We start from the raw sequence: 55,788 nt of genomic DNA on the forward strand, positions 1-55,788 counted from the left end.
ATAGTCGGCCAGTGCCGTCTCATAGGGCACGCCAAGCGCGGTCAGCAGCAGGGCAGAAGCAAGTCCGGTGCGATCCTTGCCGGCCGAGCAATTGAACGCGAGGGGGGGGCGCCCCGCCACCAGTTCGCGCATCATGCGGGCATATTGTTCGGCGTAGGTGAAGGGCATCTGCGCATAGAAGCCCGCCATCGCCTTGCGGGTTCCTTCCACCGTGACGGGGCCGCTGCGGAACATCGCTTCAAGGGCGCCCGTATCCAGCCCATAGTCCATGGTCAGCACCGTGGGCTGCACCCCTTCGGGCCAGGCCACGGTATCGCGCGCGCGTTCCTGGGTCGAACGGAAATCACACACGGTCCGGATGCCGAGCTTGCCGAGCTGCCGGAAATCGTCCGGCGTCAGCCCGGACATCACGGCCGACCGGTAGAGCTCGCCCCAGGCCGTTTCACGCCCGTCCAGCGTGCGATAGCCGCCGAGGTCCCGGAAGTTGCTGCCGCCCTCCAGCGGGAGCAGCCGTTCGGCTGTGCGCACGGACCGCCCCTTTGCATCCTTCAGCAGGAAAAAGGGGCGGGGCCAGGGCGCGACAGCCAGCGTGACGGATTCGCCGGCGGCCACCGTCAGCTTCTGCCCCTTGTCGGGCGCCGCGCCCGGCCCGGGGATCTGCCAGACGGACACCGGGCCTTTCAGCCCCGTCCACCGCAGGGTGACCATGTTGCCCTCGCGGCTCGCCAGGGCGACGGGCGCCGGTGCTTCGCTGCGGGCGCTCAGCGGCGCGGCGACCACCAGCGGCAGCGCAAGAAGGGCCGGAATCAGGAAGGTGCGTTTCATGTCCATCATTTCCCGTCAGAAGTTGAAGCGAACGCCGCCCATGAACCGGCGGCCGATCTGTTCGACTTCGACCGGGCGTTCCCGCTCGCCCTGGTAGGCGACATAGATTTCGTCGGTCAGGTTGTTGGCGTCGAAGAACAGGCCGAGCTGCTCCGAAATCTGCACCCGTACCGCGAGGTCGAGGTTGCCGTAGCCAGCGCGTTTCTCGTCGCCCGCCGAGCCGACGCCGAGGCCGCCCAGCGTGTCCACCCAGTCGGAACGCCACTGGTAGGACAATCGGGTCGAAATGCCGGCCTTCTCGTAGAAGAGCGAGGCGTTCACCACGGTGTCCGAGGTGCCTGGGAAGGCCGCGCCCTGGCGGTCGGGCGTGTCGAAGCTGCCGCCGATGAAGGCGATATTGCCCTGAAAACCGAAGCCGTCCAGCGGGCCGGGCAGGAAGGTCCACTGCTGGAGATAGGCCAGCTCCACACCATAGAGCTTGCCCTTGTCCCCGTTCAGGGTGGAGATGAAATCATAGCCGGACCGGTCGATGCCGTCGATGTCGTAGCGGTCGTCGCCGACCTTCACGCGGCTGTCGAACAGGACATTGTCCACCCAGCGGTAGAAGCCCGAAACGGACAGCAGCCCGTCGCCCGGCAGATAATATTCCAGGCTGGCGTCCGTGCCCCAGGTATATTCCGGCTTCAGATAGGGGTTACCCCCGGTGACGGTGCCGGGAATGCTGGTGTCGCTGATAGCGGCCCCCACGCGGATCTGCCCGAACGAGGGGCGGGCGACCCCGCGCTGGAAGGATGCCCGCGCCACCAGGTCGTCGTTCAGGTCGAACTTCGCATTGATGCTGGGAAACAGATCCCAGCGATCCGTTGACACTTCGAGCGGCTGATAGTCGGCGCCCACCTGCACCACACCGCTTGATGTCTGGCGGAAATTCTCCAGCCGGGCGCCGAAGACGATCTGGCCGGAAGCCAGCTCCCACGTCGCCCGTGCGTAGGCGGCGAACAGCTTCTCGTCGATCTCGTAGCGGTCGATCGGCCGAATGTTGTTGTCCGGATTGTAGCGGCCGGCCGCTTCCAGCTGCGCCAGTGCGCCCTGCAGGTCGCTGCGCAGGCTGGCGTTGTCGACATAGAAGATCTGCATGCCGCTGGGGAAATTGGTGCGCCAGGGCCGCGTGGTGACATAATTTGCCGCCGGCAGGCCTGGCACCACCACCTGCGTGGAGGTGGTCAGCACATTTCCGCTGATGTCGCGCTGATCATATTGCAGGCCGAAGCGCACCGGTATCTCGCCGAATCGGCCGTCCAGATCGGCCTTCGCCGTCCAGCTGTCGGCTTCGATCCGGGATTCCAGCGGCAGGGCGACGTTCAGGTCGAAGGCGCCCTGGTTCAGCGCCCGCGTGCCCGATCCGCGCGCATAGGTGCCGGCTGTTGCGCCGGGCACGGTGGTGAACAGCCGCACGATCGGGAAGTCCACACTGTCCCGCATGTAGGTAAGCGACGGGCGGAAGCTGCGGTTGAACTGCTGATTCTGCAGGATCAGTGGCAGATCGGTGGTGTTCAGGATACGAGTGTAGTTGCCGCGCCAGTCCAGCTTCCAGTCGCCCGACAGTTGATGGTCGCCGCCGCCCGTCAGGATCAGGTTGTTGTTGAAATAGCGGCCGTCGCTCATCGTGCCGCGCACCGGCACCGCCACCAGATCCCCGGCGTCGTTGCCGCGGACGCCGCCAGCCTGCGCGCCGGCCAGGTTGAATACATACTGGTTGCGAAGCTCATGATCCCGGAACTCGGACCAGACCCCTTTCAGGAACAGCATCTGCCCGTCGGCCGGGCGGAATTCCACGCCAGCCGAGGCGCCGTTGTTCTCCCGCGTGAGCAGATAATTGCGGAAATCCAGCGTGCTGATCACATCGTTCGCGTCATAGGCGAACTCCCGGTTGTCGGTGATCTGGTTGCGCCGATAGTGGGAGCCGGCGACCATGAAGCCCCAGCTGTCGTTCGACCAGGACGCGCGGACGGAGCCCTGCCGCTGTTCGCCGCCACCCAGCGCCATCCAGCCGTATCCGACATCGCCGGAAATCGACAGGCCCTTGTTTTCGAAGGGGGAATAGGTGCGCATGTCGATCTGGGCGACGATCGCCTCGGCCGGCAGATCCGGCGTCAGCGACTTGTTCACCGCGATCGACGAAAGGATCACGGAAGGCACTGCGTCAAAGCGGAAGGCACGCGTCGCGCCGCCCTCGTCGACGCCGATCACGGGCACGCCGTCGAAGCTGACGCTGGTCCAGCGATTGGGGGCGCCGCGCACCTGGATATAGCGTTCCTGTCCCTGGTCGCGCTGCACGGCAACGGCCGGCAGACGGGCCAGTGCCGCGGCCGAATTCTGATCCGGGAAGCGGCCGATCGAATCCGCCGCCACGATCGCCACCATGTTGTCGGCCTTGCGCTGTTCCTCGATGGCCAGCGCCTGCGCATCGCGGATCGGGGCATAAACGGTGATGGTTTCGGCATCATCGGCTGCCGGGGCTTGCTGGGCAATCGCGGGAAGCGCCATGGCGGCGGCGCAAAGCGCGGCAACGGAAGCGGAAAGCCGGTAACGCGGCAACAGGACAATCATCTGCAAACCCCTTTTTTGAATATGTGCTGGGGCGCTAGCGTTCGTCTGTTTCCGCTCGGCGGCTGTTGGAGGACAGGATTCTGACGTTTTCATGTCGACAGGATTGCAGGGCGCTGCGCCTTGCAGGTCCCATCTGTTGCCGACGAACGGCGTTCATCGAACAGCCGTTGTCCGGCCAGCTGATTGCGGCTTGAAGGGGGGCCACAATCAACAAGCACCGCGCGTGCGGGGGGATAGATTTCCAGATGCCGATCCGTTCCGGCCGCCGCTGGCTGCTGCTGCTTGCCTGCGCCCTGTTTCCGGCCGCTGCAAAGGCCCAGCAGCAGGCGGGCGCGCGCACCGTCTATCAGGCGGCCTTCTTCCAGACCTTCGCACCTGCCACCGCGCTTCAGGTCGTGCAGCGCGTTCCCGGCTTCCAGCTGGAGGAGATCGATCAGGATGTGCGCGGCTTCGGCCAGGCTGCCGGCAATGTGGTGATCAACGGCGAACGACCCAGCAGCAAGAGCGACAATCTGGCAACCATCCTGGGCCGGATCCCCGCCGCGCGTGTGCTGCGGGTCGAGGTGGGGCCGGGCGATGGCTTTGGCGCGGAATTCGCCGGCCGCCCACAGGTGCTGAACCTTGTGCTGACAGAGGATGCCGGCGTGGCCGGAACCGCGCAGCTGCGGCTTCGCCGGCCGTTTGAAGGGCGTGTGCGCGCAGACGGTCAGGCCTCGGCGCTGGTGAAGCGCGGCCGCTCCAGCTTCAACCTCGCGCTCGACTACAACAACGACGAGATCACCGATTACGGCCGCGACGTGCTGACGAAGCTGCCCGGCGGGGAACTTGTGGAATGGCGCGACAAGCACAACGCCACCCACGATCCCGAAGCCAATGTCTCGTTCGGATGGTCCCACGATGGCGGAACAGACCGGAAGGCCAATCTGAACGCCCGCTTCGCCATCGGGCGCTTCCAGCTGTGGCAGACCAACCTTGTCACCCCTGCGGACGGACAGATCCGCGACGATGTGCTGGAACAGGATTACCGTGGCCGCCAGTTCGAACTGGGCGGCGACCTGACCCGCCCTCTGGCGGGCGGAAGCATCAAGCTGATCCTGCTGGCAACCCGCACTGATCGGGATCGGGAAGAGCTGGTGCTGAACCAGGCATCCGGGCAGATTCTGGGCGGCGTTTCCCAGCTGCAGCACCTGAAGGAAGCGGAAAGCGTGGCGCGGCTGGTCTGGTCCCTGCCGTCCCGCAACGGATGGTCGCTGGAACTTGGCGCAGAGGCGGTGCTGAACCGGCTGGACAGTGCGGTTGATCTGACCGCCATCGGCGCGGACGGGGGGCAGAGCCCGATCGAGCTGCCGCTTGCGAATGCGGTGGTGCGCGAAATCCGCATGGAGCCCTTCGTGAACCTGGGGCGGAATCTGGCCAGCGGCCTGCGCGCCGATTTCGGGCTGACGTTCGAGCGATCGCGTCTGAAAGTCAGCGGCGACGCGACGGCCGAACGCACGCTGTCCTATCTGAAGCCCAAGGTGAGCCTGGACTGGCGGACGGGCCGCTGGCAATTGCAGGCCAGGGCGGAGCGCACCGTCAACCAGCTGAATTTCGGCGACTTCATCAGCCTTGCCGAACTGACGAACGACCGGTTGAACGGCGGCAATGCCGATCTGGTGCCGCAGACCGCGTGGGAGTTCCTGCTCACGGCAGAGCGGCCGATCCTGGGCTCAGGCGTGATCCGGGGCGAACTGGGCATGAACTTCGTGCAGCAGGTGCAGGATCGCGTGCCCGTGGAAGACGGGCTGGATGCCCCCGGCAATCTGGGCGCCGGCCGGATGCGGATCGCCCGGCTGAACCTGGATATTCCGCTTGAGCGGGCCGGCATAAGCGGCGGGCGCGCGACGCTGCGCTTTTCCCTTGTGGATTCCGAGGTGCAGGATCCCTACACGCTGAAGAACCGGCATTTCAGCGGCTACACATTATGGGTGTTCGATGCAGGCTTCCGCCAGGACCTCGGCCGTTTCGCCTGGGGGGTGGACAGTTACTCCAATCCCGGATCGACACAGTACCGCCGCAACGAGGAAGACCGGAATTTCCGCCAGAACCCCTTTGTCGAGGCATTCGCGGAATATCGGCCGGACCCCCGCACCACGCTGACACTGCGCGCCGAAAATCTGATGGACGTGAAATTCTACCGCGAGCGCACCTTTCATGCGCCCGATCGCAGCAATCCCGATCCCGTCCTGCACGAATTCCGCACCCGGCAGGAACATGTCACCCTGTCGCTGACCCTGAAGCGCAGCTTCGCCTGACCCGCCACCCCGGGATCGTCCAGCGACACCGGGCCCGTCAGTGGCGCGCAAGGCCAACGGCCGCCGGATGTTGATGGTGGGAAGAAATGGCGCGCCCGGAACGATTCGAACGTCCGACCCCCAGATTCGTAGTCTGGTGCTGATAGGGATACCCAGATTTCTGGAGATTGCGTTCGGAGACCCAAGAATTTGAAATTCAGCAACAAAACGTGGAATCGACTTTCCCTCGCTTTCCTGTAGATTGCCCTGAGGTGATTGCTGAGTGATTGCTGGAGGGCTCAGTGGCAAATGGATCCATTACGCTAAGAGCCGTTGAGGCTCTCAAGCCGGGCGATAAACCCGTGTTTCTCTGGGACCAGGACGTGAGGGGCTTCGGCCTGAAGGTGACTCCCTCAGGAACGCGGACTTACATCTTCCAGTATCGGCTGGGAGGGCGCGGTGCGAAAACGAAGCGATACACCATCGGAACCCACGGTCGCCTGACCCCGGATGAAGCGCGCAAGCGCGCCAAGCGGCTGGCGGCACAGGTTCTGGATGGAGCAGATCCATCGGCGATCCGTCGCATCGAGCGGCAAGAGCGCATCGATCTTGCCTTTGACGCCTATGTCTCACGGTTTCTGAAATTTCAGATGGAACACCAGGCGCCCCGTTTCCATGAATTGACTGAAGCCATCCTGCGAATTCACGTCACGCCCAAGCTCCGGGACAAGGCACTTCCGTCGATCACGAAGGCAGACGTCGTACAGATACTGGATGGGTTGCCGGCGGGTCAGTTGGCGCTTCGAAGAAACACGTTCGCCATTCTCCGGTTACTGTTCAACTGGGCTGTCAACCGCGGCGACATTGCGAACAGCCCGATCGCAAACATGACCGCTCCAAATCCCGTTGCCGCTCGCGACCGGGTCCTCGCAGATGCCGAGCTTGCGCTTGTCTGGAACGGTGCAAGCAAGCTGGGGTATCCGTTTGGGCCGTTTGTGAAGTTGCTGATCGCGACAGGTCAGCGCCGGGATGAGGCTGCCAAGCTCGATTGGAGCGAGCTCGATCGAGAGTCGGCGACATGGAGTATTCCCTCCGATCGCACCAAGAACGGCAAGCCGCACCTGGTCCCTCTGAACGCATTGGCTGTCGAAGCACTGGGAGAGGTTGCGGAGCTCTTCACAAAGAAGGCCGACACCTGGCCCAAGACCGGTCTTGTTTTCTCAACAACCGGGAAGACCGCAGTTTCCGGCTACTCCCGTGCGAAATCTAGGTTGGATGAGCAGATTGCAGAATTGGCCGCTGGTGCGAAGCGCGAACCGCTGAAGCCATGGCGCCTCCATGACCTCCGACGAACGCTCGCTACAGGTATGCAGCGGTTGGGGGTTCGTTTCGAAGTGACGGAGGCGATTCTCAATCACCTCAGCGGTAGCCGTTCGGGGGTCGCCGCAGTCTATCAGCGCCACGACTGGGCTACGGAGAAGAGGGCGGCTCTACAAGCGTGGGCGGATTACATCGATCACGTGCTGGCACCTCGAAAGTCGAACAAGGTTGTGCCGCTGTCCGCTGCCACGAGGGCTTGACCAATGATGATCCAGACGGGTCATTGGACCTGGAGACCTGCTGAAGTCGAGCAGCAACTGATCGAACTGGCGCTGTCCGACATCCGAACGCCAGCAGTCATCTTTCAGAGCTGCGCTGACTCCATCCACGATGGACTTCTGGCATACAGGTTGCTGGGCAGCGCCCCTTCAGATGCGGTCCCGTCACCCTCCGACATCGATGCCGGTCTACGTCAGGTGGTCGAAGGCGCGCAATCGATTGCCGAAGGCCTTGCCAAGCTCAGATATGCTTGGCGTGCGACGGACTCCACAAGCGTGGACCGCTTGCAGTCCTTGGACCATCTGCACCGGGCGTTGCTGGGAACCCTGGCAGTTGGGGGGCTTCCGCCGAAGATCGCTGTCCGGATACCGCTCGACGAGCTGGAGAGACTGATGCCTGCAGTTCACGCCTTTGGCTTCGAGAACGATTGGACCCCGCATTGGCAGAGGCTGGCCGGAGATCTCGCTGCTGTTGCCTCAGCATTCGAGAGAAGCGATTTCGCGCGGATCAGCCGCCCACTTCCGGACCGGTCTGCGATCCTGATCCAAAATCTGGGCAGCATTTACAATCTCGCAACAGGTAAGAGGCCGGCCGCGTCAGCACCGAAAGGCAATGCGCCTGCCGGTTGGCAAGGGCCATTCGTCCGCTTCGTCGGCCAGCTTTGGCCTCTTACGAACGACCCGCTCTCTCCCTCACGGGCCACCATTGCCCGCGCGCTTAAGGCGGGTCGTACGAATCATCCCGCGGAACAGGGGTGATGATTCAAGGGATATCGGGCTCTTCTCCTTTCCGGAGATATCCGCGCTGTCATCAACGCGGATGGAGTGTCCGGTGGAACTGCCTGAACTGATTTCGCCTCCCAACCTTGCCCAGAAGATTGGCGTGGGCGTGAACTGCCTGGCCAAGTGGCGCCTCACAGGAGAGGGGCCACCCTTTATCCGGGTCGGACGGCGGGTGCATTACCATCCCGAGGATGTCGCGAACTGGCTGCAATCACGCCGCGTGAGATCCACAAGCGAGGCGCCCGGCGCCTGAACCTCAACCGCTGGGCTCACTCGGGCCCGGTCACAACCTGCCTGGCGCGGTCGGCAAAGACGGTGGCGTGCCAGGGCCAAGGGTACCATGGGGTAGGGATCATATACCCGAAGGGCACCACGAAAGCCTGATGCCCAAGGATCCCCCGTCGACGATGTTTCGGCGGTCAAGAAGCAGGCGACCATCCGGACGCATCGGTTGCGGATGGGTCTCCAAGCGGCGGCCGGCTCCAGAAAAGCAGGAAGCACGTGGAAGAGACAGGTGGGACCCCCCGCTCGCGCAGCGGGGTAGGTCCCACTCTGTCTCCTGCGGTCGAACCCCACCAAAAAAGCAGATATCGGGACAAGACTCGAAGTCGAAGTGTCTCTCGAACTGCAGCGACGAGCGCTATCCATAGCTTTGATGCGTGGACGGAAGTGTTGGAGTCGTCCGGAGCTGATGGCATGCGAATCTGTTGAATCTGATTGCAGCGGTTGGCGACAAAGATGAAGAAATCTCTTCCCGCTAAACAGCAAAGCGGTGCCCCTATCGCTAGGGACACCGCAATGAATCGGCGGGTGCTTTTGGGACGCCGAGCCCACACGAAGAAGCATTTGCTTGCGAAAAGCAGCCCCTTCTCGTTCTGCTAGAAATTCATGCTAGCATTGCAGAATGGGAGGTCAAGCGTGACTCGGGAAATCATATTTGGATTTGACATCGGTACAACTTCGATAGGTTCGGCGGTCGTGCGCATGGACCCGGCCGCCTCCAGCGGCGATATTCTCCACTTGGGTACGCGAATTTTTCCTGAGGCTAGAGATCCTGACGGAATTCCGCTGAATCAGGAACGCCGAAAGCGCCGAATGATGAGACGGCAACTCCGGCGACGGCGCGCACGGCGACTCGAGCTGAACCGGTTGCTATCAGAAGCGGGCCTTCTGCCAGCGTTCAGCAAGTCGCCAGGATCCGAATGGGCGACAGTCATGTCGATTGACCCATGGGCCCTACGTTGCCGGGCAACACGAGACGCGCTCTCGCCGCTCGAACTTGGGCGGGCAATTTATCATCTGGCGCAGCGTCGCCATTTCAGGGGGCGCGATCTGGAGCAGGCCGACATCGATGGCGATACTTACGAAGAAAATCTCGCAGCCGACGAAAAAGCGGCTGCAAACAAGCGAGAGGCTGATCGCAATGCCCTGAAAGCGTCAGGCTTGCAGCTTGGTGCATTCTTGGCTCAAATTCCCGAGCGTGAAGAAAGGCGAAGGGGTCATCACTTTGCACGCGAAGATGTGGCTGCCGAATTTCGAGCAATCGTGCGTGCGCAAGACTCACATCATCCGCAGTTGGCCGATCCGGTCTTTTCGCAGGCTCTCGAGCAAGTTATTTTCGATCAGAAGCCCGTTTTCTGGCGCCTGGCAACGCTAGGGCGCTGTCGGTTCGTGCCTGGCGCAGAGCTGGCTGCAAGCGCAAGCTGGATCGCGCAGGAAAAGCGGATGCTGGAGAAACTGAACAACCTCCGGATCGAGGAGGGCAACGGCAGACCACTCGATGAAAACGAGCGCGCGGCGATTCTCGGCCTTCTCAGGAAACAGGACAGTGCCAGTTGGGCCGGAATTCATCGCCACCTGAAGCTCTACTGGCGCAAGCATGATATGCCGGAGAAGCCCAGCTTCAACCTGCAGAGGGCGGGAGAGAAAGGCCTCGTCGGGAACCGGCTCGAAAACAAGCTGGCGTCGATCATGGGTGATCGATGGGAGAGAGAACCCGATCTTCGCGATCGCATGCGTCGAGAGATCCATTCCCGCTTGTATGCTGCCGATTATGGGCAGGTGGGTGGCCGGATCGTTATCCGCCGGGAGTCTGACAGAAAACGTATGCGGGACGAAGCCCGAGACCTAATGCAGGCCGACTATGCCCTGACCGACCAGCAGGCAGCCGCTCTCGCCGCGCTTAACTTCGCACCAGGCTGGGAGCCCTTCTCGGTCGCATCGCTCGAGGCGTTCCTTCCGCGCCTGCAGGAGGGTGCCATCTTTGGTGCGCTTCTTGCCAGCCCCGAAGAGGAAGGCTGGCGTGTCGCCACCTTCCCCAATCGGGTCAAACCAACCGGGTCTTGGGTGCAAAAACTGCCGACGCCTGGCAACAGCCGGGACGAAGTCGAGCGGCAGAAGACCATCCGAAACCCTACTGTGCTGCGCGCACAGAATGAACTCCGCAAGGTGGTGAACAACCTTATTTCGGTTTACGGTCCGCCGGACAGGATCAGGGTAGAGGTTGCGCGTGAGGTCGGCCGATCTGCGCGGGAACGTGCCGAAGAGCTGAAACGCAATCGCGACCGAGAGAAGGAGAGAAAGGCAGCAATCGCGGCGCTGCAGGCTAATGGAATCACCCAGCCATCGCGGGACGATGTCGAGAAATGGCTGCTCTGGAAGGAATGCCGGAGGATCTGCCCCTACACCGGTCGCGAGATCAGCTTCGTCGCATTGTTCCAGACCGGCGAGTTCCAGGTTGAACATATCTGGCCGCGCTGGCGCAGCTTCGATGACAGCTTCGCAAACAAGACCCTTTGCCACCGCGATTTCAATCTCAGGAAGTCAAATCGAACGCCGTTCGAGGCCTTCGAACATGATGCCGACGCATGGGAAAATGCCCTCAGGCGCGTCAGGAACTTCGACGGGCCACCCGGGCGGGTAACTGCCAAGGCCAGACGATTTGCGGCGGTCGAAATCCCGGCCGACTTCGCCAGCCGTCAGTTGAACGACACGGGATATGCTGCTCGTCAGGCAGTCGGCTTCCTGAAGCAATTGTTTCCGGATCTCGGCCAGTCCGGCGAGGTCCGCGTCGCGACACTTTCAGGCCGGGTCACCTCGCGGTTGCGGCGCAATTGGGGCCTTAACGGCATCCTGTCGGACAGCGGGGAGAAAACCCGCGCCGATCATCGTCACCACGCTATAGACGCCCTCGTCGCCGCGCTTGCGCACCCGGGTTACACTCAGCGCCTCTCGAATTGGTTTCAGGCGCGTGACTCCGCGGTACCGATGGCGGAGCCGTCCCTCGATCCGCCATTTGCAAACGTGCGCCAGCAGGCTGAAGTCAAGGTAGGCGAGATTGTCGTTTCGCACCGCGTGCGTCGCAAGGTGTCCGGTCCGCTGCACAAGGACACGACCTATGGCGATGCAGGCCCTGCCGAAGGAACTGGTGGCATTCACTATCGTTGGTTCGTGACACGAAAGCCGGTCGAGTCGTTGTCGAAGTCGCTGCTTGCTGACGATGAAGCCTGGCCCGACTCTCATGTTCGAGACACCGTGCGCGCATGGGTGGAGGCCAACGGTGGGGATCCGAAGAAGGCTTTTGTCGGGGGATACCCTTCGGTTTCCGTGGGGGGCGCCCCCATTCGCAAGGTGCGCATCCGCGTGAAGCAGCAGGACAAGCTGATGGCGAAGCTCAAGAACGGCTATGCCGATCTGGGCAACAATCACCATATGGCAATATTCCGACACCCCGATGGCAAGGTCGAAACAGAGATCGTTAGCTTGTTCGAGGCGGCGAACCGGTTGAGGCGCAAGGAACCGGTAACTGCAACGCAGCGGAACGGCGCCAGGCTGCTGATGTCCCTGGGGCAGGGCGACGCTCTTGAGTTCCCGGATGGCAAACTGAAGGGGCACTGGATTGTCCAGGGTGTCTGGGCTGCTGGCCCGATCGTACTCTGGCGTGCCGAGGATGCGAGTGGCCTGTCGGTGTTTCGCCCGACTGCAGCCTCAATCCTGAAATCAGGAGGCCGCAAGGTTTCCGTCGATCCCATAGGCCGCATTCGCCCGGCCCGCGACTGATGCTGAGAAAGACCATCGAAATCGCCACACTGGGCACCAGGTTGTCGGTGGCCCACCGCCAACTGGTCATCGAACGCCCGGAGATGCCAAGAGCAACCATCCCCATAGAGGATCTGGGCGTACTCGTCGTGGATGAACCCCGCGCCACCTACACCCAGTCCGTCTTCATTGAGTGCCTGGCTGCCGGAGCCACCGTCATCGTGTCCGGTCGGGATCATCTTCCCGCCGGCATCATGCTGCCGATGGAAGGGCATCATGCAGCGACCGAACGACACTGGGCGCAGGTGGAAGCCAGCGCGCCATTGCGAAAACGCCTTTGGCAAGCACTTGTGGCCGCCAAGCTTCGCCAGCAAGCACGGGCCTTGCGGGAATTTGGCAGCGACGATGCAGGCCTGACTGCTCTTGCCGCTCGTGTCCGATCAGGTGATCCAGACAATTTCGAAGCACAGGGCGCCCAGCGCTATTGGCCGAAGTTGTTCGGCAAGGATTTTCGGCGCGATCGTGCCGCCGATGGCATCAACGCCTTGCTGAATTATGGCTACGCCATTGTGCGTGCGGCCTGCGCGCGCTCGATTGTTGCATCCGGCCTTATCCCCTCACTCGGCGTATGGCACCGGAACCGATCCAACCCCTTTTGTCTGGACGATGATCTGCTGGAGCCGTGGCGGCCGATCGTGGACTGGAGGGTGCGCAGTCTTGTCATGTCCGGCGAGGCTTCACCTGGCCTCGATGACCGGCCGACGCGCGCTGCCCTTCTCGCGATCTTCAACGAAACGATACTGGTGGGCGGCAGGCGCTGGCCGCTCCTCCTGGGGATCGAACAATCTGCCGCCAGCCTGGCAAAGGCCATCACGATGAATGATCGAGAAGGACTGATCCTTCCCGAGAGTCTGCCGCTGCAGCCCGAACTCGTCGAAGATGGCACGACCTGAGCCGCCGCCGCGCTACTCGATACAGCCCTGGGGGTGGCGGAGCATGTGGGTGATCGCCATGTTCGACCTTCCTGTTGACACCAAAGCCGCGCGGCGCGCCTACGCCAGGTTCCGAAAGGAACTGCTGGAAGACGGTTTCACCATGATGCAGTTCTCGATCTACATTCGTCACTGCGCCTCGATCGACAACGCTGAGCTGCACGCCACTCGGATGGGCGCCAAGGTGCCGGAAAAGGGAGAGGTGCGATTCCTGACAGTCACCGACAACCAGTTCGGTCGTATCCGAGTCTATGTCGGAAAAAAGCGGCAGAAGGTGCCCGCAGCACCGGCTCAGTTGCAGCTTTTCTGAGGATGAAAGAGGAAAAGCCCTCGCGTTTTCAATTCACTACGCGAGGGCTGGTCTAGCAGAACGAGAAAGGGCTGCAATCCGCAGCCGCAGCTTGAGGGGGAGGCGCGCGCCCGTTGGTCTAGCAGAACGAGAAAGGGCTGCAATCCGCAGCCGCCAGCGCCATCAGCGCGATGTTGTCGCCGGTCTAGCAGAACGAGAAAGGGCTGCAATCCGCAGCGCGCGCACCACGATTCCGGCCGAAACGGCGGGTCTAGCAGAACGAGAAAGGGCTGCAATCCGCAGCATGGTCACGCGGATAGGGGAACAGGCCTTGGGTCTAGCAGAACGAGAAAGGGCTGCAATCCGCAGCCCTTCGCCTGACGGCATCGTAACTCTTTCCGGTCTAGCAGAACGAGAAAGGGCTGCAATCCGCAGCTCGCAGATGGTGCTGTAGGCGTGGGCGAGGGGTCTAGCAGAACGAGAAAGGGCTGCAATCCGCAGCGCCACGCCGAAGACGGCGCCCACAAGGGCGGGTCTAGCAGAACGAGAAAGGGCTGCAATCCGCAGCATGGCGCCATCCTATCATGCGGCTGCGGGCGGTCTAGCAGAACGAGAAAGGGCTGCAATCCGCAGCCGACCGTTTCGCGTATCTCAAAGGCGCTGGGGTCTAGCAGAACGAGAAAGGGCTGCAATCCGCAGCTGCTATGGGCGACGCCGGTGCAAGGATGGCGGTCTAGCAGAACGAGAAAGGGCTGCAATCCGCAGCCGGCAGGCGAGGGCGGCCCTGAAGCCGAAGGGTCTAGCAGAACGAGAAAGGGCTGCAATCCGCAGCGCGCCGGCCCCGCTGTAGCCGCGCGCCACCGGTCTAGCAGAACGAGAAAGGGCTGCAATCCGCAGCGTGCTGTTGGGCCGCGTGCCGATGTGCCACGGTCTAGCAGAACGAGAAAGGGCTGCAATCCGCAGCATTGATGCCGCGCTTCCCCGCGCAGCGCCGGGTCTAGCAGAACGAGAAAGGGCTGCAATCCGCAGCGCCTTTCCCGTCGTCCGATTGATCCGCCGTGGTCTAGCAGAACGAGAAAGGGCTGCAATCCGCAGCTTCTTCAGCCACGGGCTGTCCGCGCGCGGCGGTCTAGCAGAACGAGAAAGGGCTGCAATCCGCAGCTGGCGACCGCAACCCTGCGCGCGACCGTGGGGTCTAGCAGAACGAGAAAGGGCTGCAATCCGCAGCCTGAACGGGTTGGCTTCAAGGTGACGCCCTAGTCTAGCAGAACGAGAAAGGGCTGCAATCCGCAGCTCGCGCGAACTTCGCGCTTTCCGATCCCGCAGTCTAGCAGAACGAGAAAGGGCTGCAATCCGCAGCGGAAAAGGCCGCGACGTGCGGGCAACCAGCGGTCTAGCAGAACGAGAAAGGGCTGCAATCCGCAGCCAGCAGAACGGCCTGCCCCGTTGTGGCTCGGGTCTAGCAGAACGAGAAAGGGCTGCTGAGCGATCCTGACAAGCTCGGCGCCGTCATCTCGAAGGTCAAGCAGAAGCTAGGCGCTGTTTGGCTCTGTGGCCGAAAGTTCACGGTTCGCCACCGTGGCTCGCTCAGTCATCGGTGGAAAGGACCCTGGGGCACAATCAGCCGATTCGCTCGCCGGTGATTGCTGCGTGATTGCTCGCAGCGCAGGGTGGGCGCGGGGAAAACTTTAAGTTGTTGAAAAGAATGGCGCGCCCGGAACGATTCGAACGTCCGACCCCCAGATTCGTAGTCTGGTGCTCTATCCAGCTGAGCTACGGGCGCGCGCCTTGGAGGGCGGCCCTTTAAGGGAGGCGTCGGCGGATTGCAAGCGCGGGCAGCACACCGCTACAGCGATTTTCATGCGCGCCCCCATTCTCCCGTCCGCCATGGCCCCTGCCTTCGCGATTATCCTTGCCTTGTCCGGCTGCGCCGGAAGCGGCGGAAGCTTCCCCTCGCTTGCCCCCCGCCCGGGGGAGGTGCCCCGCGTGATCGAGGCGCCCGGCGCCGATACGACGCCTGCCCTGATGCCGGAACAGCAGGCGAGCCTGAGGGCGGACCTCGCGCGGGAGGGGGAGGCTCTGGCGGCCGTCGAGTCGGACCTGAAACGGCTGGGGGCAGAGCTCGACAAGGCGCTGGCGGCCGCGCGCGGGCAGTCGATCGGCAGCGAAGGCTGGTCGAACGCGCAGATGGCCCTTTCCCGATATGATCAGGCTCGTGCGCCGCTGGATGCGATCGGGGCCCGGCTGGTGCCACTGGCGCGAATCGTGGACAGTCTGCCTGCGGACGACGCGGATCGCCGCGCGGTCGAGGCGCTGACCACCCGGACAGCGGCTGCCGCGGATCGGGCGCAGGCGCAGGTGACGGTCGCGAATCGCGCCCTGGGGGGCTGATCAGGGGCGGGCCAGCCGCAGCGCCTGAATCTGCGGCGTGGGCGTTGGCGCCAGCAGCAACTGGCCGTTCACGCGCCCGGTCGTGCAGCGCCACTGGAAGGTGCCCGACATCGCGCCCCCGGGCACGATCGGCACATTGGTGTCGCAGTCGCCCACTTCGGCCTTCAGCCGGGCGAGTTCCGAGGCCCAGTTCGCAGCCGAACGGTCCATCAGCATATTCTCGGCCAGCAGCGCCGGCTCCGCGTCGATCCGCCCCTCGGCCCAGATCCGTCTCGCCGCTGCATAGCCCCGGCCCAGCGCATCCGACAGCGGCGTCGGCGCCTTGCGCACCAGCCCGGCCCTTTGCAGCACCCCCGCCGCATCCCACACCGGGGCAAGCGGCGCGGCGTAGGTGCGGTTGGCGAAGGCGAACAGCCCAACCCCCGCTTCCGGCAGCAGCAGCATGTGCGATCCGTAACCGGGGTAGCCGCCCGAATGGAACAGAACGGCGCCCAGCAGGCAGTCGCTGCCCGAAACCAGGCCGCCCGCATAGATGAAGCCGATGCGGCAGTCGGGCGCGTCCTTGCCCGGCCGGGCGCGGGCATGGGGGATGCCGCCGCCGGTGCGCATCGCGCGGATGACCGCGCGTTCATGGTCTGCGCGGATGACCGCGCGTTCCCGGTCTGTGCGGATCGCGGCTCCGTCGCCGCCGGTCGTTGCCTGCGCCGGCCAGCCCGAAAGCAGGTGGGCAACCCATTTCGCATAGTCATTGGCGGTGGTGACGACGCCGCCCATCGCCCCGAACTCGCCATCCTTCATCATCGGCTCGGGCGACCATTGGCCGTTTTCCCAGCGATAGCCCCGCGCCAGCCGCGCATCCGGCACCTGGAACACGTCGTAGGTGGTGCTCGCCATCCCCAGCGGCCGGAACACCCGGTCACGGACGAAGCGCTGATAGGGCATGCCCGATACATTGGTGATCGTGCGGCCCAGCGTTGCGTAGCCGAAGTTCGAATATTCGTAGGCGCTGCCCGGTGCGGACTGCAGCGGGAAGCCCGCCTTCAGCATCGCCGTGAACTCGGCCGGCGTGCGCACCTGCTGCCGGTCTCCCCAGGGGTCGTCCGTGACGAAGCCGGCCGTATGGTGCATCAGGTCACCCACGGTGATCCCCGTGGCCCAGGCGGACATCTCCGGCACATGGCGGCTCGCCGGGTCGGACAGGCTCAGCCTCCCCTCCGCCTCCAGGCGCAGCACCCCATAGGCCGTGAACGCCTTCGACATGGACGCGATGCGGAAGGCGCTGTCGGCTGTGACGGGCCGCTTCACATCAAGATCCTGCACGCCCATCGCTTCCACGGCGACCAGCCTGCCGTCCTTCACCACCCCCCACACGAGGCCGGGCACCCGGTTGTCGAGCATCCAGTCCTGGAAGCCCCTGCGAATCTCGGGAAGGCTCGCCTCGATGGCGCCCTCGGCGCGCGACGGGGCGGAAACGGTGACGGCGGCGAAGGCGGCAACGGCCAGGGTCAGGATGCGCATGCCCGGCACCATAGCGCTTCGGCTGAGGGGCGAAAGAGACGAAGGGGCGCCACTCCTTCACCCTTCTTCGTTACCGACGCTCCCGCGTTGCCGAGAAGCGGACAGCCGGATGCCGGCCCTGGATATAGTTCAGGTCCCACAGGTCCTTCGCCAGGAACACAGGGTGCCCGTCGCGGTCGGTCGCCATCTGGCTCTTGTGCTCTTCCTGCAGCTTCCGCATCGCCGCCGCGTCGTCCGAGGCGACCCAGCGGGCGGTATCATAGGGGGAGGCTTCCAGCACGGCTTCCACCTTGTATTCGGCCTCCAGCCGGCTGATCAGCACTTCCAGCTGCAGCTGGCCCACCACGCCCACCACCGTCTGCGCGCCGATCTGGGGCGTGAAGGTCTGGATCACGCCTTCCTCGGCCATGTCGTCCAGCGCCTTCTTCAGCTGTTTGGTCTTTGTGGGGTCCTTCAGCGCCACGCGCCGCAGGATTTCGGGTGCGAAGTTGGGCAGGCCCGTGATCGTCACCGGCGGCCCGTCCGTCAGCGTGTCGCCCACGCGCAGGGTGCCGTGGTTCGGAATGCCGATGATGTCGCCCGGGAAGGCCTCGTCCGCCGTTTCACGCTCGCGCGCGAAGAACAGCACCGGGGAATGCACGGCGATCTGCTTGCCCGTGCCCACCTGGTTGAGGCGCATGCCGCGTTTGAACTTGCCGCTGCACAGTCGCATGAAGGCCACCCGGTCCCGGTGCATGGGGTTCATGTTGGCCTGCACCTTGAAGATGAACCCAGTTACCGTGGGGGCGCCGGGGTCGATCGGCGCCGGCTCGGCCGGCTGCGGGCGGGGCCCCGGCGCAAAGCGCGCCAGCGCCTCGATCAGCGGTTCCACCCCGATCTCGCGCAGGGCCGAGCCGAAATAGACGGGTGTCAGATCCCCATGCCGGTAAGCGGCGGCGTCGAACGCCGGATAGCCCATCTGGGCCAGCTCCAGCTCCTCGGAAACGCGCTCGTTGATGGCGGGCGAGACCAGATCCTTCAGCGCGCCCTTCACGATGCTTCCGTCCGGGCGCTGAAGCTGCTGCCGCTCGATGTCCCACAGACCCTCGAACTCACCGCCCAGTCCCACCGGCCAGCTCATCGGGCACACATCCAGGGCCAGCTTGTCCGCGATCTCGTCCAGCAGCTCGAAGGGCGACTTCCCTTCCCGGTCCACCTTGTTCACGAAGGTGATGATCGGCACGCTGCGCAGACGGCACACTTCGAACAGCTTCAGCGTCTGCGCCTCGATGCCCTTGGCCGCGTCGATCACCATCACGGCGGAATCGACGGCTGTCAGCGTGCGATAGGTATCTTCCGAGAAATCCTCGTGGCCCGGCGTGTCCAGCAGGTTGAAGGTCAGGCCCCCGCGCTCGAACGTCATCACGGAAGATGTGACGGAGATGCCGCGCTGCTGCTCGATCTTCATCCAGTCCGAACGCGCGCGCCGGGCGGCTCCGCGCGCCTTCACCTCGCCGGCGGCATGGATGGCGCCACCGGCCAGCAGCAGCCGTTCGGTCAGCGTCGTCTTCCCGGCATCCGGGTGGGAAATGATGGCAAAGGTGCGCCGATCCGGAACGGACCCGGCACGCGCGGCTGGCTGTGTGGACATGGCGCGCCCCTAGCGCGAATATGGGCGCGCCTCAATCGGCGGGAGAGTGGAGATGGCGCAGACAATCCGGGTGGACATCATTTCCGACATCGTCTGCCCGTGGTGCTTCATCGGCTGGCGTCAGCTGGAACGGGCGCTGGAACTCGCCGGGCTTGGAGGCGACATCCGCTGGCACCCGTTCGAGCTGAACCCCGCCATGGCCCCCGAGGGCGAGGATATCGGGGAGCATGTCGCCCGCAAATATGGGGCGACGCCGGAACAGTCCGCCGCCAGTCGAAGCCGGATGCGGGCGATCGCCGAACCGCTTGGCATCGATTTTTCCGGCCGCTCGAATCGCATCTGGAACACGTTCGCCGCCCACCAGCTGCTGCACTGGGCAAGGGACACGGGGCGGCAGACGGCGCTGAAGCTGAAGCTGTTCGAAGCCTATTTCACCAAAGGCGAGAATGTCAGCGACGTCGATGTGCTGCTGAACGCCGTGGAGGCAGCCGGCCTCGATCGCGCCGAAGCGGCGTGCGTGCTGGCAGACGGGCGCTTCGTCGAAACCGTCCGCGCGCTGGAGCAGCGCTGGGGTGAAATGGGCATAACCGGCGTTCCCGCCATGATCCTGGCCGAAAAGGGCCTGGTGATGGGCGCGCAGGAACCCGAACGGCTGGCGATCGCGCTCAGGAAGATGGCAGCGCTCCCGTCGGACCCCGTCACTCCGGCAGAATGACGTCTCCGTTGGGCTGCAACGCGAAATAGGGATTGTAGGCCACCTCCCAGGGATGGCCATCCGGATCGAGGAAATAGCCCGAATAGCCGCCCCAGAAGGCCTTGTGCGCCGGCACATGCAAGGTGCCCCCTGCTGCAACCGCAGCCGCCAGAACGGCCTCCACCTCCGCCTCGCTGCGCACATTCTGCGCGATCGTCATCGCGCCAGCCGGCCTGCCGCCCGGCAGGTGGCAATCCGCCGCCAGCTTTTCGAAGGGATAGAGGCCCAGCAGCAGCCCGTTCAGCTGGAAGAAGGCCATGCCCGGCGTCTGCTTCGCCTTCCGCGTCAGCCCCATGGCCTCCCAGAAGGCGCAGGCCCGGTCCATGTCGGCGGTTCCAAGCGTGACGATCGAGATTCGCTGTTCCATAGTGGCATGGTGCCGCGCGCGGAATTCGCGGCCAAGTGAAAACATACCCTGGGGAGGGAAAGTGGCGAAGCAGATGAAGCGCGTGGTGCTGGCGCGCCATATCGAGGGTCAGCCGACCGAGGCCGATTTCCGGCTGGAGGAGGCGCCACTGCCCGACGTGCCGGAGGGTCGCTTCCTCGTCGCCAACAGCTTCGTCTCCGCCGATCCCGGCACACGCTCTCGCCTCAGCCCCGGCGCCAGCTATGCGCCGCCCCTGAAGCCCGGCGACGTGGTGGACGGCTTCTGCGTGGGCCGGGTGATCGAAAGCCGCAACGCGCGATTCCCGGTCGGCACCCTTGTCACCCACGGTGGCGGCTGGGCCACCCATGCCCTGCTGGGCGGGCGCGGCTATTGCAGCCCGCTTCCAGATATCGGCGTGCCCGAATCCGCCTGGATCGGCGTGCTGGGCATCCCCGGCATGACGGCCTGGTTCGGCCTCAAACGTGTGGCAGGCATCCAGCCGGGCGAAACCGTTCTCGTCACCTCGGCCGCGGGCCCCGTCGGCGCCACCGCCGGCCAGCTCGCCCGCCATTTCGGAGCGGCGAAAGTGGTGGGCCTTGCGGGATCCACGGACAAGCGCCGCTGGCTGGAAGAGGACTGCGGTTTCGACGCGGCGCTGGATTACCGCGCGGCTGATCTGGATGCGCAGGTGGCGGCCGAATTCCCCGACGGCATCGACATCCTGTTCGACAATGTCGGCAACGCCATGATCGATCGCATGCTGTCGAAGATGAAGATGCGCGGCCGCATCGTGGTTTCGGGCCAGGTTGCCGATTACAACACGCCCGCAGATCAGGTGCCGGGCATCCGCAACACCCGCGAATTCATCGCCCGGCGCCTGCGCATGGAAGGTCTGGTCGTCTTCGACGATCTTCCCCAGTTCGCGGGCGCGCAATCCGAAGTGGCGGGCCTGCTGAGGGACGACTGGCTGAAGACCCGCGAGCTGGTGGGGCAGGGCATCGAAAGCCTGCCCGGCCTGTTCGCCGGCCTGTTCAGCGGCGGTGACTTCGGCCGGCGTCTGGCACATGTGGGAGAGGTCTGATGGCGCTCGACGGGTACACACGTTTCGACTTCAGCCGGCAGGGTCGGATCCTCACCGCCACCATCCGGGCGCCGGGTCCGGTGAACGCGGTCGATGCGGCCCTCCATGCCGAACTCGCCCGCGTGTTCGCCGATCTCCAGCATGACGAGGGCAGCGATCTCGTCATCCTCACCGGCCACGGCCGCGCCTTCTGTGCCGGCGGCGACTTCGACTGGTTCGACGAGCAGATCGCCAACCCGCAGAAGTTCCGCGAGATCGGCTGGGAAGCGAAGCGCATCGTCACCTCGCTGCTGGAACTGGAAAAGCCGATCATCTGCCGCATGAACGGCGCCGCCGCCGGGCTGGGGGCGACGGTGGCCCTGCTGTGCGACATCATCGTGGCGGACGAAACTGCGGCCATTGGTGATCCGCATGTGAAGGTGGGGCTGGTGGCGGGCGACGGCGGAGCCGTCATCTGGCCGGCCCTTGTCGGCATGGCCCGCGCCAAGGAATATCTGCTGACGGGCGATCTGATCCGCGCGAAGGACGCAGTCGCGATGGGCCTCGTCAACCATGCCGTCCCGGCTGCGGAGCTTGACGCAAAGGTGGCGGAAATCGCCGCGAAGATCCTGGGCAATCCCCGCTTCGCCGTTCGCTGGACCAAGGTGGTGATGAACCAGACGCTCCGCCAGCTGGCCGTGCAGTCGATGGACGCCTCCATCCCCTATGAAACGCTCTCCAACATGACGGCGGATCGCGCCGAGGCCGTCGCCGCCTTCCGCGAACGGCGCGCGCCGAACCTCTCGGGGGACTGATGCAGACTTTTCAGGACGAGCCGGCGTACATCACGGAGATCCGCGACCAGCTGCGCCGCTTCATCGCGGCCCACGCCCCGCGCGAACAGCGCATCGCCTGGGATCGGGACCGCCGATGGCCGCGCGATGTCTATGCGAAACTCAACGAAATGGGCCTCACCGCGCTCACCGTGCCGGAACAATATGGCGGCGCGGGCCAGGATCTCGTCGCCGCCGTCGCGGTGATCGAGGAACTGGCGGCCGCCGGGCCCTTCCTGGCCGGCCCCTTCATCCACACGGCCTTCTATGGCGGCATGAACCTCTCCGAAAACGGCAGCGAGGCTCAGAAGGCCACGTATCTGCCCCGCCTCGCGCGCGGTGAGCTCTTCTTCGCCTATGGCCTGTCCGAACCCAATGTCGGCGGCGACCTCGCCTCGGTCGAGACCCGCGCCGAACTCGACGGCGACACGGTCGTCGTGAACGGCGCCAAGCGCTGGTGCACCGGCGCGGACTGGGCGGATGTGATCTACTGCCTCGTCCGTTCGGGCCCCGCCGACCAGCGCTACCGCAACCTCAGCTTTCTCCTGATCCCGACAGACACGCCCGGCATCACCATGCAGGGCATTACGCACGCGAACCTGCGCTACACCGACAGCCAGGATGTCTTCTTCGACAATGTCCGCCTGCCGAAATCCGCCATCGTCGGCGGAGAGGCGATGTGGAACCAGGGCTGGAAGCTGCTCGCCGGCCGCGCGCTCGATGTGGAAAAGCTCGAGATCAGCGCTTGCGCGCTGGGGATCGCGAAAGCGGCCTTCAACGAGGCCTGGGCCTATGCGCAGGAGAGGGTCCAGTTCGGGAAGCCCATCAGCCAGCACCAGTCGATCCGCCACAAGCTGGTGACGGCGGCCACGAAGCTCAGGGCGGCGGAACATATGCTTCATCACGCCGCCTGGCTCGCGAACGAGGGGCGGCCCTGTTCCATCGAAACGTCGATGGCCAAGCTGTTCGTGGCGGATACCGGGGTGGAAATCGCGCTGGCCTGCCAGCAGGTGATGGGGGCCTATGCCCTGTCCGACGGTTACGAGATGGAGCGGCACGTCCGCGATCTTCTGGGCATGCCCATCGTCGGCGGCTCGTCCGACATGCAGAAGAACAATCTGGCGAGCCTGATGAAGCTATGATCCCGTCGCCCGCCCTGCTGTCCGAGATCGCCGCCCGCGCCGCGGAGATGGAGGAAGCGCGCCGCCTGCCCGCAGATCTTGCCACAGCGATGGCGGCGCAAGGCCTGTTCCGCATCGCCATGCCGCGCTCGCTGGGCGGCGCGGAACTGCCGCCGGCCGGAATCGTCCGCGCCATCGAGGCGGTTGCCGAAGCCGACGCATCGGCCGGCTGGTGCGTCATGATCGGCGCCACCACCAATCTCAGCCTCGCCTGGCTTCCGCCGGCTGTCGCCGCCATGGTTGCGGCCGGACCAGACACCATCACCGGCGGCGTGTTCGCCCCCATGGGCCGTGCCGGGCGGCAGGGGGATCACTGGCAGGTGAGCGGCCGCTGGAGCTGGGCCTCGGGCAGCGCCAACTGCCGCTGGCTGTTCGGGGGGTGCCTGCTGATGGAAGCGGGCAAGCCCATCCTCCTGCCCGATGGCCGCCCGGACACCCGCATGCTCCTGTTCCCGCGCGAATCGGTGGAGCTGATCGACACCTGGCAGGTCGCGGGTCTGAAGGGCACCGGCTCGGGCGACATGGCGGTGCGGGATCTGCTTGTTCCCCACGATCACATGGTCGCGCTCACTGCGCCGCCGGTCGAGCAGGGCGCGCTGTATCTGTTCCCGGTTTTCGGCCTGCTGGCGCTGGGGATCGCGGGCGTGGCCAGCGGCAATGCCCGCGCCGCGCTGGACGCGGTGAAATCGGCGCTTGCCGCCCGCCGGCCACCCGGCGCTGCGAAATCCGCAGCCGAACGGGCGACCGTCCAGGTGGAGATCGCAACCGCCGAAGCCCGGCTGTCCTCGGCGCGCGCCCTGCTGTTCGAAACGCTGGAGCGCGCATGGGACCGTGCGACCGCCAGCGGCGAAGTCGATCTGGAAACCCGCGCCCGCTTGCGGCTCGCCGCCACCCACATGGTGCGGACCGGGGCGGATGTCGCCCGCACCGCCTATGATCTGGGCGGCGGCGCAGCGCTTTTCCTGGAGAATCCGCTGCAGCGACGATTCCGCGACGCCCATGCGATGACCCAGCATGTGATGGTACAGCCGGCCACACTGGAACTGGCGGGGCGCGTGCTGCTGGGTCAGCCGACCGACGCGACCCTGCTTTAGGCGCTGTTCCGGGCAGCGATCCGGGCGCGGAAGGGGACCGATCTTGTTGCCCCGTCGCCGGGCGGCTGCTAGGCGCGGGCCATGGCAGTGGACGACAAGATGGTGCAGCGTGTGGCGGGGCTCGCGCGGCTGACACTCAGCACGCAGGAGGTGCCCCACCTCACTGCGGAACTCAACAGCATCCTGGGCTGGATCGATCAGTTGCAGGCGGTGGAAACGGGCAATGTGCAGCCGATGACGGCGGTGATCCCGCTGAAGCGGGACTGGCGTGCCGATGTCGTCACCGACGGCGATATCCAGGCCGATGTGCTGGCGAACGCGCCGGAAGCCCGCCACGGCTTCTTCGCGGTGCCGAAGGTGATCGAATAATGGCGTCTCTCACCGATCTGTCGCTGGCTGCGATGCGCGCCGGCCTTGCCGCGAAGGATTTCTCCGCCCGCGAACTGGTGACCGCGCATGTGCAGGCGGTGGAAGCCGCGCGCCCGCTGAACGCCTTCACGGTGGAAACCCCGGACCATGCGCTGGCCGCCGCAGACGCGGCGGATGCCGCGATCGCGGCCGGAACGTCCGGCCTGCTCGCCGGCATCCCGATGGGCATCAAGGACCTGTTCTGCACGAAGGGTGTGGAAACCACCGCCTGCAGCAACATCCTGAAGGGCTTCCGGCCGACCTACGACAGCACCGTCACTGCGAACCTGTTCGCGGCAGGCGCGGCGATGCTGGGCAAGCTGAACCTCGATGAGTTCGCCATGGGCTCGTCCAACGAAACCTCGGCCTTCGGGCCGGTGATCTCGCCCTGGCGCGCGGACGGCTCCACGGCGAAACTGGTGCCCGGCGGATCGTCGGGTGGTTCGTCTGCCGCTGTCGCCGCGCGGCTTTGCGCGGCGGCCACCGGCACCGATACCGGCGGCTCCATCCGCCAGCCGGCCGCCTTCACCGGCATCGCCGGCATCAAGCCCACCTATGGCCGCTGCTCGCGCTGGGGCGTGATCGCCTTTGCCTCCTCGCTGGATCAGGCCGGCGTGCTGGCCCGCGACGTCACCGATTGCGCGCTGGTGCTGGAAGCGATGGCCGGGTTCGATCCAAAGGATTCCACCTCCCTGAACGAGCCTGTGCCGCACTACGCCGGCGGGCTGACGGGCAGCCTGAAGGGCAAGCGCATCGGCATCCCGAAGGAATATCGGGTCGATGGCATGGATCCGCTGCTGGTGAAGCTGTGGGATGATGGCGTGGCCTGGGCGCGCGACGCCGGGGCCGAGATCGTCGAGGTTTCCCTGCCGCACACGAAGGAGGCGCTGCCCACCTATTACATCGTCGCCCCGGCAGAGGCGTCCTCCAACCTCGCCCGCTACGACGGCGTGCGCTATGGCCTCCGCGTCACCCCCGAAGGCGGCAGCCTGGCGGACATGTATGGCGCCACGCGCGCAGCCGGGTTCGGCGCCGAAGTGAAGCGCCGCATCATGATCGGCACCTATGTGCTCTCCGCCGGCTATTACGACGCCTATTATCTGAAGGCGCAGAAGGTCCGGGCGCTGATCGCGCAGGATTTCGAACACGCCTGGGAATCCTGCGACCTGCTGCTGACGCCCACGGCTCCCACCGGTGCGTTCGAACTCGGCTCCAAGTCCGCCGATCCGCTGGCGATGTATCTGAACGATGTGTTCACGGTTCCTGCCTCGCTGGCCGGCCTGCCGGCCATGTCGATTCCGGCGGGGCTCGATGCCAGGGGCCTGCCGCTCGGCCTTCAGCTGATCGGACGGCCGCTCGATGAAATGGGCGTGCTGGATGCGGCCTTTGCGCTGGAACAGCGGGCCGGCTTCAAGGCCGCACCGGCACGCTGGTGGTAAACGGCTTCAGGCGCCGCCTTCCGGCTTCGCCGGGGCGGCCCTGTAGGTCCAGAAATTGTGCAGGGCGAAGATCAGCGGCGGGTTGGTGACCGTGATGATGCAGATGCCCAGGATGTAATGGACCCCCAGCCTGTCCAGGATGGCGGCCAGGCTGACGGCCACGGCCAGTCCGATACCGGCAACGGTGACATAGCGCGCGAACGTCCGGCGGTGGAAGCCCGTGCGGAAGCTCCACATCGTGTTGATGATGTAGGAGATGATCGTGGAGGTGACATAGGCGACCCCGTTGGCGAGCGCGGGGGTGGCGTCCAGCAGTTCCACCAGCGCGATCGTCACCACGAAATGAACGCCCGTCACGAACAGGCCGGTCAGCCCGAACCGTATGAAGCGTCCCAGCAGGCTGCGCGCCGGGGGCTGGCTCATGGGCGGCTTTCGTTCGCCACCGCGTCTGCCGGGGCGCCTTCGTAAATGGTGCGGATCAGGAACACGGGGCGCCGCTTCGATTCCATATAGGTGCGGCCCAGATATTCGCCCAGTACGCCGATCCCCATCAGCTGCAGCCCGCCCAGCAGCGAGATGGCGACCACGATCGAGGCATAGCCCGGAACGTCGATCCCGAAGATCAGCACCTTCACCACCGTATAAAGGGCAAAGCCGATGGACAGCAGCGCGACAGAGCCGCCGATGTAGGTCCAGATGCGCAGCGGAACGGTGGAAAAGCTGGTGGTTCCCTCCAGCGCGAAGTTCCAGAGCTTCCAGCCGTTGAACTTGGAGGTGCCGGCCACCCGCTCCGGCCGGGCATATTCCACCGTCGCGGTGCGGAACCCCATCCAGGCGAAAATCCCCTTCATGAAGCGGCGGGATTCCGGCATCTGCCGCAGCGCCTCCACCACGCTGCGGTCCATCAGCCGGAAGTCCCCGACATTCTCGGGGATGTCGATGTCCGAGATCTGGTTGTGGATGCGATAGAACCAGCCCGCCGTTATCCGCTTCGCCCAGCTGTCGGCATTGCGGCTGGCCCGCTTCGCAGCAACCACGTCATAGCCGTCACGCCACTTGTCGATCATCTCGGCGATCAGTTCGGGCGGATCCTGCAGGTCCACGTCGATCGGAACCACGACATCGCCCCTGGCGACATCCAGCCCGGCGCTCAGCGCGGCTTCCTTGCCGAAGTTGCGGGACAGGTCGACGATCCGGATCCGCGGGTCCAGCCGCTGCAGCGACAGCAGCTCCTCCAGCGTGGAATCCTGGCTGCCATCATTGACGAACAGCATCTCGATGGCGGGCCCCTCGGCGGGCGACGCGAACAGATCGGAAATGCGGCGCACGAAATGGGGTACGGCCTCAGCCTCGTTGAACACGGGCACCACCAGGGTCAGGCTGCGCGGCGCGGCCCGCCTGGCCGGTGGCGATCCCGCCGGAACCGGCCGGTGCGCATTCAGGCTGTTCATTCCGTCGATCCTCCAACCACCACCCCCGTGGCGGGCCCTTGCTTCTGCGTATACACCGCCCAGAAAGGTCCGCTCGCCACGCGCTCGATCCGCGCATCGGATGGAACAGGCCCGGCCGCATCGCAAACCACGACTGCCGTGTAGCCGAAACCGAACTGCCGGGCGATGCGATCCTGCCGTTCGGCGACGTCCGTCAGGTTCCGATCCTTCAGCCGGTCTTTCCGGGGGGCCTGTGCCGCCTTGTTGGCGCCCGCGGCTTTCAGGGGGCCGTCCAGTTCCAGCGGCTGCTGGGTGGGAAAGGCGAAGGTGGGCACGGCCATGCCCCGGGTGAAGGCCAGCAGGGGCGTCAGGGCCGAACAATAGGGCAGATATTCGGAACGCCCCGCGCCACTGAAATGCAACGGTGTCGCCAGCGGGCCAAGCTCGACCGTCGCGGTCTGCTTCATGAAATCCCGGAAATGCGTTCCCGCGCGATGATAGCTGGCGATCACCAGCGAAAGATGCGCGGCGAACAGCAGGCCTGCCGCGATCGTCAGCGGACGGGCCAGCGGATGGCGGGGATCCAGCACCAGCCCCCCCACCAGCAGGGACCACAGCAGCAGGGGCATGCGATCGTTGGTATAGCCGCTGCCGAACAGGTTGGGGGGCAGCACCAGCACCAGCAGCAGCGCCAGCGCAACGGCCAGCCGAAGCGCGCCCGCCAGCCGAAGCGCGCCCGCCAGAAACCCGCCGAGCACCACCGCCCACAAGGCCAGCCCGATCGCGCGGTCAGCCCAGGGGTTGATGGAATCCGCGAAGCGGATCAGCAGATCCGCCCGGCTCAGCCCCTCTTCGAACAGGCGGGCGAACAGGCTCTGCTTCTCGCGGTAGGCGCCCAGATTGGAAACGGCCGCCGTAACCCCCTGCGGCGCCTCCGCCGTGCGGGAGGAGAGGAAGATGAAGACAGGAAGAACCGCCACGGAAGCCAGCCTGACCCCGCGCACGAACAGCTTCGGGATGCCCGGCCAGCCAGCAGCGAACGCCAGCGCCAGTTCCACCATGCCCAGCATCAGCCCGAAGATGGCGAAGGCCAGCGCATGCACGATCATCAGCACCGCGCCCAAAAGGATGGTGCCGGCCAGTTGCAGCCATGGCCGGTCCTTCATGGCGATCCACCAGGCCAGCCCCAGCAGCATCAGCCCGGTTCCCAGCAGATAATTGGCAAAGCCCCAGCCGAAGATGTGGCTGAAGCCCAGGAAGCCGGCGATGAAACAGGTGAACAGCGAAATCCGCCCTTGCACGGCGCGCGCCAGCGCCAGCGCACCCGCGAAGGGCGCCAGCAGCACCAGGATCGCGATGATGCGCCCGGCGGGCATTGGCGCCATGATCTTCAGCAGCCCGGTTCCCAGGACATCCATGCCCAGGTTCGGAATCAGCGACCACACAGGCGTGTAATTGTCGGCCAGAACCGCAGTCTGGCCATTGTCCGCCAGGATCCAGTAGCGCAGCACATGGTCGTTGAAGTCCACGGTCGGCACCAGCGGCGTCAGCGCCAGCGGCACCAGCATCAGCAGGAACATCAGCGCCGGCGCCCAGATCGGTGCGCGGGCGATCGCGCCTTCCGGACGTGCAGCGCTGTTCCCCATCATGCGATCCCCGTCCGTGCCCGTCGCTGCGGTGCAGCGAGACTGTCTAACCGCATGGGCAGGGTGAAACAAGCGGAGGCCGCCCGCGTTAACCGCGCGGGGCAGCTTCCACTTGCCCCATGCCCCCTGCCGGGCCTAGAGGCGGGCCATGGCATCCGCATATGTGATCGAAGGCCGGACGGGCCCGTGGGAACTGGTGATCGGGCTTGAGGTTCACGCCCAGGTCGTCTCCAACGCCAAGCTGTTTTCCGGCGCCGCAACGGCGTTCGGCGGCGAACCCAACAGCCAGGTCAGCCTTGTCGACGCCGCGATGCCCGGCATGCTGCCCGTGCTGAACGGCGAATGCGTGCGGCAGGCCGTCCGCACCGGCCTCGCGCTGGGCGCGAAGATCAATCGGTGGAGCCGGTTCGACCGCAAGAATTATTTCTACGCCGATCTGCCGCAGGGCTACCAGATCTCGCAATTCCAGCACCCGGTGGTGGGCGAGGGCGCGATCGACATCGAAACCGACGACGGCGAGAAGGTCACCATCGGGATCGAGCGCATCCACCTGGAACAGGATGCGGGCAAATCCGTCCACGACCTGTCGCCGGATCGCTCGTTCGTAGATCTCAACCGTTCCGGCGTGGCGCTGATGGAAATCGTCTCCAAGCCCGACATGCGCTCGCCCGCGCAGGCCGGCGCCTATGTCGCCGCGCTTCGGTCGATCCTCCGCGCGATCGGCAGTTGCGATGGCAACATGCAGGAAGGCTCGATGCGGGCGGATGTGAACGTGTCGGTCCGCAAGGCGGGCGCGCCGTTCGGCACCCGGTGCGAGATCAAGAACGTCAATTCCATCCGCTTCATCCAGCAGGCGATCATCTACGAAGCGCAGCGCCAGGTGGCGATTCTGGAAGATGGCGGCAGCATCCATCAGGAAACCCGCCTGTTCGATCCGGACAAGGGCGAAACCCGGTCGCTGCGCTCCAAGGAGGACGCGCACGACTACCGCTATTTCCCCGAGCCGGATCTGCTGCCGCTGGAACTGACAGAGGCCTTCATCGCGGAATGCCGCGCCAGCCTGCCCGAACTGCCCGCTGCGAAGCGCGCCCGTTACGAGGCGGACCTGGGCCTGACGCCCTATCTGGCCGGTGTGCTGACGGCGGATGCCGATGCGTCCGCCTGGTTCGAGGCGCTGCTGGCCGAAAGCGCCGCCCGGCAGGGGCGGCCCGCCGCGCAGGTCGCTGAAAAGGCCGCAAACTGGATGACGGGCGATCTGTTCGGTGCGCTCAACCGGCTGGGCCTGGACATCGCCGCCAGCCCCGTCACCCCGGCGCAGGGCGGGGAGCTGCTGGCGCTGATGGCCGACGGCACGCTGTCTGGCCCGCTGGCGAAGCAGGTGTTCGAAATCATGCTGGAAACGCGCGAGGATCCCGGTGCCATCGCCGAGGCGCGCGGCCTGAAGCAGGTGAGCGACACCGGCGCGCTGGAAGCGGCCATCGCGGACGTGATGGCGGCGAACGCGGACAAGGTGGCGGATTACCGGGGCGGCAAGGACAAGCTGTTCGGCTTTTTCGTGGGCCAGGTGATGAAGGCCAGCGGCGGTAAGGCCAATCCGGCGGTCGTGAACGAACTGCTGAAGAAGGCGCTGGGCTAGGCGCCGGCAAATCGTCTTGCAGATTGCCTCTTGCGCCGGACCTGTGCCGGTGCAATCCATAGGCATGCACAAGAATCTCGCCGCTTCGCTCGTCCTCGCCGCCATTCTTTCTGCGCCTGCGTTGGCGCAGGGAAAATCCGCAGATGCGCCGAAGGCGGATGCCGCCAGGGAAAAGGGCGCGGAAATCCCGCCCCCCACCGTGTCCGTCACCCGGCACACCGGCACCTTCGGCGGTCAGAAGGTCAGCTACACGGCGACGGCCGGCGAAACCTACCTCACGGATGAGAAGGGCAAGCCCACCGCCACTATCTTCTCCACCGCCTATGTGAAGGATGGGAAGGATCCGAACCGCCCGGTCACCTTCCTCTACAATGGCGGCCCCGGTTCGGGCTCGCTCTGGCTGCACATGGGCGCCTTCGGGCCGAAGCGTGTGGCCATCCCGAACGACGGCCGCGACGACGGCGCACCGCCCTATCCGATCGTCCACAATCCGTGGAGCCTTCTGGATGTGACGGACATCGTCTTCATCGATCCCGTCGGCACCGGTTTTTCCCGCGCGCTGGGCGATACGGATCCGAAGGAATTCTGGGGCGTCACCAAGGATGCGAAATCCATCGCCCAGTTCATCCGCAAGTGGCTGGATGCGAACGGCCGCTGGAACAGCCCGAAATACATCGGCGGCGAAAGCTACGGCACCACCCGTTCGGCAGCCCTCGTGAACGAGCTGGAAGGCACCTACAATGACGTGGCGCTGAACGGCATCATCCTCATTTCCACCGTGCTCGATTTCGGCCTCGGCTCCGAAGCGCCGGGGAACGAGATGGTGCATGTGACGAACCTGCCCTCCATGGCGGCCACCGCCCTCTATCATGGCAAGGTGGCGAACCCGCCCGCCAGCGTGGAGGCCTTTGTGGAGGAAGCGCGGCAGTGGGCGATCGGCCCCTATCTCACCGCGCTCGCCAAGGGCCAGAAGCTGACGGGGGCCGAACGCGCGGAAATCCGCACCCGGCTGTCCCGCTATACCGGCCTTTCCGAAGATTATCTGGAGAAGGCGGACCTGCGCGTGACCCCGGGCCGCTTCTACAAGGAACTTCTGCGCGACCGCGGGCTGACGGTCGGCCGGCTGGATGCGCGCTACACCGGCAAGGATTTCGACAGCGCCGGGGAAGAGCCTGACAACGACCCCAGCTTCTACGGCATCGACGCCAGCTACACGGCCGCGATGAATGCCTATGCTCGCGACGAGCTGAAATTTTCCCCCCCGCGCGATTACATCACCATCGGCGGCGTGCGCGACTGGGACTGGCGCATCGGCGGCCGCGACACCAACGCCTATCTGAACGTCACGCCTTATATCGGCCGGGCCCTGCGCGAGAATTCAGGCCTGCGCGTCTTCGTGGGGCAGGGCTGGTATGATTTCGCCACCCCCTTCTTCGCCGCCGAATATTCGCTCAGCCGCACCGGAATCCCGCAGGATCGCATCCAGTATCATTATTATGATTCCGGCCACATGATGTACGTGCGGGAGGCCGATCTGGTGAAGCTGTCGAACGACGTGCGCGGCTTCATCAAGGCGCAGAAGACAGGCCGCTGATCGACCGGCCGGATTGACCCGGCCGGCGCGGAAGCGGGGCGCACCTCGTGGCCCCGCTCCGGCGGCCTATCGCCCCACCCACTCCGCCCGGGGGATGCCCTGCGCCCACAGCAGGCTCGTCAGGTCGCCCACGCGCACGGCGGCGTCGGCAGCGGCCGCCGCCCTGGGCTTTGCGTGATAGGCGATCCCAAGCCCGGCGGCTTCCAGCATCGGGATGTCGTTCGCGCCATCGCCCACGGCCAGTGTGGCCGTGGCTTCCAGCCCCAGGGCATCGCGTTCGGCCAGCAGGGTGGCCCGCTTCACGGCGGAATCGACGATCGGCTTTTCAACCGTGCCCGCCAGCCGCCCGTCCGCGATGCGCAGCACATTCGCCACCTGCCGCTGAAATCCGATCCGCGCCGCGACTTCGCCGGTGAATGCGGTGAAGCCGCCTGAAATCAGAACCGTGCGCGCGCCCAGCGCGTTCATGGTGCCGATCAGGGTGCGTGCGCCGGGCATCAGGGTGATGCGCTCGTCCAGGCAGCGGCGGATGGCGCCGGCATCCAGCCCGGCCAGCGCCGCCACACGGGCATCCAGCGCCGCCTCGAAGTCCAGCTCGCCCAGCATGGCGCGTTCGGTGATTGCGGCGATCTCGGCCTTCAGTCCGGCGAAATCGGCCAGCTCGTCGATGCATTCCTGCCCGATCATGGTCGAATCCATGTCGGCCACAAGCAAGGCCTTGCGACGCGGGCCGGCCGAAGATTGCACCACCACGTCCAGATGGGGCAGGGCGCTTTCCAGCGCGGCGCGTGCGGCCGGTGCCGACAGCCCGCGAAGGATCAGGTCGGTCGCGTGCGGCGGATCCACCGCCACTTCGGCGCTGGGAATGCCCCCCGCATCGGCGACGGCTGCGCTTGCAGCGGCGACATCCGCCTGCGACAAGCCGCCGGGCGAAATCAGGGTGGCGATCAGGGCGTCGGGAACGGTCATGAAACGGAACAGGCCTCCGCTGGCCGTCATTGCAGGGCCAACCGCCAGCGGCAAGTCCGCACTCGCGCTGGCGATGGCGGCGCGGGAAAATGGCGTGATCATCAACGCCGATGCCAGCCAGGTCTATGCCGATCTTCCCATCCTGTCGGCCGCCCCGACGGCCGCCGAACAGGCATCGACGCCCCACCGCCTGTTCGGCGTGATCGACGGGGCCGAAACCTGCACGGCCGCGCGCTGGGCGGCGCTGGCGCGGGCGGAAATCGCATCTGCCCATGCGGCAGGGCGGCTGCCGATCCTGGTGGGCGGCACGGGCCTCTACCTGCGCACCCTGCTGGACGGCATCGCCCCCGTGCCCGCGATTCCGGCCGATGTGCGCGCCGCCGTTCGCGCGCTGCCGGCCGCGCAGGTCCGCGCTGCGCTGGAGGCCGAGGATCCATTGATGGCCGCCCGCCTCCATTCCAACGATGCCCAGCGCAACGCCCGCGCGCTCGAGGTGATCCGCGCCACTGGCCGTTCGCTCGCCGGCTGGCAGGCGGCACCGCCCGAGGGCGGGTTGCTGCCGCAGGTCGATCTGCGGCCCCTGGTGGTGGAGGTTCCGCGCGAAATCCTTGTCGCCCGCATCGACGCGCGCGTCGATGCGATGTGGCGGGCAGGTGCGCTGGAAGAGGTGCGACACCTTGCCGCGCGGGGGCTTTCGCAATCGTTGCCGGTGATGCGCGCGATCGGCGTGCCGCCGCTGCTCGCCCTTCTTCGCGGCGATCTGGACGAAGCTGCCGCACTGGCGCGCTGGCGTCTTGATACCCGCCAATATGCCAAGCGCCAGGCCACCTGGGCCCGCAACCAGACGGGCGGATGGCCGCGCCTGCAGCCCGCCTGACGATCCGCAGGCCGGGGAATTTACAATTCCTCACGGTTAACGACCTGAAAATCCGTTAGTTGCTCCCCATATCAGCCGTATTGGAACGGCAAGAAAGACAAGTGAGCATCATGGCACAACGCACTCTCGCAGCCCTTGGCGGCCTTTTGCTGGCAGCGCAGCCTGCGCTGGCCGCAGCGCCCGTCGGCGATCCGCTCGCCGGGCTTCAGGCCATGCGCGAACTCAACGCGATCGTGCTGGGCGATACGCAGGGCTGGCTGGCCGTTCAGGGCAAGACCTTCGTGGCCGGCGACGTGAAGAACGGCGGAGAATTCGGCATCGGCAATGCGGCGAAGGGCGCCGCCGTGTCCGATCGCGCCACGCTCACGGTGGGCGGAAAGATCCAGAACTACACGCGCCTCCAGAACGGCGCCAACGGCGCGGCCGGTTCTGTCGGCACCCCGGCCGGCATCCTGGTCGGCGGCAATGTCAGCCAGCTTGATCTCGCCACCAGCAACGCGACCGTGAAGGTGGGCGGCACCATCGCCAACACCACCGGGTCGTCGGGCAGCACGATCGAATCCGGCGGAGCCGGCCATGGCTATCTGAACGCCAACGGCGGCACGATCACCACGAACAAGGGCGCCGCCTTCACGGCTGGCCTGCAAGGCGGCATCAATTCCGAAGCGACGAATCTGGAGACGAACCTGACGTCGCTGTCCGCCTCGCTGTCGGGGCTCGGCACCACGGCCGGCAACAGCAGCGCCAACAGCTATGGTGCCTGGACGTTCAACGCCGTCAGCGACGGCACCGGCAAGAGCGTGTTCAACCTGACGGAAGCGGCCTTCAGCGGCTGGCAGTGGACGCTGAACGTGGCCGATCCGACGCTCACCGTGATCTTCAACGTCTCGGGCGACGGCAGCTACAACTGGAACAGCGCGCTCGCCGGCGCGTTCGCGGGCATGTCGGACAAGATCATCTGGAATTTCGGCGACGCCACCAAGCTGGACATCAGCCAGGCTGTCTACGGCTCCATACTCGCGCCGCTCGCCAAGGTGGGGGCCAATTCCGCCCTCAACGGCAGCGTCGTCGCCGGAGAGCTGAAGGCCAGCAGCGGGGTGAACCTCGGCACCTATGCCGGTGGCAACCTCGGCTTCGGAGAGCCCGAGGCTGTTCCCGAACCCGCAACCTGGGCGATGCTGATCTCGGGTTTCGGCCTGGTCGGTTTCATGATGCGCCGTCGCAATCGCGGCATCGCGCGCGCCAGCGCCTGAAGCGTCTAACGCCGCCGCGCCCACCAGAGGGTCGCGGTGGCGCCTGCCCCCAGCATTGCCAGCAGCGCGCCGGAATAAAGCCCAGCGCGCGGCTTTGCCGTATCCGTCAGCCAGGCGTCCAGGTTCACGCCCAGGGTCGCCAGCATCACCCCGGTGAACAGCGCCCAGCCCGCCGCCTGCAGTGCGGGCCCCGCGCGCGGGCCGGCAATCGCCAGCGCCAGCAATAGCCCGCCCGCCACCAGATCGTCCCAGGCCTTCGGCTGCGCCAGCAGTGATTCGCCACGCCGCGCCAGCTCCCCCGCCAGCAGCGCGCAGCCCACCAGCGCGCCCAGAATTCGCATGAATCGCATCATCGACGCACAAGTTTGGACATAAAAGAATATCCAAGGACCATAATTCGCAATCCTGTTTCGCTTCCAGCGTTGACAGTCGCGGGCGGCCTGCCTATTCCGCGCCCTCCACATCGAACAGCATCACGAAGGAAGCATGCCATGCAAGGCCGGGAACAGAGCGGGGCCGACATCATCGTCCGGGCGCTCGTCGATCTGGGCGTGGACACCATCTTCGGTTACCCCGGCGGCGCGGTGCTGCCCATCTATGATGCGTTGTTCCGGCAGAAGCAGATCCGGCACATCCTCGTCCGCCACGAAGCGGGGGCCGTGCACGCGGCCGAAGGCTATGCCCGCTCGACGGGAAAGCCGGGCGTTGTGCTTGTCACCTCCGGCCCGGGGGCCACGAACGCGGTCACCGGCATCGCCGACGCCCTTCTCGATTCCATTCCGCTGGTGGTGCTGACAGGTCAGGTGGCAACCCATCTGATCGGCTCGGACGCCTTCCAGGAGTGTGACACGGTCGGCATCACCCGCCACTGTTCCAAGCACAATTATCTCGTGAAGGAGACATCGCGTCTCGGTCCCGTCATCCACGAGGCCTTCCACATCGCGACAACCGGCCGCCCCGGCCCGGTGGTGGTGGACATCCCAAAGGATGTTCAGGTCGCGACTGCGCGCTATGAAAAGCCCGCGCGCATCGAGCACAAGACCTACCGCCCCCGTGTGAAGGGCGATCTCGCCGCGATCGAAGCTGCGGTGGAGATGCTGTCCGTGGCCGAACGGCCCATCCTCTACATCGGCGGCGGTGTCATCAATTCCGGCCCCGGCGCCTCGCAGTTGCTGAAGGATCTGGCCCGGATCACCAAGGCGCCCGTCACGTCCACCCTGATGGGCCTCGGCGCCTTTCCCGCCTCCGATCCGCAGTTCCTGGGCATGCTGGGCATGCACGGCACCTATGAAGCCAACATGGCCATGAACCAGTGCGATCTGATGCTGTGCCTCGGTGCCCGCTTCGATGATCGCGTGACAGGCCGGCTGGATGGCTTCAGCCCGCACAGCCGCAAGATCCATGTCGATATCGATCCGTCCAGCTTCAACAAGACGGTGCGAGTTGACCTGTGCATCGAAGGCGATGTCGGGCATGTGATGGAAGACATGGTGAAGCTGTGGCGCGCGCGGGGCCACCAGGCCCAGCCGCAGGATGACTGGTGGGCCCGCATCAAGGGCTGGCGCGCCCGCAACAGCCTGGCCTTCACGCAGGAAGGCCCGAAGATCCAGCCGCAGCACGCCATTCGTCGCCTGTGGGAAGCCACGCACAAGTTGAACCCCATCGTCTCGACAGAGGTGGGCCAGCACCAGATGTGGGCCGCCCAGCATTTCGATTTCGAAAAGCCCAACAAGTGGCTGACTTCGGGCGGCCTCGGCACCATGGGCTATGGCCTGCCCGCCGCCATCGGTGCGCAGCTGGGCAATCCGAAAAGCCTCGTGATCGACATCGCGGGGGAAGCCTCGATCCAGATGAACATCCAGGAACTGGGCACCGCCACCCAGTACCGGCTGCCGGTGAAGCTGTTCGTGCTGAACAACGAATATATGGGCATGGTCCGCCAGTGGCAGGACCTGACGTATGAAGGACGCCACTCCCACAGCTATTCGGATTCGCTGCCCGATTTCGTGAAGCTGGCCGAAGCCTATGGGTGGAAGGGAATCCGCATCGAAACGGTGGACCAGCTTGATCAGGGCATCTCCGACATGCTGGCGCATGACGGCCCGGTCTTCGTGGACTGCCATGTGGAACAGCATGCCAACTGCTTCCCCATGATCCCGTCGGGGGCGGCCCATACCGAAATGCTGCTGGGGCCGGATCAGGTCGCCGGCAAGGTCGACAAGTCTGCGGAGGCGCTCGTCTGATGGCCGCTCGTGTGAAGAACCTGTTCCCCGAAGAGCCTGTGGAACGCCACACGCTGTCCATCCTCGTCGACAACGAGGCGGGCGTGCTGGGCCGCATCACCGGCCTGTTTTCGGCGCGCGGCTACAACATCGAAAGCCTGACCGTCGCAGACGTGACGCAGGACGAAAGCGTCAGCCGCATCACCATCGTCACGTCTGGCCCGCGCCGCGTGATCGATCAGATCCGCGCCCAGCTCGATCGCCTCGTGCCGGTGCATTCCGTCACCGACCTGTCCGAACTCGGGCCGTTCGTGGAGCGCGAACTGGCGCTGGTGAAGGTGGCCGGCGTCGGGGAGAAGCGGGTGGAGGCGCTGCGGCTGGCCGATATCTTCCGCGCCCGCCCGGTGGACACCACCACGCAGAGCTTCGTGTTCGAGATTTCCGGTTCCACCCAGAAGGTGGACCAGTTCATCGAACTGATGCGCGAAGTCGGCCTCGTCGAAGTCGCCCGCGGCGGCGTTGTCGCCCTGTCGCGGGGCGCTGCCGCCCACTGATCCCTTTCATCGCCCCGGGCCTGATCCGGGGCTCCGCTCAAACCTCCCGAAGGACCAATCAATGCGCGTTTATTATGATGCCGATGCCGATCTGGCGCTGGTGCAGGCCAAGAAGATCGCCATCGTCGGCTATGGCAGCCAGGGCCATGCCCATGCCCAGAACCTCCGCGATTCGGGCGTGAAGGACGTGGCCATCGCGCTCCGCCCCGGTTCGGCCACGGCCGCCAAGGCCGAAGCCGCAGGCTTCAAGGTGCTGTCCAACGCCGAAGCCGCCAAATGGGCCGACATCGTGATGATCCTCGCCCCCGATGAACATCAGGCCGCCATCTACGCCGATGATCTCGCCGCCAATCTGAAGCCGGGCGCCGCGCTCGCCTTCGCCCACGGCCTCAACGTCCACTTCGGCCTGATCGAGCCGCGCGCCGACCTCGACGTGATCATGATCGCGCCCAAGGGCCCCGGCCACACGGTGCGTTCCGAATATGTGAAGGGCGGCGGCGTGCCCTGCCTCGTCGCCATCGCGCAGGATGCCAGCGGCAACGCCATGGATCTTGCCCTGTCCTACGCCTCCGCCGTCGGCGGTGGCCGTTCGGGCATCATCGAAACCAACTTCCGCGAGGAATGCGAAACCGATCTGTTCGGGGAACAGGCCGTGCTGTGCGGCGGCATCACCCACCTGATCCAGGCCGGGTTCGAAACGCTGGTCGAAGCCGGCTACGCGCCGGAAATGGCCTATTTCGAATGCCTGCACGAAACCAAGCTGATCGTGGACCTGCTGTATGAAGGCGGCATCGCCAACATGCGCTATTCCATCAGCAACACCGCCGAATATGGCGACATCACCACCGGCCCGCGCATCATCACCGATGAAACCAAGGCCGAAATGAAGCGCGTGCTGGCCGATATCCAGGCCGGTCGCTTCGTGAAGAACTTCATCCTGGACAACCGCGCCGGCCAGCCCGAGCTGAAGGCGGCCCGCAAGCAGGCCGCCGCCCACCCCATTGAAAAGGTCGGCTCCGAACTGCGCGCGATGATGCCCTGGATCGCCAAGAACAAGCTGGTGGACAAGGCGAAGAACTGAGCCCGCCGAACCGGGTGAACGGCAGGGCCCCGTGCAACTGCCGTTCATCCGTGCCAGCTAAGGGGCGGGGGCCTACAGGAGAACCGCCATCCTCGCTCTCACCCTGCTGCTCGCCGCCGCCGCCACCGCCTCGCCACAGGGCGGGGCAGGGGGCGCACAGGCGCAACTTTTCATCGCCCCGTCCGGCGAGCCCTTCCGCGCCGCAGCCGGCGCACCCTATCCCGTGGCGGCCTGGTTCGCCGGCGCGGACGCGGATGCGGACGGCCGCCTGTCCCGCGCGGAATTCCTGGCGGATGCGAACCGCTATTTCACCCTGCTGGACAGCAACGGCAACGGCCAGCTCGATGCGGCAGAGGTGGACGCCTATGAAGCCGGCGTCCTCGCACCTTTAAGCCAGCGGCGCGGCTCCGGCGGCCCGCCCCTGGGCGCGGGTGCTGGCGTCCCAACGTCCGGCGCAGACGGCTCGCCCCCCACCGGCAGCCGGATCGCGCGCCGTCCCGGCGGGCGTTATGCGGGCATGCCCGTCGGCGCGGGGATGTACGGCCTCATCAACAGCCCCCACCCGGTGAAGGCCGCGGATCGAGACATGAACAGCCGCGTGGACAAGGCGGAATGGGCGCGGACCCTGTCGGATCGCTTCACCATGCTGGATACGGCGAAGCTGGGCCATTTGCTGCCGGAAGCCCTGCCGAAAACCCCCGCGCAGCAGCGTCTCGAAGCCTCCGGCAGTCGGCGCTGACCGGTCAGGCCGCTGCCGGTTGCGGCTCCGGCCGCCGCCACAGGATCGCCACCAGCAGCGTGCCCACGGCAACCGGCACCAGCATCGAAAGATAGCCCTGGCTGCCCACGCCCGTGTCGAACACGCGGCCCGCGATCCAGCTGGACAGCGCCTGCGCCGGCGCCGTCGCCAGCGCCATGAACATCATCTGTGCCGTGGGGGTGCGATCATCGCCCCACATCTGCTGGATGCCCCGCATCGCGCCCAGGAAGGTGCAGGCGAAGCTCATCGCGTGCAGCGCCTGCAACGCGATCAGCAGCGGCAGACCCGGTGCGCTCGCCATCAGCGCCCAGCGCAGCAGCGCCCCCGCGCCGCCGATCACCATCAGGGTCGAAGGGCGCACATGCTCGATTCGCGGCGCCACCAGCATCAGGAACAGGGCCTCCACGATCACGCCGAAGGCGAAGATCCACCCCGCGAGCGTGGCGGAAATGCCCAGCTCGTCGATCCACAGCTTGGTGCCGAAGATGTAATAGAATTGGTGTCCCGCCTGGATCAGCCCGCAGCCGAACATCAGCAGCGCGAATTCGGGCCGCTTCACCATCGCCAGCCCGTCCGCCAGTCGCTGGCCGAAGGGCGGTTGCGCCACCCGGTTCACCGGCTCGGCCGCCATCGTCATGCTGGCCCCCAGCAGACCGGCCGTCGTCAGCGCCAGCCACCACCAGATGCCCACATTCCCCAGCCAGTCCACCAGCATGCCCGTCGCCACATTGCCCACCACGAACGCGAGCGAGGCAAGCCCTCGCGCCAGCCCGTAGTTCGGGATCTGGTGCGGGCGGCACAGCCGCAGCAGCGCGGCTTCAAGGAAGGCGATCATCGCCCAGAAGGTCACCTCGATCGCGAAAGCGAAGGCGAAGGTCACCGAAAACAGGTTCGAAAACCACAGCGCCCCCAGCGCCAGCAGGGAAATCGCCGCCAGCAGCTGGATGGGCGCGCGCCGGTCCTTCCGGCCATCCGCCCAGGCGCTCGTCAGCGGCCCGGCCACGATCCGCCCGATTCCCGCCAGAGAGATCACGAGGCCCAGCTGCTCGCCGGTGAATCCCCGCGCCTCGATCAGCCAGATCGGGAACCACTGGATCAGCCCGCCGAAGGCCGCATAGAACAGACAGGCGGCGAGCATCGCGCGGGACGCGCGAAGGTTGAACGTGCGCGACGCGCGGACATTGGAGGTGGCCATGGGCCCAACCTCAAGCACGGTTGCACCGGGCCCGCAAGCGGGCCATCAGGCGGTCAAACGGGAAAGGGAGAGGATATGGGCAGTTTGTTCGACATGAGCGGCCAGGTGGCCGTGGTGACGGGTTCTTCGCGCGGCATCGGCAAGGCGATCGCGCACCGCATGGCGGAACATGGCGCAAGCGTCGTGATTTCCAGCCGCAAGCAGGACGCCTGCGAAGCCGTGGCGGCCGAAATCAACGCGGCGGTGGGCCGCGACGCGGCTGTCGCGAAGGCCGCCAACATCAGCTCGAAGGAAGCGCTGCAGGAGCTGGCCGATTTCGCGCTGGGGAAGTTCGGCAAGGTCACGGCGCTGGTCTGCAACGCCGCTTCCAACCCCTATTTCGGCCCGATGTCAGGGATTGCGGACGAACAGTTCGTGAAGATCCTGATGAACAATGTGGTGTCGAATCACTGGCTGATCCAGGCGCTGGCGCCCCAGATGCTGGAAAGGGGCGAAGGCTCCGTCACGATCGTCAGTTCGATCGGCGGGCTCAAGGCCTCCACCGTGATCGGGGCCTACAACATCTCCAAGGCGGCGGATCTGCAACTGGCCCGCAACCTGTCGGCCGAATTCGGGCCGAAGGGCGTGCGGGTGAACTGCATCTGCCCGGGCCTCATCAAGACGGATTTTGCCCGCGCGCTCTGGGAAAACCCGGATATCCTGAAGCAGGCGACAGCCGGCAGCAGCCTGAAGCGAATCGGAGAGCCGGACGAGATCGCAGGCATGGCCGTCTTCCTCGCCTCAAAGGCGGGCGCCTTCACCACGGGGCAGGCGATGGTGATCGACGGCGGCGCCACGATCGTCTGATCGGCCCCGTCTGGCCCTTCCGGATATGAAAAGGGGCCGGATAGGAAAAGGGGGCGAAGCCTGGCAGCTCCGCCCCCTTTCTGCTGGGCTGTTGGCCGCCTCAGGCGGAAACGGAAACCGTCCGGCGGCGGCGCATGGCGCTGCCCACCAGGCCGAAGCCCGCAATCATCATCGCCCAGGTGGCGGGCTCGGGAACCACGTCCCCGCCCTCACCGGTCTGGTACAGCACGAAGCCCGAGCTGCCCTTGGTGGCAAACGGGATGGTCGTCGTGCCGGCGCCCGCGTCGAACTTGTAGAAGGCCGTCGCATTGCCCAGAACGCTGCTGTTGCCGAAGTGGATACCGAAGATGGTGATCCCCTTCATCAGCGGCGCCGGCGGCGACGTCACGTCTGCACCGTTCAGGCTGTCGATCTTGAAGAAGCTGTTGAAATCGAAGTCTGTGGTGTCGAAGCCCAGCGACTCCAGCGCAGCCTTCTGGGTATCAACCCCGTTCTTGCTGTTGTTCAGGACGTTCTTGTCATAGCCGCCCGCGCACGAGATGTAGGTGAAGGGCGCATCGAACACCCCAGCCGTCCCGCAGTTGTTGAAGTTCACGGCAACAGCCGCCGACGCGCCGGACGCGGCAAACAGCGCTGCGCAGGCAACAGCGCCCGCCATCAGAAATTTCTTCATGGTTCCAACCCTCAAAATGCCCCCCGGGATATGGACCAAGCAACAAGTCCACATATCGGGATCAGCCCCTGAGCCACATCCATCCATTATGGACGCAGTAGAGCATGCGGTGAATGTAGCACATCCACTGCCCGAATTTGAAGGTCAAAAATGGTTAACGGGTGTGTTGCGACCCCGTTTGCAAGAAATTTTTACATTGGTTTTCCGCTCTTTGCGGCGGCTTGGTCTTCAGTCCTTTCCAATACTGTCAAAATATTGATTCCCAGCCACTTTCCGGCGCAGGGCAAAACCCACCGCGCCGAATCCGGCAATGAAAAGGGCCCAGGTGGCCGGTTCCGGCGCAGGCTCCGGGCTGACGGCCGTCATGCTCAGAACCGCTTCCTGGGGAATATCCTTCTTCACATGCGATTCCTGCCATCGCACATAGAGATTGCTCAGCGTGACCACGCTTTGCGGCTGGCCGAAGCTCAGCCGGAACCAGCCGGTCGTGCTGTCGCCGGCCTTCAGCCCGCCCCCCGTGCTCTGCTGGCAATCGCCAGTCCCGGCCGACATGAAGCACAGGTCCGTCGCATAGCCGGCGGTCACCTGGCCCGATCCCTCGCGGTCGAACATCCCGGACGAAAGGGAGCCCGTCACGGCGTCATCCACGTTGAAGCCGAAGCCGTTGATCCGGGCCTTGCCGAAGGCGCCGCTCGCCTGATTCTCGACCTTGTAGGCGAAATACCAGATATTGCCCGAAGCCTGGAACAGGCTCAGCGTCAGCTTCGCATCCAGCTGATCCGTTCCGGCCACCTGGCTGAAATCGGCCGGATTCATCAGCCCTTCGAACGTCAGCGCCTGAGAAGCCGGCTGGCCCAGCCCGAAGCTCACGGCCGCACGGGCAGGCGCCGCGAACGGGCCCATGGCCATCAGGGCAGGCGCAACAAGCGCGGGGATCAGGAAGCGAGCGACCATATTCCTTGTTATTCGTTCGTGATCGGTTCTTTGACCGACAAGGTTGATTAACCGATTTCACGAGCCAGATAAAGTGCAGCAATTGTAAACTGTTCGGGAAAGCCCTTCGGCCCTCAGCGGCGGTCGTAGAACAGCTTCGCCATCCGGCCGAACAGCTCGAGGGCATTCGGGGCCTCGGTGCTGCCGCTCCATTCCCGCCAGGCCGTGTCCACGTTCACCGCGATCCGCTCGGCATCCTTCCAGCCGGCATAGCGCCCCAGCCCGATGTCCAGCGCAGCCTCCTCCGGCCCCATGCCCACCGTGAAGCGCGAAACCGCCTCCTCCGAAACGAAACGCAGGTAATCGGCCACTTCCCGCACGCCGGACAGATCCGTCAGCGGCCCGTGGCCGGGCACGATATGCTCGGGGTTCATCGCCTCGATCAGGTCGCAGGCCGCGATCCAGTTCGAAATCGGCCCCGCCCACACGATCGGCGTGCCCTCGATGAACAATATGTCGCCGGTAAAGACCGTGGATGCGTCCGGCACATGCACGATCACATCGCCTGCCGTATGCGCCGGACCCACTTCCAGCAGCTGCACGCGGTGCTGGCCCACGTCCAGGCTGGCGTGGCCCGAAAAGGTGCGGGTCGGCGCCCGGTGCCGCACGCCGGCGAAATCGAAGGGCGCGAAGATTTCCGCGAAATAGCGCCCCGCTTCCCCCAGTTGCCCCGCACCGCCGGCTGCCTTCAGCTGAGCCAGCATTTCCGGCGGGAAGGCCTCCATTTCCCGCGCACTTGCCTCGCTCGCCACGATCTCCGCATGGGTCAGCAGCGCATTCCCATGGGTGTGGTCGCCATTTGCATGGGTGTTCACAACGGTGTCGATCGAATCGCGCCGCACGGCGCAACTCGCCTCCATGGCGCGCAGCATCTCGTCGGTCAGCGCCTCGTCGAACAGCGTGTCCACCAGCGCGGCTTCCCCGCCGCCGGTAATCAGCCCGGCGTTGGAAAACCCCCAGCCGCCATCCGGCTGCAGCCAGGCCCACAGCCCGCCGCCCAGGTCGGTCAGCCCCTTCGCATAGGCCATTCAGCCGTCCTTCTTCGCCTGCGCCTTCTTCGTCTGCTGCGAAACGGAGCCGATCTTCGCGCCCGGCACCTTCGTCGTGCGCTTGCTGCTGGGGATGCTGGCCTTGCCGGCGGAAGCCGTGGGCGTGTTGGCCGGCCGCCTGCTGCCGGCCGCCCGCTTGCGCGCCAGCGCCCGGTGCTGGGATTCCACGATGATCTCGCGCGCGGCGGCGATCTCGCGCCGCTCCTTCTCTGAGTTCACGCGCCGGATGGCCTGCGCGAACACCTGCTTGCGCCGCTTCGGCCGTTCATGGGTGCCCGGAAAGCTGCCGCCGCGCGGCTCGGCCTTGCCCTGCGCGATCCGGCGCTTGGTGTGGCTCAGATCCCGCTGCTTGTCGTGCAGGGTGCGAAGCCGGCTGCGCGCGGCCGAAAGATCCTTGTCCGACAGCGACTTGATTTCGGGCTGGTGGGTGCTTTCCACCAGTGTCCATTCCTCATGATCCAGCAGCGCCCGCTCAGCCTTGCGATTGATCGACATTCATCCACTCCCGTTCCTCGTCCCGTCCGGCAGTGTGCGCCGGGCATCCGCCCCGCGCAAGCGCGCAGTCCCGGCGCGGCGCGCCTCAGGGGCGCATCGCCGCCCACAGCGCCAGCGCCTGCCGCGTCTCGGCCACGTCATGCACGCGCAGCCAGGCCACGCCCGCCTCCGCCCCGCGCAGCGCGATCGCCAGGCTGCCCGGCAGTCGGTCCTCCACCGGCGCCGGCCCGGCAACACCCGGGATCAGCGATTTGCGGCTGGCGCCCAGCAGCAGCGGAACCCCCAGCACCCGGAAGGCTTCCAGCCGCCGCAGGATGTCCAGATTGTGCGCCAGCGCCTTGCCGAAACCGATCCCCGGATCGGCGATGATCCGCCCGCGCGCGATTCCCGCCGCTTCCGCCACCGCGATCCGCCGCTGCAGCGCCGCGATCACTTCGGCCGCCGGGTCGTCATAGCGGGCCAGGCCCTGCATCGTCTGCGGATTGCCCGGCATGTGCATCAGCACCACGTCCGCCGTGCCGGCCGCCGCGACGGACAGGCTGTCCGGATCGCCCGCCAGCGCGGTCACGTCGTTCAGCATCACCGCGCCCGCCGCCAGCGCCTGCCGCATCACCTCGGCCTTCATCGTGTCGATGGAAACCGCCACCCCTGCCTTCGCCAGCGCCACCACCACCGGGATGGTCCGCTGCAGTTCCTCCTCCAGCGGCACTGGCGTCGCCCCCGGCCGCGTGCTTTCCCCGCCCACGTCGATGATGTCGGCCCCGGCCTCCCGCAGGGCCATCCCGGCCGCCACCGGGTCCGCATGGCGGCCGCCGTCGGAAAAACTGTCCGGCGTCACGTTCAGGATCCCCATGATCCGGGGCAGGGCCGGCGCCATCGTCAGGCCGGATAGTGCAGCAGGCTCAGGGGCTCCACGCCCTGCGCCCTCAGGCGGGCGGCGCCCGGCAGCCCGTCCAGTTCCATCACGAACAGCGCGCGGGCCACTTCGGCCCCGGCCTTGCGCAGAAGGGCAACAGCCGCTTCCGCCGTGCCCCCGGTTGCCAGCACATCATCCACCAGCAGCACCCGCGCGCCTGCCGGCACGGCATCCGCGTGCAGTTCCAGCCGGTCGGCGCCATATTCCAGCGCATAGTCATGGCCGATCGTTTCAGCAGGCAGCTTGCCCGGTTTGCGAACGATCACCATTCCCGCGCCCGTCAGCTGGGCCAGCGCGGCCCCGAACAGGAAGCCGCGCGCCTCGATCCCCGCGATCAGGTCGAAGGCGCCGGCCCGTTCGGCAAGTGCGGCCGTCGTCGCCTGAAAGGCGGGGCCGTCGGCCAGCAACGGGGTCAGATCCCGGAACAGGATTCCGGGCTTCGGGAAATCGGGCACCATGCGGATATGGGCGGCGATCCTGTCCAGCATCCTGTCCTTCCCGCTCAGGCAAACAGACGGGGCGCAATCGCGCGCAGATGCGCGGCGGCTTCCGCCGGCCAGGCGCTGCGCGGGGTCACGATGGCATGATCCAGCGCCCGTTCCCAGCCTTCGCGGCTGGGCAGCGTCAGCGGCTGCCGCGCCAGCCGCGCGCACAGCGCCGCCACCAGCAGCTGCGAACGGGTGCGGTTCGCGGCCATCACGTCCAGCACGGCGGCCGTCGTCACGGTTTCCGCCGACCAGCTGTCGAAGTCCGTCACGAAGGCGGCCACTGCATAGGCCATCTCCGCCTCCCGGGCGAGCGCGGCTTCCGGCATTGCCGTCATCCCCACGATGTTCAGCCCCTGCGCCTTCGAAAGCCGGCTTTCGGCGCGGGTCGCGAACCGCGGGCCCTCGATCGCCAGATAGGTGCCGCCCCCCTTCGCCGGCGCGCCGATGGCGGTGGCGGCTTCCAGCAGGGCGTCGGCCAGTTCGGTCGCGATCGGGTCGGCAAGGCTGACATGGGCGACCAGGCCGCCGCCGAAGAAGCTGGCGGCCCGCCCCTGTGTGCGGTCCACGATCTGGTGCGGCACCGCAAGCGTGCCCGGCGGCAGCGCCTCGTCGAAGCTGCCGCAGGCGGAAACGGCCAGGATGGCGGTGCAGCCCCTTGCCTTCAGCGCGGCGATGTTTGCGCGATAGTTGATTTCGCCCGGCGCGATCGAATGATGCGGCCCGTGCCGGGGCAGGAACACCACCGGCAGCCCTTCCAGCCGCCCCTCCACCAGCGCGTCGGATGGCCAGCCCCAGGGCGTCTCCTGGGATATCCGGTGCGCCGCCGCCAGCTGGGGCAGGGCATAGAGCCCGCTGCCGCCGATGATGCCAAGCTTCATGGGCCCCCTCCTACTTCGCCGGCGGCGCGTCGAACAGGGCGTTCAGATAGCTGGCCAGCCGGAACCCGCCCTTCGAAAGCTGCCGGCGCAGCGTGTCGTTGTGCTGGAACACATAGGCATAGCGAAGGTCTGGTTCGGCGGGATAGAGGGTCTCCCGAACGGCGATGCTGTCGGCGATCCACTGCTGCGGATCCGGGCTTGACCAGTCCCGCATCTGCTGCGGGGTCGCGGCGGCCAGCAGCCAGTCCGTCCATTCGCTGTAGGACAGGTTCTGGTTCTCGATCAGCAGCGTATCCCACACCGTGTGCAGGTTGGTCGGATCGCCGAAGAAGCTCACCTTCACGTCATTGCCGCCCCGGTCGCCTTCGCGCCCCACATGCAGCGGCTGGGAAAGATCGCCCACGATATGGATCACGAAGCGCAGCGCCGCCTGCCGGTCGGCAAGGCTTTCCTTCGGGTTTGTCAGCACCCCCGAAAAATGCGTGAGCGCGGTCGCGGCGTCGCCTTCGGGCGGCGCCCCGGAATAGCCCTTGCCCACGGGAATCGTCACATAGTGCCAGGGAACGGAGTGCTTCTGCCAGAAGGGATCGGGTGCCGAGCGCATGAAATCCGGCCAGGTCGAGGCTTCGGCCAGGCTCTCCGTGCCGAGGATCTCCTTCACGGCTGCCCGGGCCTTCGGGGAGAGGTGCCGGTCCGCGACGGCCCCGGTCACGCGGTGGCCATTCTGACCCCAGGCCAGCGCCGGGGCGGGGGCCAGCGCCGGGGCAAGCAGCAGCAGGGCGATCACTAGTCGTCTCATTCAGATCTTCTCCAGGGCCTGGGCGAAATCGGCAATCAGGTCGTCCGCATCCTCCACGCCGATGGAGATGCGGACAAGATTGTCGCTGATTCCCAGCGCGGCCTTTCGCGCATCGGGAACGGAAAGATGGGTCATCGCGGCGGGCGCGGAAGCCAGCGTCTCGGTGCCGCCCAGGCTGACCGCCAGCTTGGCGATCCTGAGCGCGTCCAGAAAGGCGAAGGCCTCCCGCTCGCCGCCCTTCAGATAAAGCGAGAAGGTGGAACCAGCCCCCGTGCAGTGCCGGCGATAGATGTCCCCCTGCGAAGATGGATCATCGGCCAGGAAGCCGAGGTAGCCGACATGCTCGACCTTGGGGTGCCCGCGCAGGAATTCACACACCTTCGCGGCGTTCTCGCCGGCGCGGCTCATCCGCAGTTCCAGCGTCTCCAGGCTGCGCAGCAGCATCCAGGCGGTGTTGGGATCGGTGATGGTGCCCACCGTGTTGCGCATCATGCGGATTGGCGTGATCAGCCGCTCGGCGCCAACCACGGCCCCCGCCACAAGATCGGAATGGCCGCCGGCATATTTCGTCAGGCTGTAGATCGAAAGGTCCGCGCCATGCGCCAGCGGTTGCTGCCACAGCGGGCCGAGGAAGGTGTTGTCGATGGCGATGGGCGGGCCCTCTGCCCCGAACTCGGCGTCGCGCGCCCGTCGCACCGCCTGCACGTCCACCAGCGCATTGGTCGGGTTCGCCGGACTTTCCAGATAGATCAGCGCCACCCGCCCCTTCGCCTTCGCCGCTGCCAGAACGGCCGCGATCTCCGCCTCGGAACTGCCCGCCGGGAAATCCAGCCAGCCCACGCCGAACTTGCCCAGGATGCGGCCGATCAGCGTTTCGGTTGCGGCATAGAGCGGCCCGGAATGCACGATCATGTCGCCCGGCTGGCAGAAGGTCAGCAGCAGCGTGGCGATCGCCGACATGCCGGATGAAAAGCTCAGCGCGCCTTCGGCATTCTCCCAGATCGCCAGCCGGTCTTCCAGGATCTCCTGGTTGGGGCCGTTGAAGCGGGAATAGACCAGGCCGTCGGCCCCGCCGGGCCGCTTGCCGGTCACGCCCTCGAAGTGGCGCTTGCCGGCAGCCGCCGATTCGAACACGAAGGTGGAGGTCAGGAAGATCGGCGGCTTCAGTGCCCCTTCCGACAGGGACGGGTCATAGCCATGGCCCATCATCAGCGTGGCCGGCTTCAGCCTGTGATTGCCGATGGCAAGGATGCCGGGCCTGGGGCGGCGGCGGTTTCCGGCGCCGCCGGGATCGCTGTCATTGTCCATCGCGTCCTCCTCGTGGCGGCAACTTTAGGCCCGGCCCGTTTCATTTGCACGTGCCCGATGCCTGCCACGGATTCCTTGCGCGAACCGCCGAAGCGGCCGATAGTCCAGCGGCAACAGCAGGGGAACATGAAGATGAGCGGAAACCTGATCGAAGCACTTGGCGGGCTGGGCGGGCTCCAGCAGATCGCCAGCGAACTGGGCGTGGATCAGCAGACCGTGGCGACCGGGGCGGCCGCCCTGCTGCCGGCGGTGCTGGGCGGCTTCAAGAAGCAGGCCCAGGCGCAGCCCTCCGGCCTTGATGGGCTGGTGGGCATGCTGGGCGGCATGGGCGGCGGCGGACTCCTGGATGCGGTTCTGTCCCCGCAGGCGACGCCCGTCGACCAGGGCAACCAGGTGTTGGGCCAGATCTTCGGTACGCCCGATGTCAGCCGCGCCGTCGCCGGTCAGGCCTCGGCCAGCACCGGCATCAGCCCCGATCTCCTGAAGAAGCTGCTGCCGATCGTCGCCATGGCGGCGGCCGGCATGATGGCGAAATCCGCCAGCGCCGGCACCCCGCAAGGCGGCGGCGGGCTCGGCGGCCTGCTGGGCCAGGTGCTGGGCGGCCTCGGCGGCGGCCAGCCGGCAGCGGCCGGGGGGCTGGGCGGCCTCGCCTCGATGCTCGACCTCGACGGGGATGGAAACCCGCTGGACGACATCATGGGAATGGCTTCGAAACTTACCCGTTAAAGGGCATCGTCCCCGGCGGCCGCCTGCAGCCGCTGTTCCTCCAGCACCTGCAGGGTGAAGAGGATGGCGCGGGTCTCGCCGTCGGGGATTCCATCCACCAGCGTCTGCCGGAACCGTTGCTGGAACGCGCGGGTGGCCGCCGGCAGGTCCGCGATGTCATAGCCGAAGCGTTCCAGCGCCAGCCCGAACGCCCCGTCCGGCCAGCCCGGATCGGCCAGCAGCCTGTCGGGCCGGGCGAGTGCGATGCGGTGCTGGGCCAGGCGCGGCCAGTCGAACAGTTCGCCCGGATCCTGCTTGCGGGTGGGCGCGATGTCGGCGTGGCCGATCACGTCCGCCCGGTCGATGCGGTGCCGGACGCTCAGCGTCGCCACCAGACGGATCACCTGCCGCATCTGCACGTCGGGGAAGCGGCGGTATCCCCATTCATGCCCGGGGTTCTGGATCTCGATCCCGATCGAGCTGCTGTTGATGTCGGCTTGTCCGCGCCAGAGGCTGGCGCCTGCGTGCCAGGCACGGTCCAGTTCCTCCACCATCTGCACGATTCGCCCGTCCTCATGGACAAGATAGTGGGAAGAAACGCCCGATTCCGGATTGCACAGCCAGTCCACTGCTGCTTCGCCGTCCTCCATCCCGGTGTAGTGCAGGATGATCTGCCGGATCGGTCGCTGCCCCTCGGGCACGACACGGGCGTTGTAATTGGGCGAAGGCCGCCATTCGATCTCGTCTGCAAGCCTCATCGTTCTTCCGCCTTCTTCGCCGTGCGGACCCGGCCGCGCCCGGAATTCGCGGCCAGAAAGAGGCTCGCTTCGCATGCCGCCGGCCTCATCGCTCTTCCGCCTTTTTCGCCGTGCGGAGCCGGCCGCGCCCGGAATTCGCGGCCAGAAAGAGGCTCGCTTCGCATGCCGCCGGCCTCATCGCTCTTCCGTCTTCTTGGCCGTGCGAAGCGTTATGATCGCAACCCCCGCCAGCGTCAGCGCCCCGCCCAGCCACATCATCGGCGTTACGGGCGTTCCATACACCAGCGTCGCGAAAACGACCGCCAGCAATGGTGTCGGCAGGGTGAAGGGGGTGATCAGGGTGACGGGATAGCGCTGCACCAGCCAGCTCATGCCCGCATGTCCGATCAGCGAGGCGCCGACCGCCGAATAGACGATCCAGCCGAAGGCCGGCAGCGGCACATCCTTAAGCCCGGCCACGCCGCCCGGCTCCAGCCACCAGCTCGCCGCCAGAAGGAACGGGATCGATACAAGCGCCTGCCAGCCATAGATGTTGAAGATGGGAATGCCCGTCAGCCGCTTGAACATCAGGTTCCCCGCCGCCCAGCACGCAGATGCGCCGAAGGTCAGCAGGATGCCCAGCCGCTCGTCCACGATGCGCGGGTCGAACACCAGCAGCATCACCCCCGCGATCGCCAGCACGATGCCCAGCGTCCGTTTCCAGGCGATGCGCTCCCCGTCGATCAGGATCGCCAGCAGCAGCGACAGCGGCACCCCAAGCTGCCCCGCGATGGCGAGTGCCGACAGATTGGTCGTCACCTGATAGCTGTAGCCGCCCAGCCCGAACTGGATCGCGCCCGTCACCAGCCCCGTCAGCAGCAGCAGCCCCATCCGGCCGGGCACGACCCTCACGGAAGAGGCGCAGACCGCGAACACCACCATGTAGCGCAGCGCCACCGCCAGCAGCGGCGGCATTGCCAGCACCGATTCCTTGATCGCGACGATGTTGAACGCCCACAACAGGTCGATCACCAGGATGAACAGGATGTGCTGCGGGCGCATCGCGTCAGGCCGCCTGCTTCATCAGCTTCGCATAGGCGTCGTTGATGGTCGCCATGCGGGCTTCGGCCACGCGGATGAATTCGGGCGGGGTTCCTTCCGCGATGTGCCGGTCCGGGTGATGTTCGCGCACCAGCCGGCGATAGGCGGCGCGGATGTCCGCGTCGGGCGATCCGGGGGCCACCCCCAGCACCGCCCAGGGGTCGTCCGCGCTCAGCGGCACATAGCGTGCCTGAATCGCCACCCACTGGCGCGGGCTGAAACCCATCAGCCCGGCCATCCGTTCCAGGAATTTGATCTCCGCCGGATGCACGCCGTCGACCGTCGCGATCATCAGCAATGCCTCCAGCAGATCCTCCAGCACCGGTGATCCCGGCCCCAGCAGCTCAGCCGCCTGCTTCGCATAGGCTTCCGCCCCGTCGGCTGACTGGCTCGCCAGCCGATAGAAGCGCCGCATGTTCTGCTGTTCCTCTGCCGGCACATGGAACAGCCGCTCGAAGGCCTGCGCCTCCCGGTCGGACGCGTGCCCGTCCGCCTGCGCCATCTTCGCCGCAAGCGCGATGGCCGCGATGGTGAAGGCCACCTGCCGCCGCTGGGGGTTCTGCGCGCGCGCGGCCCGAACCCGTTCCACGGCCATGCCGATGGCTGCGCCCGCAAGTGCACCCAACGGCCCGCCGAGCGCCAGCCCGACGGCGCTACCCATTAACAGCGCCCAGATCGTCATTCCATCGCAGTCTTAGCGCGGGCGGCGGCGCAAAGCCATGCCGGGATTCAGCGCCGGCCGGCCCGTTTCACCCTTGGCCGCGGCTCCACCGGGATCACGCGCTGTGCCGTCAGCCGGCCATCGCCCGATTGCAGCAGCTCGAACTCCACCTTCGTGCCGGGCGGCAGCGATTCCAGCCCCGCCTCCACCAGCGCAGAGGCGTGCACGAACACATCCTTCGGTCCCATGTCCGGGCGGATGAAGCCAAAGCCCCGCGCGGTATCGAACCAGAGGATGGAGCCCTGCGCCATTGCGTCACATCTGTTACAAACCCGGCCCATCCAACGCAACGGGGTCAAAGCCCAGTCGCGCGGGCCGCCAAAGGGTCAGATCCCCCGCCGTCGCGATCAGCCACAGCCAGGACATGTCGGAAACACCGTCCCGGTCGCGCCGGCTCGGCACCGCCTGCCCATCCGGATGGCTGTGCCAGCAGCCCAGCAGTTGCAGCGGCCCGGCGCGGCTGCGGCGGTGCGCATCGAACAGGTGTGCGGGGTCGATCTCAAATCGGTGCCGGGGCTCGGGCGACACATTGGCCGCCACCGTCGCTTCCCGGATCTCACCGGGGACGCCGAACAGCAACCCGCAGGCTTCATTGTGGCCGGATTGCCGCACCGCCGCGCGGATTGCGGCGGTGGCGGCGGCCGAAATCCGCACCGGGCTTGATTGATCGGCTTTGCACCCCAATTCCATGGGCAATGAATGGGGGCAACCGGATTTCCGCGCAAGAAATGGCAGATCTGCGCCATGCGACGCTGGCGGCGGAAGCAGCCGGCTGGCGGCTGGATCGTGCGCTGGCGGCCGCCGTCCCCACCCTGTCCCGCGAGCGGCTGAAGGCCCTCGTCTCCGCCGGCGCGGTCGAGGTGGACGGCCGGCAGGAACGCGATCCCGCGCGAAAGATGAAGGGGGGGGAGGCGGTTTCCGTCGCCATCCCCGCCGCCCGCCCGGCGGAAGCGGAAGGCCAGGATATCCCGCTCGATATCCGGTACGAGGACGATCATCTGCTGGTCGTCGAAAAGCCCGCCGGCCTCGTCGTCCATCCGGCCGCGGGCAATCTGGACGGCACGCTGGTGAACGCGCTTCTGCATCATTGCGCGGGGCGGCTTTCGGGCATCGGCGGCGTCGCCCGCCCCGGCATCGTCCACCGGATCGACAAGGACACCTCAGGCCTGCTCGTCGTCGCCAAGACGGATCGCGCCCATGCGGGCCTTGCCGCGCAGTTCGCGAAGCACACGATCGGCCGCCGCTATCTGGCCGTCGTGTCGGGGTTTCCGGTGCCGCCGGCCGGCCGCATCGAAACCAACCTCGCCCGTTCGGAACAGAACAGGCAGAAGATCGCGGTGGTCCATCCCCCGCGCGGAAAGCGCGCCGTCACCCATTATCGCGTTCGCGAGCCGCTGAAGAAGGCCGCGCTTGTCGAATGCCGGCTGGAAACTGGGCGCACTCACCAGGTGCGGGTGCACATGGCCCATATCGGCCACCCGCTGGTGGGCGATCCCGTCTATGGGCAGGGGCGGCTGGCGGATGTGTGCAGGCGTCTCGGTTTCCACCGGCAGGCCCTGCACGCCACCGCGCTGATATTCGAACATCCCGTCAGCAAAGAAATTCTGACGTTCGAAAGCCCGGTCCCCGATGATATTCAGCAACTGCTAATCGCGCTGGGTGAAGCTTGAAGACAACAGGCGCGAGGAGATCGACATGACCAGCAATGTGCCCGCCGGCATCCCGGCTCTCGGCCCCGATGCCAGCCTGAACCGCTATCTGGCGGAAATCCGCAAATTCCCCCTGCTCGCCCCGCAGGAGGAATATATGCTCGCCAAGCGCTGGCAGGAGCATCAGGATCCGGAAGCCGCGACCCGGCTCGTCACTTCGCACCTGCGCCTCGTGGCGAAGATCGCCATGGGCTATCGCGGCTATGGCCTGCCCGTGTCCGAACTGATCGCAGAGGGCAATATCGGCCTGATGCAGGGCGTGAAGAAGTTCGAACCGGAACGCGGCTTCCGGCTCGCCACCTACGCCATGTGGTGGATCAAGGCCTCCATCCAGGAATATATCCTGCGCAGCTGGTCCCTCGTGAAGATCGGCACCACGGCGGCGCAGAAGAAGTTGTTCTTCAACCTCCGCCGCATGAAGAACAAGCTGGAAGCCATCGAGGACGGCGATCTCCACCCGGACGACGTGAAGAAGATCGCGACCGATCTCGGTGTGCCCGAAGACGATGTGGTGCAGATGAACCGCCGCATGGCCAAGGGCGGGGATACCAGCCTGAACGCCCCCCTGCGTGAGGATGGCGAGGGCGAATGGCAGGACTGGCTGGCGGATGACAGCCCCAGCCAGGAAACCCTGACGGCAGACCGGCAGGAAGCGGATATCCGCCACGATCTGCTGCGGGAAGCACTGATGACCCTGAACGAGCGCGAGCGCCACATCCTGACGCAGCGGCGCCTGATCGACGAGCCGCAGACGCTGGAGGACCTTTCCCAGGAATATGGCATCAGTCGCGAACGCGTCCGCCAGATCGAGGTGCGGGCTTTCGAAAAGCTTCAGAAGGAAATGCTGAAGATCTCGCAGGATCGCAAGCTGATCGAGGCGTAGTCGGGCGCCGCTAGCCCGCAAACCCGCCGGCCGACAGGAACGCAAGTTCCGCCGCGGTGGATTGGCGGCCGAGGATCGCGTTCCGGTGCGGGAAGCGCCCGAATCGCCGGATTACGTCGCGGTGTACCTCGGCATGGTGCAGCCACGCCCCACCCAGCGGCCGGATCAACTCCACGGCCCTGTCCTG

The 55,788-nt window shown here is 66.0% G+C and carries 51 protein-coding genes, 1 tRNA gene, 1 pseudogene and 1 CRISPR repeat array (2 of these 54 only partly in view); of the genes and pseudogenes, 26 read left to right on the forward strand and 27 right to left on the reverse strand.

Translation table 11 applies throughout. The features are described from left to right. Window positions 1-825, reverse strand: partial view of a tyrosine-protein phosphatase gene (locus ACW9TV_RS06270; RefSeq protein ID WP_494304993.1) — the 5' portion only. Its footprint begins 240 nt before the window's first position; only the first 825 of its 1,065 coding nucleotides appear in the window; it begins with the start codon at window positions 823-825; its stop codon lies off the left edge, out of view. 15 nt (window positions 826-840) lie between these two features. After that, window positions 841-3,435 (reverse strand): TonB-dependent receptor, encoded by a 2,595-nt coding sequence (locus tag ACW9TV_RS06275; protein WP_494304994.1) that lies wholly within the window; start codon window positions 3,433-3,435, stop codon window positions 841-843. Between the two features lie 245 nt (window positions 3,436-3,680). On the opposite strand from ACW9TV_RS06275, the gene ACW9TV_RS06280 reads away from it, so the two are divergent. The 6 genes from ACW9TV_RS06280 to cas2 all read left to right on the forward strand — a co-directional run bounded on the left by ACW9TV_RS06280 (window position 3,681) and on the right by cas2 (window position 13,429). Further along, window positions 3,681-5,729 carry a TonB-dependent receptor gene (locus ACW9TV_RS06280; protein ID WP_494304995.1) on the forward strand — a complete coding sequence of 683 codons (2,049 nt, stop codon included), beginning with the start codon at window positions 3,681-3,683 and terminating at the stop codon, window positions 5,727-5,729. Between the two features lie 266 nt (window positions 5,730-5,995). Then, window positions 5,996-7,288 (forward strand): tyrosine-type recombinase/integrase, encoded by a 1,293-nt coding sequence (locus ACW9TV_RS06285; RefSeq protein ID WP_494304996.1) that lies wholly within the window; start codon window positions 5,996-5,998, stop codon window positions 7,286-7,288. Window positions 7,289-7,291: 3 nt separating this feature from the next. Then, window positions 7,292-8,065: a hypothetical protein gene (locus tag ACW9TV_RS06290; RefSeq protein WP_494304997.1), complete on the forward strand. Its 774-nt coding sequence runs from the start codon at window positions 7,292-7,294 to the stop codon at window positions 8,063-8,065. A gap of 1,008 nt (window positions 8,066-9,073) precedes the next feature. Then, window positions 9,074-12,148: a type II CRISPR RNA-guided endonuclease Cas9 gene (cas9, locus tag ACW9TV_RS06295; protein ID WP_494305048.1), complete on the forward strand. Its 3,075-nt coding sequence runs from the start codon at window positions 9,074-9,076 to the stop codon at window positions 12,146-12,148. Further along, on the forward strand, window positions 12,148-13,080 hold the full coding sequence (cas1, locus tag ACW9TV_RS06300) for a type II CRISPR-associated endonuclease Cas1 (RefSeq protein ID WP_494302658.1): 933 nt from the start codon (window positions 12,148-12,150) through the stop codon (window positions 13,078-13,080). The genes cas9 and cas1 overlap by 1 nt, the downstream gene beginning before the upstream one ends. 43 nt (window positions 13,081-13,123) lie before the next feature. Beyond that, on the forward strand, window positions 13,124-13,429 hold the full coding sequence (cas2, locus tag ACW9TV_RS06305; RefSeq protein ID WP_494302659.1) for a CRISPR-associated endonuclease Cas2: 306 nt from the start codon (window positions 13,124-13,126) through the stop codon (window positions 13,427-13,429). A 49-nt stretch (window positions 13,430-13,478) separates the two neighbouring features. Next, a CRISPR array of direct repeats spans window positions 13,479-14,900; the repeat unit is 36 nt; unit sequence GGTCTAGCAGAACGAGAAAGGGCTGCAATCCGCAGC. 214 nt (window positions 14,901-15,114) lie between these two features. Here cas2 and ACW9TV_RS06310 read toward each other — a convergent pair. Continuing rightward, a tRNA-Arg gene (locus ACW9TV_RS06310) sits at window positions 15,115-15,191 on the reverse strand. A 77-nt stretch (window positions 15,192-15,268) separates the two neighbouring features. Here ACW9TV_RS06310 and ACW9TV_RS06315 point away from each other — a divergent pair. Then, window positions 15,269-15,799 (forward strand): hypothetical protein, encoded by a 531-nt coding sequence (locus ACW9TV_RS06315; RefSeq protein WP_494302660.1) that lies wholly within the window; start codon window positions 15,269-15,271, stop codon window positions 15,797-15,799. Here ACW9TV_RS06315 and ACW9TV_RS06320 read toward each other — a convergent pair whose 3' ends face one another. After that, window positions 15,800-17,317 (reverse strand): serine hydrolase domain-containing protein, encoded by a 1,518-nt coding sequence (locus ACW9TV_RS06320; protein ID WP_494302661.1) that lies wholly within the window; start codon window positions 17,315-17,317, stop codon window positions 15,800-15,802. Window positions 17,318-17,387: 70 nt separating this feature from the next. Continuing rightward, complete coding sequence (locus ACW9TV_RS06325) at window positions 17,388-18,947, reverse strand: peptide chain release factor 3 (protein ID WP_494302662.1); 1,560 nt, start codon at window positions 18,945-18,947, stop codon at window positions 17,388-17,390. Between the two features lie 52 nt (window positions 18,948-18,999). Between ACW9TV_RS06325 and ACW9TV_RS06330 the strand changes: the two genes are divergently transcribed. Then, complete coding sequence (locus ACW9TV_RS06330) at window positions 19,000-19,662, forward strand: DsbA family oxidoreductase (protein ID WP_494302663.1); 663 nt, start codon at window positions 19,000-19,002, stop codon at window positions 19,660-19,662. Here ACW9TV_RS06330 and ACW9TV_RS06335 read toward each other — a convergent pair. Further along, window positions 19,646-20,068 carry a VOC family protein gene (locus ACW9TV_RS06335; protein WP_494302664.1) on the reverse strand — a complete coding sequence of 141 codons (423 nt, stop codon included), beginning with the start codon at window positions 20,066-20,068 and terminating at the stop codon, window positions 19,646-19,648. The genes ACW9TV_RS06330 and ACW9TV_RS06335 overlap by 17 nt on opposite strands. A gap of 61 nt (window positions 20,069-20,129) precedes the next feature. Between ACW9TV_RS06335 and ACW9TV_RS06340 the strand changes: the two genes are divergently transcribed. The 6 genes from ACW9TV_RS06340 (at window position 20,130) to gatA (ending at window position 26,083) form a co-directional block, all read left to right on the forward strand. Beyond that, complete coding sequence (locus ACW9TV_RS06340) at window positions 20,130-21,149, forward strand: NADP-dependent oxidoreductase (RefSeq protein ID WP_494302665.1); 1,020 nt, start codon at window positions 20,130-20,132, stop codon at window positions 21,147-21,149. Next, window positions 21,149-21,943 (forward strand): enoyl-CoA hydratase/isomerase family protein, encoded by a 795-nt coding sequence (locus ACW9TV_RS06345; protein ID WP_494302666.1) that lies wholly within the window; start codon window positions 21,149-21,151, stop codon window positions 21,941-21,943. Before ACW9TV_RS06340 ends, ACW9TV_RS06345 begins: the two co-directional genes overlap by 1 nt. Continuing rightward, entirely contained in the window at window positions 21,943-23,103 is a 1,161-nt protein-coding gene (locus ACW9TV_RS06350; RefSeq protein WP_494302667.1) for an acyl-CoA dehydrogenase family protein, read from the forward strand. Before ACW9TV_RS06345 ends, ACW9TV_RS06350 begins: the two co-directional genes overlap by 1 nt. Then, on the forward strand, window positions 23,100-24,236 hold the full coding sequence (locus tag ACW9TV_RS06355) for an acyl-CoA dehydrogenase family protein (protein ID WP_494302668.1): 1,137 nt from the start codon (window positions 23,100-23,102) through the stop codon (window positions 24,234-24,236). The genes ACW9TV_RS06350 and ACW9TV_RS06355 overlap by 4 nt, the downstream gene beginning before the upstream one ends. An 81-nt stretch (window positions 24,237-24,317) precedes the next feature. Next, window positions 24,318-24,605, forward strand: a complete 288-nt coding sequence (gatC, locus tag ACW9TV_RS06360; protein WP_494302669.1) for an Asp-tRNA(Asn)/Glu-tRNA(Gln) amidotransferase subunit GatC — start codon at window positions 24,318-24,320, stop codon at window positions 24,603-24,605. After that, window positions 24,605-26,083 (forward strand): Asp-tRNA(Asn)/Glu-tRNA(Gln) amidotransferase subunit GatA, encoded by a 1,479-nt coding sequence (gene gatA / locus ACW9TV_RS06365; RefSeq protein ID WP_494302670.1) that lies wholly within the window; start codon window positions 24,605-24,607, stop codon window positions 26,081-26,083. Before gatC ends, gatA begins: the two co-directional genes overlap by 1 nt. Before the next feature lie 6 nt (window positions 26,084-26,089). Here the strand turns inward: gatA and ACW9TV_RS06370 are convergent, their stop codons facing one another. Genes ACW9TV_RS06370 through ACW9TV_RS06380 form a run of 3 tightly spaced genes read right to left on the reverse strand, consistent with a single transcriptional unit; the run spans window position 26,090 to window position 29,159 of the window. Then, complete coding sequence (locus ACW9TV_RS06370; protein ID WP_494302671.1) at window positions 26,090-26,506, reverse strand: GtrA family protein; 417 nt, start codon at window positions 26,504-26,506, stop codon at window positions 26,090-26,092. Next, entirely contained in the window at window positions 26,503-27,534 is a 1,032-nt protein-coding gene (locus ACW9TV_RS06375; protein ID WP_494302672.1) for a glycosyltransferase family 2 protein, read from the reverse strand. Before ACW9TV_RS06375 ends, ACW9TV_RS06370 begins: the two co-directional genes overlap by 4 nt. Beyond that, entirely contained in the window at window positions 27,531-29,159 is a 1,629-nt protein-coding gene (locus tag ACW9TV_RS06380; protein ID WP_494302673.1) for a hypothetical protein, read from the reverse strand. Before ACW9TV_RS06380 ends, ACW9TV_RS06375 begins: the two co-directional genes overlap by 4 nt. Window positions 29,160-29,307: 148 nt before the next feature. Here ACW9TV_RS06380 and gatB point away from each other — a divergent pair, with 148 nt between their 5' ends. Further along, window positions 29,308-30,795 carry an Asp-tRNA(Asn)/Glu-tRNA(Gln) amidotransferase subunit GatB gene (gatB, locus tag ACW9TV_RS06385; RefSeq protein WP_494302674.1) on the forward strand — a complete coding sequence of 496 codons (1,488 nt, stop codon included), beginning with the start codon at window positions 29,308-29,310 and terminating at the stop codon, window positions 30,793-30,795. A 64-nt stretch (window positions 30,796-30,859) separates the two neighbouring features. Continuing rightward, on the forward strand, window positions 30,860-32,389 hold the full coding sequence (locus tag ACW9TV_RS06390; RefSeq protein WP_494302675.1) for a S10 family peptidase: 1,530 nt from the start codon (window positions 30,860-30,862) through the stop codon (window positions 32,387-32,389). 66 nt (window positions 32,390-32,455) lie between these two features. Here the strand turns inward: ACW9TV_RS06390 and serB are convergent, their stop codons facing one another. Beyond that, window positions 32,456-33,358 (reverse strand): phosphoserine phosphatase SerB, encoded by a 903-nt coding sequence (gene serB, locus ACW9TV_RS06395; protein WP_494302676.1) that lies wholly within the window; start codon window positions 33,356-33,358, stop codon window positions 32,456-32,458. Here serB and miaA point away from each other — a divergent pair. Further along, entirely contained in the window at window positions 33,357-34,235 is an 879-nt protein-coding gene (miaA, locus tag ACW9TV_RS06400; RefSeq protein ID WP_494302677.1) for a tRNA (adenosine(37)-N6)-dimethylallyltransferase MiaA, read from the forward strand. The genes serB and miaA overlap by 2 nt on opposite strands. 110 nt (window positions 34,236-34,345) lie before the next feature. Then, complete coding sequence (locus ACW9TV_RS06405; RefSeq protein WP_494302678.1) at window positions 34,346-35,488, forward strand: collagen-binding domain-containing protein; 1,143 nt, start codon at window positions 34,346-34,348, stop codon at window positions 35,486-35,488. Window positions 35,489-35,493: 5 nt separating this feature from the next. On the opposite strand, the gene ACW9TV_RS06410 is transcribed toward ACW9TV_RS06405, so the two are convergent. Then, window positions 35,494-35,838 (reverse strand): hypothetical protein, encoded by a 345-nt coding sequence (locus tag ACW9TV_RS06410; RefSeq protein ID WP_494302679.1) that lies wholly within the window; start codon window positions 35,836-35,838, stop codon window positions 35,494-35,496. 141 nt (window positions 35,839-35,979) lie between these two features. Here ACW9TV_RS06410 and ACW9TV_RS06415 point away from each other — a divergent pair, with 141 nt between their 5' ends. The 4 genes from ACW9TV_RS06415 (at window position 35,980) to ACW9TV_RS06430 (ending at window position 40,084) form a co-directional block, all read left to right on the forward strand. Next, window positions 35,980-37,731, forward strand: coding sequence for an acetolactate synthase 3 large subunit (locus ACW9TV_RS06415; protein ID WP_494302680.1), 1,752 nt, complete (start codon window positions 35,980-35,982; stop codon window positions 37,729-37,731). Beyond that, a complete protein-coding gene (gene ilvN / locus ACW9TV_RS06420) occupies window positions 37,731-38,264 on the forward strand; it encodes an acetolactate synthase small subunit (protein WP_494302681.1) in 534 nt (177 codons plus the stop codon). The genes ACW9TV_RS06415 and ilvN overlap by 1 nt, the downstream gene beginning before the upstream one ends. Before the next feature lie 61 nt (window positions 38,265-38,325). Then, window positions 38,326-39,345, forward strand: coding sequence for a ketol-acid reductoisomerase (ilvC, locus tag ACW9TV_RS06425; RefSeq protein ID WP_494302682.1), 1,020 nt, complete (start codon window positions 38,326-38,328; stop codon window positions 39,343-39,345). 223 nt (window positions 39,346-39,568) lie between these two features. Further along, a complete protein-coding gene (locus tag ACW9TV_RS06430) occupies window positions 39,569-40,084 on the forward strand; it encodes an EF-hand domain-containing protein (protein WP_494302683.1) in 516 nt (171 codons plus the stop codon). Window positions 40,085-40,088: 4 nt separating this feature from the next. On the opposite strand, the gene ACW9TV_RS06435 is transcribed toward ACW9TV_RS06430, so the two are convergent. Then, window positions 40,089-41,300 (reverse strand): MFS transporter, encoded by a 1,212-nt coding sequence (locus ACW9TV_RS06435; RefSeq protein ID WP_494302684.1) that lies wholly within the window; start codon window positions 41,298-41,300, stop codon window positions 40,089-40,091. Between the two features lie 75 nt (window positions 41,301-41,375). Between ACW9TV_RS06435 and ACW9TV_RS06440 the strand changes: the two genes are divergently transcribed. Then, the gene (locus tag ACW9TV_RS06440; RefSeq protein ID WP_494302685.1) at window positions 41,376-42,146 is read left to right on the forward strand and encodes an SDR family NAD(P)-dependent oxidoreductase; all 771 of its coding nucleotides are present in this window, start codon (window positions 41,376-41,378) and stop codon (window positions 42,144-42,146) included. Window positions 42,147-42,246: 100 nt separating this feature from the next. Here ACW9TV_RS06440 and ACW9TV_RS06445 read toward each other — a convergent pair. From ACW9TV_RS06445 to ACW9TV_RS06485, 9 genes and pseudogenes are all read right to left on the reverse strand, one after another. Then, window positions 42,247-42,351, reverse strand: a pseudogene (locus ACW9TV_RS06445) (PEPxxWA-CTERM sorting domain-containing protein); the annotation flags it as partial. 696 nt (window positions 42,352-43,047) lie between these two features. Beyond that, window positions 43,048-43,773, reverse strand: a complete 726-nt coding sequence (locus ACW9TV_RS06450) for a cistern family PEP-CTERM protein (protein ID WP_494302686.1) — start codon at window positions 43,771-43,773, stop codon at window positions 43,048-43,050. A gap of 113 nt (window positions 43,774-43,886) precedes the next feature. Continuing rightward, the gene (locus tag ACW9TV_RS06455; RefSeq protein ID WP_494302687.1) at window positions 43,887-44,840 is read right to left on the reverse strand and encodes an MBL fold metallo-hydrolase; all 954 of its coding nucleotides are present in this window, start codon (window positions 44,838-44,840) and stop codon (window positions 43,887-43,889) included. Next, window positions 44,841-45,356, reverse strand: a complete 516-nt coding sequence (locus ACW9TV_RS06460) for a hypothetical protein (protein ID WP_494302688.1) — start codon at window positions 45,354-45,356, stop codon at window positions 44,841-44,843. An 85-nt stretch (window positions 45,357-45,441) separates the two neighbouring features. Next, window positions 45,442-46,209 carry a dihydropteroate synthase gene (gene folP, locus ACW9TV_RS06465; protein WP_494302689.1) on the reverse strand — a complete coding sequence of 256 codons (768 nt, stop codon included), beginning with the start codon at window positions 46,207-46,209 and terminating at the stop codon, window positions 45,442-45,444. 26 nt (window positions 46,210-46,235) lie between these two features. After that, window positions 46,236-46,760 (reverse strand): adenine phosphoribosyltransferase, encoded by a 525-nt coding sequence (locus tag ACW9TV_RS06470; protein ID WP_494302690.1) that lies wholly within the window; start codon window positions 46,758-46,760, stop codon window positions 46,236-46,238. Window positions 46,761-46,774: 14 nt separating this feature from the next. Beyond that, window positions 46,775-47,638, reverse strand: a complete 864-nt coding sequence (locus tag ACW9TV_RS06475) for an MTAP family purine nucleoside phosphorylase (RefSeq protein WP_494302691.1) — start codon at window positions 47,636-47,638, stop codon at window positions 46,775-46,777. Between the two features lie 10 nt (window positions 47,639-47,648). Then, window positions 47,649-48,437 carry a S1/P1 nuclease gene (locus ACW9TV_RS06480; protein ID WP_494302692.1) on the reverse strand — a complete coding sequence of 263 codons (789 nt, stop codon included), beginning with the start codon at window positions 48,435-48,437 and terminating at the stop codon, window positions 47,649-47,651. Beyond that, window positions 48,438-49,745, reverse strand: a complete 1,308-nt coding sequence (locus ACW9TV_RS06485; RefSeq protein ID WP_494302693.1) for a cystathionine gamma-synthase family protein — start codon at window positions 49,743-49,745, stop codon at window positions 48,438-48,440. Window positions 49,746-49,877: 132 nt separating this feature from the next. On the opposite strand from ACW9TV_RS06485, the gene ACW9TV_RS06490 reads away from it, so the two are divergent. Next, complete coding sequence (locus ACW9TV_RS06490; RefSeq protein ID WP_494302694.1) at window positions 49,878-50,471, forward strand: DUF937 domain-containing protein; 594 nt, start codon at window positions 49,878-49,880, stop codon at window positions 50,469-50,471. Here ACW9TV_RS06490 and ACW9TV_RS06495 read toward each other — a convergent pair. From ACW9TV_RS06495 to ACW9TV_RS06515, 5 genes are all read right to left on the reverse strand, one after another. Next, a complete protein-coding gene (locus ACW9TV_RS06495; RefSeq protein WP_494302695.1) occupies window positions 50,468-51,208 on the reverse strand; it encodes an N-acetylmuramoyl-L-alanine amidase in 741 nt (246 codons plus the stop codon). The two genes, ACW9TV_RS06490 and ACW9TV_RS06495, sit on opposite strands and share 4 nt — an antisense overlap. A 174-nt stretch (window positions 51,209-51,382) precedes the next feature. After that, window positions 51,383-52,249 (reverse strand): DMT family transporter, encoded by an 867-nt coding sequence (locus ACW9TV_RS06500; protein ID WP_494302696.1) that lies wholly within the window; start codon window positions 52,247-52,249, stop codon window positions 51,383-51,385. A 4-nt stretch (window positions 52,250-52,253) separates the two neighbouring features. Then, window positions 52,254-52,949 carry a TerB family tellurite resistance protein gene (locus tag ACW9TV_RS06505; RefSeq protein WP_494302697.1) on the reverse strand — a complete coding sequence of 232 codons (696 nt, stop codon included), beginning with the start codon at window positions 52,947-52,949 and terminating at the stop codon, window positions 52,254-52,256. Window positions 52,950-53,017: 68 nt separating this feature from the next. After that, on the reverse strand, window positions 53,018-53,260 hold the full coding sequence (locus ACW9TV_RS06510; protein ID WP_494302698.1) for a cold-shock protein: 243 nt from the start codon (window positions 53,258-53,260) through the stop codon (window positions 53,018-53,020). Window positions 53,261-53,273: 13 nt separating this feature from the next. Next, window positions 53,274-53,663 carry a M67 family metallopeptidase gene (locus tag ACW9TV_RS06515; protein WP_494302699.1) on the reverse strand — a complete coding sequence of 130 codons (390 nt, stop codon included), beginning with the start codon at window positions 53,661-53,663 and terminating at the stop codon, window positions 53,274-53,276. 74 nt (window positions 53,664-53,737) lie between these two features. Here ACW9TV_RS06515 and ACW9TV_RS06520 point away from each other — a divergent pair, with 74 nt between their 5' ends. Both ACW9TV_RS06520 and rpoH read left to right on the forward strand, forming a co-directional pair. After that, a complete protein-coding gene (locus ACW9TV_RS06520; protein ID WP_494302700.1) occupies window positions 53,738-54,679 on the forward strand; it encodes an RluA family pseudouridine synthase in 942 nt (313 codons plus the stop codon). Between the two features lie 25 nt (window positions 54,680-54,704). Further along, on the forward strand, window positions 54,705-55,601 hold the full coding sequence (gene rpoH, locus ACW9TV_RS06525) for an RNA polymerase sigma factor RpoH (protein ID WP_494302701.1): 897 nt from the start codon (window positions 54,705-54,707) through the stop codon (window positions 55,599-55,601). 10 nt (window positions 55,602-55,611) lie between these two features. On the opposite strand, the gene ACW9TV_RS06530 is transcribed toward rpoH, so the two are convergent. After that, window positions 55,612-55,788, reverse strand: partial view of a DUF924 family protein gene (locus ACW9TV_RS06530; RefSeq protein WP_494302702.1) — the end only. It continues 372 nt past the right edge of the window; only the last 177 of its 549 coding nucleotides appear in the window; its start codon lies beyond the right edge, outside the window; the stop codon is at window positions 55,612-55,614.

It is taken from the genome of Sandaracinobacter sp. T42 (assembly GCF_059115405.1).

Bases quoted from the DNA above. Each gene is read 5' to 3' on its own strand.
- ACW9TV_RS06500 (WP_494302696.1), bottom strand. From the start codon at position 52,249: ATGCGCCCGCAGCACATCCTGTTCATCCTGGTGATCGACCTGTTGTGG.
- ACW9TV_RS06490 (WP_494302694.1), top strand. From the start codon at position 49,878: ATGAGCGGAAACCTGATCGAAGCACTTGGCGGGCTGGGCGGGCTCCAG.
- ACW9TV_RS06405 (WP_494302678.1), top strand. From the start codon at position 34,346: ATGGCACAACGCACTCTCGCAGCCCTTGGCGGCCTTTTGCTGGCAGCG.
- ACW9TV_RS06380 (WP_494302673.1), bottom strand. From the start codon at position 29,159: ATGGGGAACAGCGCTGCACGTCCGGAAGGCGCGATCGCCCGCGCACCG.
- ACW9TV_RS06470 (WP_494302690.1), bottom strand. From the start codon at position 46,760: ATGCTGGACAGGATCGCCGCCCATATCCGCATGGTGCCCGATTTCCCG.
- ACW9TV_RS06325 (WP_494302662.1), bottom strand. From the start codon at position 18,947: ATGTCCACACAGCCAGCCGCGCGTGCCGGGTCCGTTCCGGATCGGCGC.
- folP (WP_494302689.1), bottom strand. From the start codon at position 46,209: ATGGGGATCCTGAACGTGACGCCGGACAGTTTTTCCGACGGCGGCCGC.
- ACW9TV_RS06485 (WP_494302693.1), bottom strand. From the start codon at position 49,745: ATGGACAATGACAGCGATCCCGGCGGCGCCGGAAACCGCCGCCGCCCC.
- ACW9TV_RS06435 (WP_494302684.1), bottom strand. From the start codon at position 41,300: ATGGCCACCTCCAATGTCCGCGCGTCGCGCACGTTCAACCTTCGCGCG.
- cas9 (WP_494305048.1), top strand. From the start codon at position 9,074: ATGGACCCGGCCGCCTCCAGCGGCGATATTCTCCACTTGGGTACGCGA.
- ACW9TV_RS06450 (WP_494302686.1), bottom strand. From the start codon at position 43,773: ATGGTCGCTCGCTTCCTGATCCCCGCGCTTGTTGCGCCTGCCCTGATG.
- ACW9TV_RS06505 (WP_494302697.1), bottom strand. From the start codon at position 52,949: ATGGGTAGCGCCGTCGGGCTGGCGCTCGGCGGGCCGTTGGGTGCACTT.
- ACW9TV_RS06370 (WP_494302671.1), bottom strand. From the start codon at position 26,506: ATGAGCCAGCCCCCGGCGCGCAGCCTGCTGGGACGCTTCATACGGTTC.
- ACW9TV_RS06355 (WP_494302668.1), top strand. From the start codon at position 23,100: ATGATCCCGTCGCCCGCCCTGCTGTCCGAGATCGCCGCCCGCGCCGCG.
- gatC (WP_494302669.1), top strand. From the start codon at position 24,318: ATGGCAGTGGACGACAAGATGGTGCAGCGTGTGGCGGGGCTCGCGCGG.
- ACW9TV_RS06350 (WP_494302667.1), top strand. From the start codon at position 21,943: ATGCAGACTTTTCAGGACGAGCCGGCGTACATCACGGAGATCCGCGAC.
- cas1 (WP_494302658.1), top strand. From the start codon at position 12,148: ATGCTGAGAAAGACCATCGAAATCGCCACACTGGGCACCAGGTTGTCG.
- ACW9TV_RS06510 (WP_494302698.1), bottom strand. From the start codon at position 53,260: ATGGCGCAGGGCTCCATCCTCTGGTTCGATACCGCGCGGGGCTTTGGC.
- ACW9TV_RS06455 (WP_494302687.1), bottom strand. From the start codon at position 44,840: ATGGCCTATGCGAAGGGGCTGACCGACCTGGGCGGCGGGCTGTGGGCC.
- ACW9TV_RS06410 (WP_494302679.1), bottom strand. From the start codon at position 35,838: ATGCGATTCATGCGAATTCTGGGCGCGCTGGTGGGCTGCGCGCTGCTG.
- ACW9TV_RS06440 (WP_494302685.1), top strand. From the start codon at position 41,376: ATGGGCAGTTTGTTCGACATGAGCGGCCAGGTGGCCGTGGTGACGGGT.
- ACW9TV_RS06390 (WP_494302675.1), top strand. From the start codon at position 30,860: ATGCACAAGAATCTCGCCGCTTCGCTCGTCCTCGCCGCCATTCTTTCT.
- serB (WP_494302676.1), bottom strand. From the start codon at position 33,358: ATGACCGTTCCCGACGCCCTGATCGCCACCCTGATTTCGCCCGGCGGC.
- ACW9TV_RS06460 (WP_494302688.1), bottom strand. From the start codon at position 45,356: ATGTCGATCAATCGCAAGGCTGAGCGGGCGCTGCTGGATCATGAGGAA.
- ACW9TV_RS06475 (WP_494302691.1), bottom strand. From the start codon at position 47,638: ATGAAGCTTGGCATCATCGGCGGCAGCGGGCTCTATGCCCTGCCCCAG.
- ilvC (WP_494302682.1), top strand. From the start codon at position 38,326: ATGCGCGTTTATTATGATGCCGATGCCGATCTGGCGCTGGTGCAGGCC.
- ACW9TV_RS06315 (WP_494302660.1), top strand. From the start codon at position 15,269: ATGCGCGCCCCCATTCTCCCGTCCGCCATGGCCCCTGCCTTCGCGATT.
- gatB (WP_494302674.1), top strand. From the start codon at position 29,308: ATGGCATCCGCATATGTGATCGAAGGCCGGACGGGCCCGTGGGAACTG.
- ACW9TV_RS06290 (WP_494304997.1), top strand. From the start codon at position 7,292: ATGATGATCCAGACGGGTCATTGGACCTGGAGACCTGCTGAAGTCGAG.
- ACW9TV_RS06275 (WP_494304994.1), bottom strand. From the start codon at position 3,435: ATGATTGTCCTGTTGCCGCGTTACCGGCTTTCCGCTTCCGTTGCCGCG.
- ACW9TV_RS06330 (WP_494302663.1), top strand. From the start codon at position 19,000: ATGGCGCAGACAATCCGGGTGGACATCATTTCCGACATCGTCTGCCCG.
- miaA (WP_494302677.1), top strand. From the start codon at position 33,357: ATGAAACGGAACAGGCCTCCGCTGGCCGTCATTGCAGGGCCAACCGCC.
- ACW9TV_RS06495 (WP_494302695.1), bottom strand. From the start codon at position 51,208: ATGAGGCTTGCAGACGAGATCGAATGGCGGCCTTCGCCCAATTACAAC.
- ilvN (WP_494302681.1), top strand. From the start codon at position 37,731: ATGGCCGCTCGTGTGAAGAACCTGTTCCCCGAAGAGCCTGTGGAACGC.
- rpoH (WP_494302701.1), top strand. From the start codon at position 54,705: ATGACCAGCAATGTGCCCGCCGGCATCCCGGCTCTCGGCCCCGATGCC.
- ACW9TV_RS06520 (WP_494302700.1), top strand. From the start codon at position 53,738: ATGGCAGATCTGCGCCATGCGACGCTGGCGGCGGAAGCAGCCGGCTGG.
- ACW9TV_RS06345 (WP_494302666.1), top strand. From the start codon at position 21,149: ATGGCGCTCGACGGGTACACACGTTTCGACTTCAGCCGGCAGGGTCGG.
- gatA (WP_494302670.1), top strand. From the start codon at position 24,605: ATGGCGTCTCTCACCGATCTGTCGCTGGCTGCGATGCGCGCCGGCCTT.
- ACW9TV_RS06375 (WP_494302672.1), bottom strand. From the start codon at position 27,534: ATGAACAGCCTGAATGCGCACCGGCCGGTTCCGGCGGGATCGCCACCG.
- ACW9TV_RS06415 (WP_494302680.1), top strand. From the start codon at position 35,980: ATGCAAGGCCGGGAACAGAGCGGGGCCGACATCATCGTCCGGGCGCTC.
- ACW9TV_RS06320 (WP_494302661.1), bottom strand. From the start codon at position 17,317: ATGCGCATCCTGACCCTGGCCGTTGCCGCCTTCGCCGCCGTCACCGTT.
- ACW9TV_RS06480 (WP_494302692.1), bottom strand. From the start codon at position 48,437: ATGAGACGACTAGTGATCGCCCTGCTGCTGCTTGCCCCGGCGCTGGCC.
- cas2 (WP_494302659.1), top strand. From the start codon at position 13,124: ATGTGGGTGATCGCCATGTTCGACCTTCCTGTTGACACCAAAGCCGCG.
- ACW9TV_RS06335 (WP_494302664.1), bottom strand. From the start codon at position 20,068: ATGGAACAGCGAATCTCGATCGTCACGCTTGGAACCGCCGACATGGAC.
- ACW9TV_RS06280 (WP_494304995.1), top strand. From the start codon at position 3,681: ATGCCGATCCGTTCCGGCCGCCGCTGGCTGCTGCTGCTTGCCTGCGCC.